Raw genomic sequence first — 57,671 nt, 5'->3', positions numbered from 1 at the left:
ACCAGGCGCGAATCCAACAAGATTTGAAGATGCCGTGATACGTTGGCAACACTCATACCCGTATGTTGGGCTAAAAGCTCAACAGATTTAGGGCCGTTGGAAAGTAAATCCAAAAGCTCGAGCCGCTTGTCACTGGACAAACATTTTCCGATACGGGCATATTGCTGATATAATCTTTCTTTAATGGACGTTTCTGATTGCGAGTGCATCATACAAACCTCCTTTCAAGTCCTATTAAAAATCGGCAACTACTCAGTTAAAGCATTGCCGATTTTAATCTATTTTATTGGTGTTACTTGCTTGCCAGATTTTCAATTTTTTCTTTTAGTATGTGCTTTTGGTTAATTCCCACCATCGTATCAGCTAGTTTACCCTCTTTAAACAAAAGAAGAGTAGGGATACTTCTGATACCAAATTGCGAGGCCAGTTCTGCCTCTTCGTCGACATTGACTTTTGCCAGTGTTGCTTGTCCCTTTAGCTCATCAGCTAATTCCTCTACAATCGGAAGCTGGATTTTACATGGACCACACCAAGGAGCCCAGAAATCGACCAAAGTTACTCCCGACTGAATTTGATTATGAAATGTTTCTTTCGTTAATGTTATTGCTCCCATAAAGAAAGACCTCCCTTAAATTTTTAAAATACTTTAAAATCAATCAAATGTTCAATTGATTGATTGAATTATAGTATAATAAAAATGTCCCGTCAAGTTGTATTTTCCCATCATTCACTAACTTTCATTACTTTAAAGTTTTTTGATGAAATACGGTTTGGGGGCACATTAAAGCTCGGAGGCACTTCTGCGACTTCTTTTTTAATGTGTAGTTACAAACATTTGATTGAGCCCTGAGTATACTCATCTCAAACGAGCTGTAACTCCGCCATCTAATGGCATGACAATTCCTGTAATCCATGAAGCCGAGTCACTGGCAAGAAATAGTATGGCTTCTGCTACATCCAGAGGGGTGCCATTCCGTCCGATCGGATGAAAGGCGTTAAACCCAGGAAGCACTTTAGCCACTTCTTCTTCACTCATAAAGGTGTTATAAATCGGTGTTTCAACAACGGCAGGTGCTACAGCGTTCACTCGGATGTGATCCCCAGCGAATTCAATCGCCAAATTTCGAGTCAGGGCGTGCCGTCCTGCCATGGCGGCCGAGTAAGCAGATGACGGCGTTGCTTCTACTGCTTGGATCGCCCACATCGAGCCCGTATTAACAATCGCTCCTCCCCCTCTTTTTTTCAATTCGGGAATGACAGCTTGAGAGGGATAAAACGTCCCTTTCACAATGGTATCCAGATAAGATTGTAAATCCTCTGGTGTATGCTCCAGAAAAGGAGTCGGGTTAAATTTCCCTGTGTTGTTAACCAGTACATCAATGCCGCCAAAAGATTCGACGGCCAGTTGGACTATTTTTTTCGAAGTTTCAGGCAGACTGATGTCACCCACAGCGGGCAATACCTTTTTTCCTGATGGATCAATCTCTAAAGCGGTTTGTTTCAGAACCTCTTCACGGCGGCCATTAATGACGACATTGGCACCTTCCTCAAAAAATCTTTGCGCTGTCGTTTTTCCGATTCCAGTTCCTCCGCCAGTGACAATAACCGTTTTATTCTCAAATTTCATCTTACGCATCTCCTCGTTTTCATTAATTTTCATAAGTATCTGGCTCAAAATACTGACTAAGGATGTACCTCTATAACAAAGTATTCAAAGAGAAATCAGAAACGGCCTATCTTATAGTTCACCAATTTTCATTTCCTTATTCCCCTCTTTAATCGAAAGATAGACTTTGCGTGACCAGCACCATAGAGAGGTCTTGTTTTACACTTGAACACCATTCCTAATGCGTTTTCGGTGCTAACAAACTAAAGCCTCTTCATCTCGGATGGTACCAAGTCCGTGATTGAAATAATATTGTCGATTTACTTTCAGAGAAAGTAGAACCGATCTTCCAAACCCAAACATTTAGTTTCAAAACAGAGAAGAAGTGAGTAAAATGATAATTCGACCGACTTATCAGGCATTGTAAACAGTCCCGAAAACCGACCTAAACTGCAAACCACAAGAAAGGCGTCCAAAACTATCATGGTCTAGGTGCTACCATCATGAATCAGATTGAACTTGGCTTGTTGTCCTTTAAGCTAACCATGGATAAATTATCTAGTTGCAACGCACTTTGACTTATCACCTCTTCTAGATTGTTGTAGCACCGATCCAACTTCTTGCATAGGCGGTCAACTCATCCCGAAAATTTAAACTATGGTGTCAGCTTGTAGAAGCAGGTTCTAGGCCAGGAATTTCGTCTTCTGCTAGGCTGCTACTAGCCGTAACTTTTGTTGTAATTTTATAATAGTCCCCATAATTCAATATCATTCTAGATAATGAACCTGTGAATTCATTATCTAGTTAGGGTTCGCTCGTGAAACAAGAGCAAAATCACAGAATCGAATCCCAACGTGGGAACTCATCTGTGATTTTGCTTTCCTTGAATATTTCCACTTTGGATTATTTGTTCATGCTGAGCCATTTTCAATTACGATGAAATGGAACCACTCACTGATCTTATAATCTCTCAATTTGTTTTTTTAATATCTTCATGCTGTTTTGAATAATAAGTCTCTGAGCACCACTTAATTTGAGGCTCTCTATTCTTCTCATAAATCTTTATTAGTTGGTTTAAAACGAAAACCTTTTGTACGATATTTTCACAAAAAAAGTTAAGCTGTCGTTCATAAAAATTAATTTCCTTTTGATAAGGATGGCGATACGTTTGATTCCTCTCATATACATCAAGAAGCTGAATATGTAAATTATATATATCTTTATAATTAATCTTAATCTCCTCCCTTCTATTTTAGAATCAGTATACCCATTTAGACAAGGAAATAGACATATGAATTCAATCTAATATTTATTAGAAATTAATCAACAAAATGAAAAAACTGATGAGATGGTTTCGCCCCAACTTAAAAATTTCAATCTATAAACAGGCCTGTTAATTTTCTAAATATCTCAGTAAGTTAAAGCCTAGGTACCAAAGATGCATTCTCCAAATAACAGGATGAAATTAGAATGAGTGCAACATTTTTCTGAAACGGGTAGCCATTTCAATCAGCTATACATAAAGTAAAAAAGCCCCTTTTCAACGGGGCTTTTTAGGTTAGATATTAGATTGTCCTGTTGCTAAAAATGTATATAACATAATTTTATTATAGCGAGCAAAGGTAATTCTCCCTTCAGTTAATGTTTGTCTCACTTCTTGTTATAAAAAAAAGGCTATCCTTTTTCACCATAAAATAAGAATACTTAGATTATTTATTCACTGATAATTTTGTATTCACTTATCCTTTATTCCTGATTTCATTGGGTTTTCGGGGATATTGACTGTCTCATTTAGATGGTATAAACAGTCTCATTTAATAATAAAATTAGTCTCAATTGATGTTATAAACCACATGTATTGCTAAAAATTTAAATCTTGTAAGCCTTCATAGCTTTTCTTAGCTCTTTGAACGAAGGACGTTTACCATACATTAAGACACCCGTACGGTAGATCTTGGCGGCCAGCCAACCGAACAGCAAAATGGAGGCGACCAGAATACCAAGTGACAGCCAGATTTCCAGCAGGCTCGCCCGTTCCAGACCAATCCGCAACAGCATGACGGTTGGCGAGAAAAATGGGATGTACCCGGCAACCTTTACGAAAATCGTATCAGATGCGGCGATATTGAAGATACCGATATAAAAGGCTGCTAGTGACAGCACGGTAATCGGCATGATCGCCTGTCCCAACTCCTCGGTACGGCTAACAATGGAGCCCACCGCGGCGAACAGTACTGCGTAGAGAAAGTAGCCGAGGATGTAGAATACCAGACCATAACCCAACACCGCGATATTCAGTTGCGACAGATCCAGCCCGGCTGAGCTAAGAATGACATTATTATGCGGCAGCATAAGGTTGGCACATACAACGGCTGCAAAGACAGCAATTTGCAGCAGGCCGACCAGGAAAATGCCGATAATTTTTCCGAACATCTGGGTCAACGGTGAGACACTTGTGATGAGAATCTCCATGATACGTGAGCTTTTTTCCGATGTCACCTCTGCAGCAATCATATTCCCCGTCATCATGGAGGAGGTGAAGAATAAAATCATCAGTACATAGACCAAACCATAGTTAATCATAGAGGTCTCTTTTTCCTCTGTCCCCACAGCTCCCCCTGCCTCAGACGAACCGTCTACTTCCCTGCTATCCACCATTACAGGTGTGCTAATCTCACGAATTTGATCACTGGTCAATGCATTGCCGCCCATAATGGCTTTGACCTTAGCTTCCTGAAGTCCCGTCTGCAACAATGTAATTACAGCAGGAGATGGCTCTTTTTCTACAGAGACATATTCCACTTTAGGAAACGTGTCTCCCTTGTCGGTAGGCTCCGTGAACTGTACGTAACCTTGCAGCTCCCCATTTTTCAAGGCTTGCTGCATGGCTGGTGTTTGTACGTTGTCATAACGCTTCCAGATGGCTGCCGGGTTGGATTGCTCCTTGGTGAATTTCTCCAGTTGATTCGCCACTTCTATCCGGCTCCCGGCAATCAGTCCCAAGCGATGATGCTCGGCTGCCGTCGTGCCCGAACCTCCTGTCCCATCTGCTTTAAACAAAGAAATCAAATATGGCAGATTCATACCAAGCGTAATGAGCAAGGCCAGTACCAGCGTTGTAATGATAAAAGATTTGGTTCTCGCCTTCTGACGAAACGTAAAACCGATTACCGTACCCAGTCTATTCATGGGAATCACCCACCTCTCTTATGAAAATCTCGTTCAGCGTAGGTTCCTTGATCTCAAAATGCTCTACATCCGTTTGCTCCAACGCCGTTTGTAATACCAACTTCGCCGCATTCGGCTGCTCAATATGCAGCATCCAGCCGCGATCCATAGGCTCTACACGGCGCACGCCGGGCAGCTGTTCCAGTCCGTTCACTTCACCTGTAGTGATGAGACGAACTTTTTCACGCGGGTAACGGCCCTTAATCTCCTGCACACTTCCCTGCACAACTGTATTTGAGCGATGCAAAATCGTAATATGGCGGCACAGTTCCTCCACATGCTCCATGCGGTGGGTCGAGAATAAAATCGCAGCCCCATCGTCCCGCAGCTCTTTCACCGTGTCCTTAAGCAATTCAACGTTTACCGGATCAAGCCCACTAAAGGCCTCATCCAAAATGAGCAGCGTCGGGCGATGCACAACGGCGGCAATAAAGCCCATTTTCTGCTGATTTCCCTTGGATAGCTCCTCAATCCGCTTGTCGTAATATTCGGGCACCCCAAAGCGCTCCAGCCAGTAGCGTAGACTTTTGTCCGCCTCCTTAGCCGACATTCCGCGCAACCTGCCCAAATAGTTAATTTGCTCGCTCACCTTCACCTTGGGGTACAACCCGCGCTCCTCGGGCAAATAGCCCATCGTCCGCTGTAGCTCCTTGCTGTAGGGCTTGCCCTCATATTGAATGTTACCTCCATCAGGGTAAATCAGACCGAGCACCATGCGCATCGTTGTCGTTTTGCCTGCTCCATTGCCTCCCAGTAGTCCGTAAATCTCCCCACCGTTCACATTCAGCGAAATTCCGTTCACCGCCGTGTGGTTCCCATATTGCTTCACGACCTCTTTCAATTCCAGCATGTTCATGATTACTCCGCTCCTTTTTTCTGCGTGTATGTCTCCGCATCTTCTGATAGTTGTCCCGCAGACCAATATACTAAAATATCATCCAGTTCCAAACGCCGCACACGGATGGGGCGGATGCCCGCTTGTTCCAAGATGGCGCTGGTCTCTCCGGCTGCCAACGTTACAATTCGCTGCAATCCGCCTTCGCTCTCCATCTCTACAACACCCGGAAGTTCCGATGCCTCCTCCGGTGTGCCTTCAAACCACATTTCTTTGCTATTTTCGAGCAAATGGTCTTTTTCCAGCTTGCCGAGCAGCCTGCCATCATGCATCAGGACAATATAATCCGCCAAACGCTTAATCTCGTCTATGATATGAGTGGCAATAATGACCGTCGTTTTGCCGTTCTCCATACAATCCCGCAGTTCCTCCAGCATGATTTTCCAGGCAAAAGGGTCTAAACCCGACGAAGGCTCATCCAGCAGCAACAAACGAGGGTGAGGCGCCAAGGCTGCAGCCAGTTCAAACTTACGGCGCTCTCCCTTGGACATGCGCGATAATTTCGTATGCTGAGGAACCTGAAATCGTTCCATCAGACGCTGAAAACGTGTTTCATCCCAGCCGGGATACCACAAGGCTCGAAACGCCGCTGCTGCTTCTGCTGTGAGTCGATCTTCCTCACGGGTCGGCTGCTCTGACATATACCCAACCCATTGTCGTGTATCTGCCGGCATGCCGTCCGGATACGCTTGACCGAACCAACGTATTTCACCGGAATCCGGGTGGATAAGCTGAGTCAGCAGATGAATCAATGTACTTTTGCCCGATCCGTTATGTCCAGCCAAAGCGACTACATATCCCGGTTCAATGGTTAGATTAATCGGTCCAATTTCCCGGTTACCTCGAGTTTTATAGACTTGGCTCATCTCAATAATGGGTGTTTTTATCTGTATCCCCATAGGAACTTCCACATGATGGTTTACATCGTTTTTCACGGGCGTCACTCCTTCACTTGGACTTCATACCTTCTCTTCACCATTTCTGCGAAAAGCTCCAACAATTCCTGTTCTGTCATCTGTACAGCGATGCCTGTGTCAATCGCCGTTTCCAACGCCTCGGTCACTGCTTTAAGGCGGTAACCTGAGCGCTTATCGTCTTCGACCAGAGCTACGAAGGTGCCCGTTCCCTGCCGGGTACGAAGCAAGCCTTCGTTCTCCAAATCCTGATAGACCCGCCGGACGGTGATGACGCTGCAGCGGAGCGTCCCTGCGAACTCCCGAATGGAGGGAAGCAGCGTTCCCGCTGCAATCTGTCCGGTTACGATGAGTGAGCGAAGTTGCTTTTCAATCTGCGCATACAGCGGTTCCGCGCTATTCTCATCAATTTGCACTGGTATATTCACCTGCTTCTCCCCCCTTTTTATCTATCTTTGTACACATACCGCTAAGTTAAATCCCGTTTCATAAGCTTACGCTGTGTCACCCTGTAGGACATCCACATACCCAGAGCTCCTGCCAGCAGCGCTCCCCACATCACCGGAGACAACAGCTGCCATTCCTTGCTGTAAAATGCCGTTATCGATACCAGATTGGCCCCACATACTCGAACTATAATCGTAACTATCCCACAAATTAGCATGATGACAATGGATAGCCAAAAGTAGGATTTACCTTTTTTAAGAAATTCCAAATGAATATAAATGGCTTGAATCAGCATTCCGTAGCCTATCCAGGTAAGTGCAAACGATACAAAGAAACCTGTACTGGCATATACCCGAAACGTAGCTGACAACGTAAACAAGAGAGTGAAAAATATCACACTATTCACAACAAACGCCAAAAGCGCCTGTTGAATTCGACTCATAATCACCGCATTCATCGGTATAGGCAAGGTGCGGAAAAAGGCTAGCATATGCGTATAGGAATCTTCCTGAAGATATTTAAATGCACGGCGGTTATAAATGTATCCGAGAAACGGAATCAACACCAGCATGATAAAATCGGCTACCGGACTCAAGTTTCCACGTTCATCCCAATGCACACTTACAGCAAAACTCATGGTAAATCCCAAATACGCAATAAACAGCAATGTCCACAGCATAACATATGGATTGTTGCGAAAATCCTGCCGGGTAATCTTCCATGCCTGCTTGATGATTGTCATTTTCTTATCCTGATCCCTTCTGCACTGCCTGTAATGACGACCTCGTTCTCTCTTCATACGAAGTTATTATTAAAGTAATCAATGTTATTACTGTATATATCTTTATACACAGTATATAAACCATGAATTACAACTGTCAACACCTGAATGTAAATTGTGCGTACAATCACAATAGCTCGTCAGGACCTATGCTACTCTGTAAATGATAAACGTTCTCAATCAAGGGGATGAACAAATGGATAAGATACTGCACTGGGATGAGCCGATTTTTAACCTTGTTAACCGTTATCCCGAAGTGAAGGACATTATGGTAGAGCTGGGTTTTCATGATATCGCCAAGCCTGGCATGTTACAAACCGCAGGTCGTTTTATGACATTGTCCAAAGGTATTGCATTGAAAAAAGTAGCTATGGAAACCGTGGAACGCACGTTTTTGCAACATGGTTTTACCATTCAAAAATAAAGGAGCTAACGATCATGAGCGAGCTAATTAACAACCGTGAACATACAGCACAGGAATTAACAGAACGTCAACGAACACTGAAGGAAATTATAAAAGAATTACATGCCGGGAAAAGCGTCGAAGAGGTGAAAGCGCGTTTTGCAGAGGCTGTTGGCGGAGTAAGTGTGGCGGAAATTTCAGCTATGGAGCACGCACTGATGACCGAGGAGGGAATTCCCGTATCGGAAGTTCAGCGGCTCTGTTCCGTGCATACTTCGATCTTCAAGGGCTCCATTGAGGATATTCACCGTCCTTCAGGACCGGAGGAACAACCGGGACATCCTGTCCACACATTCAAGCTGGAAAATCGAGAGATCGAACGACTGGTCAACTTTAAGTTGGCATTGCATGCAGAGCAATTTCAAAAGGAGGACAGTCCCAAGGTTATTTACAAGCTGCTTGAGGATTTAAGTCTGCTAATGGATCTCGACAAGCACTACAGTCGTAAAGAAAACTTGGTCTTTCCTTATCTAGAACGCTATGGAATTTTTGGCCCGACCAAAGTCATGTGGGGTGTGGACGACGGCATTCGTGCCGCGATTAAGGAAGCGAAGAGTCTGCTCGCCGAATATAACGGGGATCGTGAACAGATTGGGAAGGCGCTTGCCCATATCATGAGTGAAGTAAATGAAATGATATTCAAGGAAGAGAATATTTTGCTGCCGATGGCACTCAGTAAGCTGACAGAGGATGAATGGCTGAAAATAGCCCGGGAAAGCGAGGAAATTGGATTCTGCCTGACCGCCCCCGAACGCGAATGGATACCCGAACGGGCAGAGGAGCCTGCAGAAGCCCTTGAGCAAACGGAAGGCACATCAGGAACACCGCAAGGCTTCGTGCGATTCGAGACAGGGATTGTATCCGTACAACAATTGGAACTGCTGTTGAACCATCTACCTGTTGACCTGACCTTTATCGATGAAAATGATGTTGTTCGCTATTTTTCCCATGGTAAGGAACGAATCTTCGCGCGCACGAAAGCCGTCATTGGTCGTACCGTACAGAATTGCCACCCACCCCAAAGCGTGCATGTCGTTGAGAAGCTGCTGGAAGATTTTAAGGCAGGCCGCAAGGATGTTGAAGATTTTTGGATTCCAATCAAGGATAAATTTGTCTACATTCGTTATTTTGCCATCCGTGATGCAGAGGGCCGCTATCTGGGAACGTTGGAATTTACGCAAAATATCGCACCCATTCGTGCCTTGGAAGGACAAAAGCGTATTCTATCCGAATAGTATCCAACCGTAAGCCACCATGTTCAGATTTTTGCCACCCAAACTTATAATATGTTGTTCTACTATAAGTTTGGCTCCCAACCTTTCATAAAAGGTACATGCTGGATTACCTGCTAGCACCCATACGATCACAGAGTGAATATCCATACTATTGAAATGTTGAAGCAGACGTAAAAATAGTCTCTTCCCCAAGCCTAAACTATGGTATTCACTCAAAACGTAAATTGCCGTTATTTCTCCCCCATACGGGGGATATTCACCTGACTTTTCCGGACCCCCACTCACAAATCCGATGATTTCCCCCTTCTCATTTTCAGCAACATATACCCGATGACCGTCTTCACTGGATAGATTCGCATTCCACAGTTTTGTTCTTTGCTCATAGGAAAGCTGTTCCAGAACCTGGGCAGGCATTATTTCTTTGTACGTCGTCCTCCAGCAATCTACGTGCACCTTGGCGATGCCCTCGGCATCTGATATCGTTGCTTCCCTGATGATCATGTGAGTTCCACTCCTAGTTTCCAATATTATACTTTCCATATACCGACGATCCGAATCTTGATCTATAATAAAAATGTTCACTGCTATTCATTCATTCCTGAAGGATTCGACTTGAATAAAATTGTTTCATTTTATGTACGTTCGTGGCTGTAGCTGTATTGATCATAGGCTGGAGTATCGGGTTGACGCCCGTAGGCAATCTGGTCTTTCAATATGTATTTGGTGTGTCCCCGAATTGATCGAACCTACCAAGAACGTATTTCAGGTTCTTACTTTACTATACATATGGGTAGCTGTCCGTAACATATATCAGGGACTTATTATTAACAAGCACCGAACGGCATGGATGACATTCAGCTCGTCCATACGTATTATCGTGATGCTACCAAACCTATCTTTATCGGTAGGCTGTTTTCTGTAGCTTTGCAATTCTCGCGCTTATTCTCTGTATCTGCTTTTTTCCAGGACTGGACGGCAAAGTGGCGGGAATTGTGATGGCTGTTTCCGATGAATGCATCATCCTGAAAAAAACTTACCTAGAGAGCCTTATGCAAAGGACCCGCACATTGACTCCCTATGGCACAACTCGCTTTTACGAGGTCAAAATATAAGGGCCGTTCTTTGTAATCGCAATCGTGTGCTCGTATTGGGCTCCCCAACTGCCGTCTGCTGTGCTGATGGTCCAGCCATCGTCCCCCCAGAGCACGGCCCCCTCGGTTCCTAGGGTAAATACCGGCTCGATGGTAATCACCATCCCTTCGCGCAGGGGTAATCCCGTTTTGGGACGACCGTAGTGCAGAACCTCTGGCGGCTCATGCATTTGGCGGCCAATGCCATGCCCGATCAGAGGCTTGACGTTGCCGAACCGCCGCCAGCCTGCCGCTTTTTCCACAGCATGCCCGATATCCCCCAATGTCCTCCCCGGGCGGGCAACCTCTATACCGCGCATCAGTGCCTTATGGGTCTGCCGCAACAGTCTCGCTACCGGGCGGCTAATGTTACCTACCGCATAGGTCCATCCTCGGTCAGCCAGCCAACCGTCCTTGTTAACCACAATGTCGATGGTCACAATATCCCCATCATGAAGCACCCGCTCCGAGGGAAAACCATGGCACACCACCTCATTGACCGAAGCGCAGGTGGCATAAGGGAAACCTTTATAGCCCTTTTGTTCAGGCGTGGCTCCGCGCTTGTTTAAAAACTGCTCCACCCAAGCGTCGATTTCAAGCGTTGTGATTCCCGGAAGAATACGACTTTCCAGCGTACGATGACAATCTGCTAAAATACGCCCGGCCTCCCTCATGTAGCCGATTTCCTCCGGTGTTCGTATCGCTATCTCTATTGGAATCCGCCTCCTTTGAGCATACAAATACACTAAACCTATCCCATTGTATGCAGGGCAGACACAAAAAAACCGTCTCCTCTGTGGATAGACGGTTTATAAAAGTCGTATTTCTAGTTTTTCGGGTAATCGAACCCTTTAAGATACTGAAGAATTTATGCGACCGAGTTCGTTTTCCACCACCATGGTCAACTCTTCCTCATACCCTCCTGTAATCCGGTATTTTCGCACATATTCCTTTACAAATTTTTTGGGATCCTTAGGCCGGAAAATTCGAGTCATTTCCCGCAGACTTTCCTTTACTTCATTGTGACCTTTCGTTGCCATGTAACTCCCTCCCAAAACGTTGAAAATAAGTGCTCCGTTGAAGAGAATGCCGAAAAGTATTGATGTCCTTATGCAGTGAAGTAGTATGTCTAATTGCAGCTTAGGTCGGGAACGCCTTAGGCAGGCATGTACCTGACACTTGTATTAACCGATTTTCTTTTGGCTGAATCACTACCCCATTATAACATATTCAGATACAGCTTTCAGCTTTCCAGTAAATTTACATTGATTTTACCTATCTTTTACGCATCATGTCATTTGGGGTACTACATCAGCTGTTGCACAGAGGGTATACCTTATTTATCGGTTTTTGGAGTGTATGTGTTTGGGGTAAAATAAATAAACATAACAAGGAGGGAAAAGGATGAGCCGCTATGCTCCGCTGTTCACTGCACCTGTTGCCCGTATGTCTGCCCTGAACATAGGAACTTGTGAAGAGGAGGGCATCAATGCCTCCTTACTTGATCAGGCAGACCGTGAAGTTCAAGCCAAGTTTCCTAAAATGCACAGCTTCCTGCTGCTGCGCCACGGTAAACTGATCTGGGAACGCTATTACAACGGTCATGAAGCAAGCTCTCTGAACGATTTGCGATCCGCGACCAAAAGCTTCACTTCCACGCTCATCGGCATAGCTATGGCTCGCGGTGATATGCCCGGGCCAGAGACGGCTGTACATAAGCTGTTGCCTGAGTATTTACCTAGGCGGAAGGAAACACTGCTAGAGCAGATTACGATTCGCCATCTGTTGACCATGACATCCGGCTTGTATTGGCAGACAGGCAAAAAGCTCGGAGAAGCTTTTATCCACCGTTTTCATCGCAGCAAAAGCTGGCCGTCCTTTGCCCTGCGCTTACCTGTACAGGAGGATCAACTCGGTGTATTCCAATATCGCAGTGTTGACTCGCACTTGCTGTCCGTGCTACTGACCCATTGTTGTGGGATTGACGCCTATACGTACGCTCTCCAGCATCTGTTCGAACCCTTAGGTTTTGGGAGAAGTGGTTGGGCACAAGATCCAGAGGGCTACACCATGGGACATATCGGGCTATATCTGACATCGCGTGACATGGCTAAATTCGGCGACTGCTGCCTTCATCAAGGCAGCTGGAACGGAAAAGAATTGATACCGGCCGATTGGCTGCATCAGGCGACACAGCGACAGGTCGAAGGCTATCCAGAATTCGGGGATTACGGATTCCAATGGTGGACAGGACGACTCCACGGCATCAACTACGCGTGTGCACACGGACATGGAGGACAGCAAATTTATCTTGTGCCAGAAGCGAACGCAGTCGCGGTATTTACAGCAGACAGCAAGGTGAGCCGTTGGAAAAATCCGCGAACACTGCTGGAGCGTTACGTTTTGCCAGCCGTATCCTCCCTCAACTTGGAACGTTCCTGAAATGAGCTTCAATGTGCTTATTGAATATAGGGGGCTAAACAATCATGGAAGTCTTACCACCAAAAATTCTAATATTGTACGCCAGTTACGGGGAAGGCCATGTACAGGCCGCCCGGGCAATTAAGGACAGTTTGCGAAGACTCGGACACTGCGAGGTACGACTACTTGACCTAATGGCTGAATCTCATCCCTGGTTGAACAGTCTGACCAAATTTGTATATATGCAAAGCTTCAAAACCATTCCACAGCTTTACGGATGGGTCTATAACATCACGCGCGGTATGCAGGCTACATCGGCCTTCGGCCATGTGTTGCATTCATTCGGAATGCGTCAACTTACGCTCACACTGAAAAAGGAGTTGCCCGACCTCGTAGTACATACATTCCCGCAGCTCGCGCTTCCGGCGTTACGTCGCAAAATGGGAATGCATTTGCCGATTGTCAACGTGGTTACGGATTTCGATCTGCATGGGCGCTGGCTGCATCCCGATATTGACCGCTACTATGTAGCCACTGAGGATATGCAGCAGGAAGCTGCCCAGCGGGGAATACCGATCGAACGCATTGCCGCGACGGGCATTCCGATCCACGCTTCTTTTTATAACATGTCTGCCGACGAAGCGCCTGTTCAAGAACAGCTAATCCCACCCCTACAGGCTGAGACTACTACGCTACTCATTATGGCTGGCGCCTATGGTGTGCTATCCGGCATAATGGATATCTGTCAGCAATTAAGCCAGCTTCCTCAGTTGCGGCTACTCATCGTCTGCGGTCGTAACCAGCAACTGAAGGCAGAATTGGATGCGCTGTATGCAGACTACCCGGACATTTACACCTATGGATTCGTGGACTTTGTTCCAGCACTTATGCGTGCGAGCAATCTGGTGATTACGAAGCCGGGCGGCATTACACTCTCAGAAAGCATTGCATCCGGTTTGCCTATTCTTGTGTTCAAGCCCGTACCCGGTCAGGAGCTAAATAATGCTCTATATTTGCAGCAAAAAGGAGCTGCTCGGATTGCTCGCACTACGGAGGAGCTGATTCAGCATTGTCTCGACCTGATTTCCATCCCCTCTCTTGCTGGAGAGATGACGCAGGCGATTAAGCTACTTCGCAAACCTCATCCCGCAGACCAAATTGCCGAGGATATTTTGCATCAGCTTGTGGATAAAAGAACCTCCGTCCGGACAAATTAACGGAGAATAAGCCAGACGGAGGGGATACCAATGGAACGCAAAGGAAAGGATTTACTCCCACTAACGGGTGATAAGGTAGAAGTGGACGGTGTTTATATTGATGAGGATGGACATGAGCAGCATTTGCACAGGGGCCAGCATTTTCCCGCTGATGTAGTTTTGGGTACTTCCGAGTGGAAAATGACCGAATATGCCTTTGATAACCATCACGAAGGACGTACCGATGAACGACTTATCCCCAAAGAGGATGACAAGAATAAAATGGGTAAAATCACACACCCACGCCGCCATTTAAAAACTGGTGACCGATAATTACGAAAGTATATCCAGAATTACACCCAATATGTTGATAGTTTGTGGACAAACTGTGTGCAAAGTATAAATTATCGTAATATTATCTACAGATTGTGCACAACTTGTGTATAAATAATGTTATTTCTGTGGATAAACATTAATATGTGGTGGATAAAGTGTATACAACATGTTCATAACCGTTTAAAAGGCTGAACGAATTCTTTTCGTTCAGCCTTTTTCGTATTTTTATACACATTCTCTAATTCATTTTTTTACCGAGATCGGGTATGTTCGAACGAAAAATCGCTCCCGGAACGATGAGTTGCCCAAAAAGGACTCTATCCCATTAACGGAGACTCATCGAAAATTCGCAAATAGCGCATAGAGGAGTGTAAAATGGAAACGAGGACGAACAGAGTCAAAAGAGGAATTACCGAAATGTAATAAGGCGTAGTCATCATAGAAATTCTCGCTTCAGGCGGGCGAACATATGCAGGAACGCGGTATATAGAAGCATCTAGCAAAACTCGTTGACCAAAATTTGGAGTAGGGGTGATCCGAATGGCATCTATTAAAATCCTTTCACTTAATGTCGGCATGCCCAAGCAGATCCAGTTTAATCAGAAGAACGTTTCTACGGGGATATTCAAGTCGGCCACAGATGAATATTTGTATTTATCTTATCTAAACTTCGAAGGGGATGGGCAGGGCGATCTAGTTCATCACGGGGGTAAAGAGAAAGCTGTATGCGTCTATCCCTACGAGCACTATCCGTTCTGGGAAAATGAATTGCGGAGACCGCTCGATTACGGCGCGTTCGGGGAAAATTTAACGATAAAGGGTTTGCTAGAATCCGACGTTTGCATTGGAGACGTCTTTAAGCTTGGCAAAGCTATCGTTCAAGTTAGCCAACCGAGACAGCCTTGCTACAAGTTGTCCATCAAGTACGGCGTACCGGACATGCCCTTGAAGGTACAGCAAACAGGCCACACGGGATTCTACTTCCGCGTTTTGGAAGAGGGAGTTGCCTCTAAAGCCGACGGACTATCCCTCCTTCATCGCCATCCGAAAGCAATTACGGTTTCATTTGCCAATCGAATTATGCATCAAGAGAAGAATCATATCGAGGGTATTAAGCAAATTCTCGAAGTGGAAGAATTGTCCTTAAACTGGAGAAATACGTTTCTAAAACGTTTGGCGGGAACCGAAACGGATTCTCGGGAAAGACTATCAGGCAATTCGTAAGATGGAAGTGGTTCAATGAGTCTGCAAGCTCGTCTGGCTGCAGTCGAACATCGAATCTGCGAAGCTTGTGGGCGATGCGACAGAAGCGCAGTCCAAAGGTTATCGCCAAATTCGAGTATATCCATTCGCTTGACCGCTTATCCTTTGTGTAGAGCCAATTTTTTTACCGAGATCGGGCATATCCTTCAATCCTGTCCTCATAGCTTGTATAGTACGGAGACTTAGCTTGAATCTTTTTATAAAGGAGGATATGCCTGACATGTCAGTCTATAAGTCTTCCACAGGATTGGATGAAAATATAGCAGCTGTCCTGTGCTATTTGTTCGCCTTTATTGGCGCGCTGGCCTTTGTCATGCTGGAAAAGAAAAGCCGATTCGTATTATTTCACGCACTGCAATCCATACTTCTTTTTGTAGCCCTCATGATCGGACATGTGCTGGTAGGATTCATTCCGCTACTCGGTCCTTTCCTCGCCTCCCTGCTAACGCTGGCAAGCCTTGCCTTGTGGATTATCTTGTTAATTCGTGCGGGACAAGGAAAGTGGCTCAAGCTTCCCTGGATAGGCGATCTGGCTCTTCATCAAGCCCGGCAGTTATGAAAACAGCAAAAAACCTTGATCCTAAGCAAGGAATCAAGGTTTTTTATGTTTGGGCAGTTCATTTTTTTACGCTAGCTTCTTCTGTCCTATCAGGATTTTGAAAAATTCGATTCCAGTCGCTCCGGAGTGCAAGATATAGACGAACTAAACCATTTCGATCTATATCTTATTCATTGGAAGTCGCTTATGGGATTTTTGCAAAATCCTCGTCTATATGGATGTGTCCCAGCTTATCTGGATTAACCATTAAATAAAAATTCTGAATATGCTCCCCGTCCGGTGTCAGTATGAGACATAAGGTTTCTCTCACTTTTCCGTCTTCCAGAAATGCCAGCTGGACCTCGCCATTGATGACGGTATGGCACACATCTCTTTCTCGTAAAACGGTTAATACCCGACGAGAAGTCAACAGGGCAAGAACACCTTTGCGTACAACCATCGGCCTCATCACCGTATGCACATTACCTCCGCCATCTGACACAAATACAGGTTGTTCAGCCAGTAGTTCCAGCATAGCAGTCACATCGTAGGCAAGAAAAGCTGTTGTAAAACGTTCTAGTAGTTTTATTCGGGATGAGTTATTCACATTGCGACTGGACTGAGCCTCAAAAGCAGATTCTCCGGAAGATAGAATACGACGGGAGCGACTGAACAACTGACGACAGTTGCTCTCCGTCTTCCCCAGCAATTCCGCAATATCTTTGTAATCATATTGAAAAGCTTCCCTCAGCACAAAAACAGCCCGCTCTATCGGCTTTAGCTGCTCCAGCAAAACCAGAAAAGCGTAAGATATCATATCTTTACGCTCTAACCAATCCGCAGGGAGATCTGCGCTTTCACCCAACGGCTCCGGCAGCCACTGTCCTACATATGTCTCTCTTTGCTTACGTGCAGAGTTCAGTAGATTCAGGCACCGATTCATCGTCATTTTGGCCACATAGGCTTTGGGATTGTGTATATTATCCAGGGGCTTATCCTTCAGCTCGACAAAGCAGTCTTGAACGACATCCTCGGCATCTGTAACCGTTCCAAGCATGCGATAAGCAATGGCAAAAGAATATTTGCGATATTTCTGATACAGCTCTTCCAGACTTACATCCACCGATTCTTGTTCAATTCTATGTTCTTTGCCAGACAAAGCATAGCCCCCTGTTCATTAAAGAATGCCCGGATACATGCCCGTTGCAATTGCAATCCGGTTCCAACTGTTAATCACGTTAACTGCGGTTATCAAATCTACGTATTCTTCCTCGGTAAAATGCTCTCTGACCCGATTATACAAATCTGTAGGTACCCCTTGTTCTGAGATACGAGTAACCGCTTCGGCTAATTCAAGCATAACACGTTCTTTTTCCGTGAACAAAGGAACCTCCCGCCATAAGGCTAGCTGCAAAATGTGGTCAGCATAATCCCCCAGCTTGAGCAGATCCTTCGCATGCATATCCAGACAATAGGAACATCCATTGATTTGGGATACTCTAATTTTCAGTAGTTCGTACAATACTTTGTCTGTAAAACGACCGGAAATATATTTCTCCATCTCCATCATCGCCTTGAACGTACTAGGACTCACTGTTCTGTGATTGAATCTTAAACTCACGATACATCGCCTCCATTATTGGTTTACATATAGAAGACAAATGAACATGTGATTTTGTGACAAAGTGCAATACATCAATTGGGAATTGCCCTCAATTGACATAGCATGTATTATAGATAAATGATTTTATGCAAAGAAGGTGAGCACTCACATGAGCGGAAAAGGTATTATAAAAGAATTTAAGGAATTCGCTGTACGGGGTAACGTGATTGACCTTGCGGTCGGTGTTATCATCGGTGGAGCGTTTGGCAAAATTGTCACTTCTGTGGTAAACGATATTATTATGCCTCCGATTGGTAAGCTTCTGGGAGGTATGAATTTTCCAGATTTGTATGTAGCTTTACAAGCTGCTGATCCTTTAAATGGTGACGGTACACGCAAGACTTTGGCACAGGCCAAAGAAGCAGGGATCGCGGTCCTCGCCTATGGTCAGTTCATTAACGTCCTGCTGGACTTTCTGATCGTGGCCTTCTGTGTGTTCATGCTGGTCAAAGGGATTAACATGCTGAAACGCAAAGAGGAAGAAAAACCTCCTCAGGAAAAAACGATCAAGGAATGTCCACATTGCCTATCCGAAATTCCTGTAGCCGCTACCCGTTGCGCACATTGCACTTCCAAGCTGGAAGGGTACGTGGAAGCACGCTGACTCAACCCACTTATATGACTACAATAAACGGCTTAAGACGCTCTATCGTCTTAAGCCGTTTTGGCATGTATGGAAAATTCAATTAGTTGAAATTGGTGATAATGCCACGGGGTCTAACGGGCAAGCCCTCAGCGTACAGATGGGAAACATCACCGAAGCCGATGCAACGGGGAACTGCCCATTCTTGGGAGCGCTCATCAAACAAGATCGTGGTTACGGAGCTAGGCGGCATCCAAAAACCGGACCAGACCAAGGCCAATGGCAACTCCAACAGATGAGCAAGCCAGGTCAGCCCGAAGCCGCCATGACAAAATACCGCCACCTGATCTTCAGTGTGCTTCAGAATCCGGTACCTGCCCTCCACCCGCTCAAAGCCTTGCCGTTTCAGGAACTCATCGGAATGAAGCTTCAGCCGCTCGAAGGTTTCAGGGCTTTGTGTTCCCTGATAATAGGAAATCTCCTGCCAAGAGTCATGAGTCGGCAGGGGCAACTCGGAACGGATCACTTCACCAGGCAAATCCCAATGGGAAAGACGGCCGTATGGGGTTTCCTCCAGCTTTAGAGCCAGCTCCTGCGTCCAGTGTTCTACTTCATGAGTCATACCCAGAGAGTCGGCGGTGTAGCGCATCGTATCCAAAGCCCTCCCCAAAGGAGAGGCATAAATTCGATCCAGTCCGTGACTGGAAAGCCGCTTGGCTAGTGCCTGGGCTTCCAAATGCCCCTCCGGCGTGATGGTGTTGTTGGGGTAATCGGGGTCTGCGTGTCGGATAATATACAATCTCATCATTGTTCTCCGTTCCTATGAATGGCGACAGGATCGCTTTATCTCATTTCATCGATTAGTTCTCCTGGTCTTTAACGTTTAACGTTTATTCAGCAAAGTTTCCAAAATCGCGCGCAAATCCCTATCTTCCTGGTAGACTTCCTCACCCGTATCCAGCTCAATAACCCGGATATATGTATAATTGGCTCTGACATCGACTGGTTTAAAAATCAATTCCTCCGGATTGTCTGGGCGGACATCATAGCCCATATTTTTGAACATATCCGTGATTTGATCAATCCCCGGCTTGCCCCCGCTTTCCAGCATAATCAACCCGCGAAGTTCCTTGGGTTCCTCCGGATGCATGACTCGAAAATGTACTATACATTCCATGTAAAATCGCTCCTTTCAATCATAATCTATGTGATGTTTCAAATCCTTATGTTCCCAGCATACCCCAAATGCCACTCCACATTCCACACCCGCCTTCATATCGTCAGGACAGAAAACACGTTATACTGTAAAGTAGACCTTTGATTTCTGCTTACTATAGGAGGAACCACGATGAATAGCGAGCTTCTGGATATCTACGACGATGAAGACAACCCCCTTGGCACAGCCTCCCGACAAGACGCACATGCCAAGGGATACTGGCACCATACCTTTCACTGCTGGCTAGCACGAGACACTTCTACAGGCCGTCGCTTGCTATTCCAACAGCGTCAGGATACGAAGGATACCTTCCCCGGATGCTACGATATTACAGCAGCCGGTCATTTGACGGCAGGCGAAGATATGTCTCAGGCGGCTCGCGAGCTGGAGGAAGAACTGGGCATTCATGTTCCCTTTACCTCATTAACACCGCTGATGACCGTTCGGTATGAAAGCAAAGATACCGCCCAGGGCACCTCTTTTTGGGATCGGGAGGTTAGCTCGGTGTTTGGACTGCTATCGAACCAGCCATTGGAAGCTTATCATCTCCAGCAAGAAGAAGTAGCCGGACTGTACGAAGCGGATCTTGACCAAGCACTGGCCCTTTTTGAAGGCTATATTCCCTTTATCGAAGCCCAAGGCATTACGTCAGGGCCGAACCCAGAAAAAACTCGCCGCCTGATCACATCGGATCAATTCGTGCCTCATAAGGCGGGCTATATTACATCTATATGCCGGGCACTGATGGAACTTCCTACCCGGTAATCTTTAGCTATTCCCCAGCTGACATATATTTGCCGATAATGCCTTCATACCGCCAGCCATACCGGGTCGACAGCTCTCTGCCCATATCATGCTCCAGCTCATACAGAATAAGATCCTGAGCAAAATGATTAAGCAGCAGGCCTGTCATTACCGGATGCTCGGTAATAAGCGCCTGTGTCGGGCAATTCTCTCCCCGCATCCCCAGCATGCACCAACGCCGATCAATAACAAAAGAAAACTTACGCCCTGCTGGTTCCTGTCCGTCTGTACCAGACCTAAGCGGTAACCACGGTCCCATCATGCTTTCTCCGTTATCGCAGGACCAGAGCAGACGCACACCTCGACTCTCGGCTTTCTCCAACTCTGTCCGCAGCAGTTCGGCTTCCTCGCGCCACAAGTCCAACACAATCTCATGCTCTGCCCGTTCCAACTCACGGGTCAGACTTTCCAGTACCTTCCGATCGCCTTCCGCATTATAAAAGGTCGGCTTGGTTGGTTCTGTTCGTGGCATTTCTTTCTCCACTGCACGTAGAGACTCCTGCATTTGTCCTTCGATCATCCGGGTTAATTCAGCCGGTGGCAGCATGCTGTAACGTACAGGCTCTCCCGCACTGGTTCTGAGGTATCCCTGCCCGGCCAAACGCTGTAAAGCCGCGTACACGTTGGAGCGTGATGCACCCAGACGCTTAGCCACTTCATAGCCGGAAGCCGCATTTTGCCTCGAAAGCTCGACCATAACCTTGGCTTCCATTTCCGTAAAACCCAGATTCCGCAGATGATGCAGCAAACGCTCCATATATTCTGTTCCCCCTATGCTGCCCGGCGTTATGTCTGTGTCCTGCAGCAGCCTGTTCGGCTGCGTTAAATCTGTTCAGCTCCGCAACGCGGGCACCACTTGGACCCTTTGGGTAGTTCTGCGGTGCAGATTTGGCATTTTACATTTTCACGTACTTGTGCAGACGGCGTTGCCGGTTTCTCAGCCCCGGAGTTGTTGGCCTTCCAATATCGAATCCGCTCGTCCAGCTCCTCCTGACGCTCACGCTCACGTGCCAATTCTTCAAGACGACGGTGTTCTTTTTCCAGATCTTCCTGACGACGGCGCTCCCACTCAGCGTCGAATGCCGCTTTTTCCTCCGGTGTAAAATCAGACACTGTATAATCGCGGTCTAGTCCCGCTGGTTCGTGTGTTTCATACCGCTCATCCTGTTCCTGTTCATGTCGATCGACTACTTCATGTTCTGCATACTCCGTGTAAGCAGGCGCAGCATCCTTCGCTACCTCTGGCTTGCGCAGATCAAAAGAATAGACGTCCGTTGGCACCTCTTCACGCACAGCAGCTACTTGTTTGGAAGCAGCCTGTCCTTCATTGAGCTTGCGTCCGCATTTAGGGCAAAAGTTCGCATCCAGAGGCACAACCGCTCCACAGGTGCATAAATGAGCGTTCTTCAATTCTGCAATTCTACTGCGCAGCTCGTCAATTTCATCCTGAAGCTCATCACAAGCAGTGGATAGCTGTGTCATCTCGGTTTCTGCCACCGACATGTCGGATGCGCGATAACCTTCGTAAAAGATTTGACCCATTCGCAAGAAATGAACATCCATTTCCTGCTGGATCGTTGTAATTTGTGAATTGATCTTACTAATCTCGACAGCATGCTGCGCCTTTTCTGTTGCGCGATTAGCGCCTTCCTTTATACGTTGAATCAGCTTCATCGTTATTTCCTCCCCATATCCAGCCGGATTTCACTGTACCGTCCGTATATCCCAAAGTTTTTTTCTGTTGGCAAACCTCGAACTCCTGTATAATGGAATGCGGTCATATCGCCTGTTTGAAGGCTATAGGCATTGGCGTCAACGTATTGACGTTCTGACGCTTCGGCAAGATCCGCATGAATTTCAGCATTATTTTAGTCCATCGCCTTGTTCTTATCGTCAGCTAAAGCTGACTAGAACTCTATCATACCAAAAACTACCCCCATTTGTGAAAATGGAAGATTTTAAGAACGAAAGGGGTTTCAGGATTATGGACCCAAATCCTTCTTTTTACCCCCGACCCATCGGGGTTCCTTATTCAACGTCGAGCCCTCAGGCACGTCGTGCTTCCATGGATACCAGTATGACGCTGGTACCCGATACCGACCAAGACTCGGCCTATTTTCGTGCTTTAGAGAACGCCGGCATTCACCTGAACCGCCCGCAGATTCAGGCCGTCCGCCACGGCAAAGGTCCCCTACTGACCCTTGCAGGGGCTGGCTGCGGCAAAACCACAGTGCTGGCTGCCCGCGCAGGCTACCTGATGGCGATGCGGGATGTTCCTGCATCGTCCATTCTGCTGGTGACCTTCACCAGCAAGGCAGCTGCCGAGATGAAACTGCGCATCGCGGGATTACCCGGTGTGCGCCCTGCCGCTGCACGTGCAGTTCAGGCACGCACGTTTCACTCATTCGCTTTAGCGATGCTGCGTCATCGCGGCGTGCAAGATGAAGTGTTCGGTGAAACGCAGGCCCAGCATACCGTCATGAAAATGATGCTGCGGCAGCTTGGGCTCAGCGAAGCTTTCCAGCCGGAAAGCCTGCTGTCTGCCCTCTCCGCCTGGAAAGCGGAAGGCCGCAGCGCGGACGAGCTGCCGGAAACCGTGCGCGAGGAATCGGATGCCAAGCGTGCCATGCTCGCTTATGAAGCGTGGAAACAGGAGCGCAATAAAATGGATTTTGACGATATTCTGCTGCGTGCCTCCGCACTACTGCGTGACCCGGATGTGCTTCAGCCGCTTCAGCGACGTTTTTCACATATCATGGTCGATGAATTTCAGGATACGAATGCCCTCCAATATGAGATGGTGCAGCGGTTGGCTGCCCGACATCGCAATCTGATGGTTGTGGGGGATGATGACCAGACGATCTATACCTTTAATGGGGCACGCCAGGAATCCATTCTGGAGTTTGACAAGGTCTATAAGGATGCAAAGGTCATTACTCTGGATATTAATTATCGCAGTGATGCACGCATTTTGGGGCTGGGCTCCAACATCGTCGCCAAAAATGTTCATCGACGCTCCAAACGTCTTGCGGCTGCCGGGCGTGAGGGCTTGCCGCCACAGTTTGCCACCCCATCTGGGCCTGAGGAAGAGGCGGGACATATTGTTACTCATCTGCTCGGGCAGGTAGAAGAAGGTCGTCTTCGCTACCGGGATATCGCTATTTTGCACCGGACAGCCAGCGGAAGCCGATCTATTTTTGAGCAATTAATTATGCGGGATGTCCCATTTATTCAGTACGGAGCAGGGGCTGTATTTTATGACCAGTCCCTGATTCGTCCTTTAATGGATCACCTGCGCTTGTCGCTAAATCCCCGACGTATGGAATCCATTCCGAGCACCCTTGGGCCGCTGTACGTCTCGCGTGAGGCTGGGATGGAATGGATTATGCGCGAGGAGAAACAGCAGGCTAAAAAATACCCGCTGATTCATCTCAGCCGCTGGGATCGACTACGTGATTTTCAGCGTGAACAAGTGAAAGAGCGTATTCGTCTGATTCGCAGTCTCACTACCATGAAACCTGCCTATGCCATTCAAGAAATGCGGCGCGTCTTTTATGACAAATATTTGGAAAGTGGAGATACGGGCGCGTGGACTCATTATAAGGAAACGATGCAAGAAAGTCTGGAGGAGCTCGAAACGGCAGCCAAGCGGTTTGACACTGTGGAGGCGTTCGTCAGCTTTGCGGACGAGCTTTCCGAGCGTCACCGCCAAATGGAATCGCTGCGCAGAGAGGAAGACAGCGATGCTGTTCGGCTCATGACGATCCACCGCGCCAAGGGATTGGAATTCCCTTGCGTATATTGGATCGGAGCCAGCGAAGGCATTCTGCCGCACAGCTCGGCGCTGCACAGCGAGCTGCCGGAGGATCGGCGGGCAGGCGCCGCCCCAACTACGGCTGTGGATAACGATGCAGCGCTTGAAGAAGAGCGCCGCCTCGCTTACGTGGCCGTCACCCGGGCGAAGGAGTTGCTATACATCACCTCCCCCGCCTCTAATCATGGCAAGCCTGCCGCCGTGTCACGCTTCCTGCTGGAAGCCTATGGGGTCACCCCTGAGGCTTCCAAGCCAGAAACACGCCGCAGTAGCTTCGGCCAAGCGAAGGGTGCTTCCGGGTATGGCAGCCGTGCTGGCGCTGGATCGCCAGCGTCTGGCACAGCGACCCGCGTGAGCAACAGGCCGGGACCAGGCAGCGCTACGGCACGGACAACCTCGTCGGTGGCAGGGTCTCCAGCGGAGCCACGCATCAACGTGCCTGTGTGGAAATGTACCGACGGCGCTTGCAAAGCGTGGATGCGTCGCGACACAACAAGCGGACGCCGTACAAGCGCGGCTAGCACAAGCACGCCGCCAGTGTGCCCGCTCTGCGCCTCCCCGATGACAGAGGGGACACGCAGCATCCCAGCCAGATAGGGATACGGCGTATAGCTGGTATGGAGAATTGTGCAGACCAATAATAAATCAAATAAAATTTGGACAGACCAAATAAAAAAGTGGCAGACTAGGACTTAAAAATAAAGCCCTAGCCTGCCACTATCTGTTTTAACTTGCTATTGAACGATCATGTCCTGTTAGATTATCCAAGCGTTCTATCACCCAATAGGTGTTCCATCAGGTAGTTTGATATCTGGTTTCAATAGAATCACATCCCCCTTTTCGGGTATTCCTCCAAGAACCAATACCTCTGAGTTAAAGCCTGCTATCCGTCGAGGTGGAAAGTTGACTACACCTATAATTTGTTCCCCTATAATATCTTCAGCCACATATCTTTCTGTAATTTGCGCACTCGAAGTTTTTACACCGATATCTTGTCCAAAATCAATTTCAAATTTAATATTTTGCAACTGTAGTATACTTTAAAGATTTTGCCCAAAAATACATTCCCATACCGAATAAAGTCATGATTCCACCTATGAATTGAAATGCAGAAATGATTTCTCCCAAGAATAAGTAGGCGAGAATTATGGCAAGAACAGGCTCTCCAATAATACCAACTGAGACCGATAGTTGCACCCATTGATTTCAACAACAGATTAAAAATATATTGTCCAAAAATAGTTGGGATTACTGCAAGTAACAAGAAATACATCCATTCCAACGAGTCATATTCAATCAAGGAATAATGATTCAACAAATTGTAGACCAGCAAGACGCTGCCACCAATAAAAAAAACAATAACACTATATAAATTTGCATTTATTTTGTGACTTACTTTCTGTCCTGCCAACATATATGCTGAAACCAAAATTGTTCCCAATAAAGATAATCCATCTCCGATCAATGCCTCTCTCGAAATCCCTATGTCTCCCCAAGCAATAATGATTGAACCGACAAGAGCGGCGATCAAACAAAGTATGGTTAATATGTTGGTTCGGTCTCTGAACATAAAGTATGAACCCATCATTACAAATAAAGGCTGTAAGGATAAGATGACCATGGAGCTCGCAACTGAGGTATATACTAAAGATTCCATCCAGAATAAGAAATGTAACCCGAGAAAAAGACCGGCTATGAAAACGGTAATCCAATCTTTTTTGTTCATTTCTAAGGTACGGAACATTTTCCAAGGTACAAAAGGAAGCATTATGAGTACTGACATATACAATCTGTACATCCCAGCCACAGAGGTTGGAGTATCTGAAGATTTGATCATGATGGATGAGATAGAGACAGACAGTATGCTGATTAAAAGCAAAATATACGGATGAAACGGTAACGACGATTGATTTATTTTCACATGTACGCCTCCAAGAGGTCTTATCCAATCGCCTGTGCACAGGATTGTAATGATAAGCCGAAGATCTGGTATAATAATATCACCACTTTTATTTATTTTGTGTAACTATATCTTTAATTTATATAGAAATATCGTCATCAGAAAGGACCTCGCTAAAATGGAAAAACAATTGCATGAGACCATTCTATATCCCGATGTTTCATTTCCATACATCATGTACACCCATACTATTCATGCAAGTAGTCCTGAAGGTAGAGGATTCAACGATCTACATTGGCATGAGGAACTACAAATCACTTTGGTTACCAAAGGGAAGCTAGTAATCCAAGTTAACGGGATTGATCATGAATTAGAAACAGGTCAGGCCATTTTAATTAATAAAGGTGTTCTTCACGTTACTACGCACCTTACACATAACGGCCAATATGTCAGTTTTAATTTTCCGGAGAAGCTGCTGGCCTTTTATGCAGATAGTGCGATGGAAAAAAACTATGTACTGCCTTATACAAACTCTCTCTTATTGTCATTAGTAATCAAAGGAGATGTTGAATGGCAAATTCAAATACTGCAAATGCTTTGGGATATGAAAGAGAAATTTGATATGAAAAAAAACTGGGGATGGGAATATGAGGTTTCTATTAAAACAGTACAATTATGGTTCATCATAATTTCTAACATTTCGCTTTCTTCGGAGGAAGCACCTAAACACATGAAACTGCAACAGGAAAGACTTCAATTGATGCTCAGCTTTATCCATCAAAACTATTCAGACAATATAACACTGCAAGAAATTGCTGAAGTAGCACATTTAAGTATTTCGGAATGCACTCGTAGTTTTAAGAGAACCATTCATATGACACCTTACGACTATTTAATTAAGTACCGTATCAAGAAAAGCAGCGAGTTATTAATTTCAACAGATTCTACAATAACTGAAATAGCCCACAGAGTGGGGTTCAATCATGTAAATCACTTCATTCAGTCTTTTAAAAAACATCATGAAAGAACACCTAAAGATTTCCGGAAATTTAGAAATGAAATCAAGGATTAAGGGCTATTTCTTTTCTGGTTGCGTGATACCGCTCTAATACCAACAGTCACCTATATTCCGTTGTACTTCTCAATCGGCGCGCGACAGCGGCCTAGTTCGTCAATCAATAGATAGCTTAAAATCAACAATAGTTTGCTCAGCCTTGATCTCATAGCCTAAGCCCTCGTAAAGATATACAGCGGCTTGGTTCTCCTTCAATACTCCCAGGTAGATATCTGATGAAAGTGATCTGCCCAGTTTTGTAAGTTGGCTCGTCAAGTGCTTTGCTAGGCCTTTCCCTCTGTGGGTAGGGCTTGTGTATATGTTTCCGAGCTCAACGAGTTTAGAATCATAAAAGTGGAAGCCGCCCACGGCAATAAAATGACCGCATTCCTTTATCCCAAGGAAAGGATATTGTTCGAGTTCGCTCCTCGTAAAAAATTTCATGCCGCCATTTCGTAATAAATCCACTATATCTGAAAGGTCATTTTCCTTAACTAGCTCAGCCCAGTTTGAATCGAGCAGTTTCGATTGATCCATATGCTTCATTGTTAAAAAACGTTGTGGGTTACCCATTATAAGACCATGAGATTGAAAAAGTTGAAGGTCACGATTACAGAGAATTGTACCACAAACAGTATTTTTCTTAAGTTGAATGATTTCCTCAGTAAAAGTAATAAGAGCTGGAAAGTTAAGTTTCTGGCGATTTATGCAATGGAAAGAAAAAGCAGGGAAGGATAGCCCCCAAAAGTATGCTAAGACCGCCGTCAGCTTGTCGTCTATATATTGACCAACAAATTTAGCCTGCTCCTTACGTTGACTTAAATAGCTATAGAATAACAAGTGTTGGTCTCTATTAATCTGGTCAGTTAATTGGCTAATTGTTTCGTAGGTAAGCAATCGATGAGAAATCATTTATTAGTCCCTTTCATTAGTCATACTTTTCCTATGCGTGGAATACCTACTGGCATGATACCACAAATTGAAACTATTCTTCCCGCTTATTCCATATAGCCTTAAAAAATATTGGGTTATACATTTCTATAAAGATAAATTGTTTGCCGCCCGAGTATAAAAATCCATAATTTAAGGATGATTTTTCCCGAAATTCATTGTATGGTTCCTGCCTCGCGTCTAATTTATGATGAAATTAAAGAGAGGTGAGGCACTGAAAAAATTAATGACAAATATTGAAAACGCATACAAATGAAGAAGGAATGTTTAAAAGTGCAAGCTGGTCCTTAATCACCTGTCATCGATTACTTCAAAGTGTACTTAATATGTACACACTTATGAAAGCGTTTTCTGTACGATGCGTTGCAGATTAACTAAGGCGTTAACATCTAATTCAAGGAGTGAGTCATATGCCAGACCCATGGAAAAAAAGGTTTCTCAGTATTCTCAGTTTTGTTCTCTTATCCTTTTTGTTGGTATCTCTCAGTTTAATTCCAAGCCTAGCAAAAGCAGAATCAGCTCACTTGGTCACTGACGGTAGCCCCTTTCCTATAGTCGTCAGCTCCAAAAATGCAATTCTTCAAGGTTACGGGGTAGAAAAACGGGATATACCCTATACCGGCGATACGCTTTATAAAGGCGATGGCTATGTATCCTTCTTTTATGACTATGACCCAAACTCAGGAAAGTCTGACGGGACGGCTACGTTTAAAGTGAACGTGCCTACAGCAGGTCTTTATAGGCTGAGCCTCGGCTACTACATTCCGGCGGACACCGGCTCCAAGGATACCAGCATCAAGGTCAATGGCACAATGGCTGAAAACGTAACGCTGGCTGCTCCTCCGAAAGGTGCGGCGGTGAACGAGAAAATGGTAACTAAGATCATGCTGAATGCTGGCACAAACGAGCTGACTTTTTCAAGAGGCTGGGGATATTACGGGATCGAGTATGTGAAGGTTGAATTCGCCAATCTGCCTGCTGCAATAAGCAAAATGGAAGCCGAAGACGGAGCCATTACTGGTGAGGTCAGCATCGAAGCTGCTGATACGGGATATTCCGGTACCGGTTACGCAGCCTTTAAAGGCACAGGGTCGTTAACCTTTGCCTATAACGCAGCCTCAAGCGGGCTTTACAATCTTGCAATCGGTTACAGTAACCCCAATGGAGACAAAAAGACTCAATTGGTGGTCAATGGCCAGACCAGCGAAACATCACTCCCGACAACAGCAAGCTACACAGAGGTATCTGGCGGTAAACTGATGCTGAGTGCGGGAAACAATACCATACAGTTCAATGTCGATTCGGACCAATATCATATCGACTACGTCAAGCTGTCAGCAGTGTCCCCCCCGAAATTGCATCAGATTGAGAAAAAGCCAGTAAACCCGAATGCGACTGCGGAAACCAAGGCACTTATGGGTTATCTCGTCGATAGTTACGGCAGCAATATTCTTTCCGGTCAGCACACTCTTGAGGATGCCCAGTGGATTAAAGACCAAACTGGAAAGTATCCTGCGATGTTATCAACGGACATGATGGATTATTCCCCCTCTCGCATCGAACATGGCGCCACCTCAACTGAAGTGGAAAAGGCGATTCAATGGGCCAAAGAAGGTGGAATTGTCACATTCGCATGGCACTGGAATGCTCCTAAGGGACTGCATGATATTCCCGGCAAAGAATGGTGGCGCGGGTTTTACAAGGACGCTACTACATTCGACGTTCAATATGCGCTCACTCATCCCGAGTCGGAAGAGTATCAGCTTATCCTAAGGGATATCGATGCTATTGCTGCTCAGTTGAAACGTCTCCAAGACGCTCACGTTCCGGTGCTGTGGAGACCGCTGCACGAGGCGGAGGGCAAATGGTTCTGGTGGGGCGCCCAAGGGCCAGACTCCGCCAAGCAACTGTACCATATCATGTACGACCGCCTAACAAACTACCATCACCTGAACAACCTGATCTGGGTATGGAACTCTGAGAGCCCCGAGTGGTATCCGGGAGACGATGTCGTCGATATTGTAAGTGTGGATATCTACAACCAGGCGGCTAATTATAGCCCAAGTATCGGCAAGTATGACAGCTTGGTGAATCTCGTGCAAGGCAAGAAGCTGGTTGGTCTGTCCGAAAACGGTCCGATTGGCGATCCTGAATTATTTCAAACATATTCAGCGCATTGGCTCTTTTTCACCACATGGACAGGCGACTTCATCCGCAACGGACAATATAACTCCCTGGATCATCTCATAAAAGTGTTCAACAGCGATTACGTGATCACGAGGGATGAGCTTCCCCAAGACCTATTTACTTCGTCCAAGAATGAAGCGGAGTAAATTACTTTAAACGTATCCGTAACTATACCGTCCCATCCAGCGTCGTAAAGTAACGAAGTAGTCTTCCTCTAACAAACAGCGGCCGCCTCTGAAAATAACCAGGGTAGCCGCTGTTTATTTGTACCTCAAATGCTCCATATTTCTATTCTCCCGTTTCGTTAATGTAGCTACTTTTCTAACCAAGAGACCATTATGAAAAAGGACCGTCTCCTCTCCGGCAGGAAAGTGGAAACGGCCCCGTTCTTTTATGCGAAACGAGTTAGTTCGTGGACCACAGCTTAATTCGGTCTTGGATATGCTTGGTAAAGGATTGTTCCATTTCTTGCACTCCAGCTTTCTCTAGTTCTGCCATATAGGCATCCCAAACCTTGTCGAAGTTTTCCGGTTTAGTCATGACAGCTTCCGGAATTCGTTTCCATGTAATATCCTTCATCTTGGCTCCAAGAATAACAGCCGGATCGTCATTGGGAAGAGACATTGTATATGCTGCTCCGTATGCTCTAGGCGGAAATTCCTCTTCCTTCGGGAATAGATCTTTCCAGTGCTCGATCTTATAAGCTTTAAGAACTTCCTTCTCCGACTTATTGTAAGTCGCTGTCAGCAGTTCTGGATAACTACGAGTGAAATAGTTGCCGGTTGAGTCCTCGATGCCATCACCATAATGGACCGACAAGTTCCAATATAGGCCGATTCCAGACTCTTTTTGGAAAGCCGCATTGTCATTGTTTATCCGTTCAAGTACAGCCGGAGTAATCGTCCGTTTGTTGTCTTTCATCGTGTAATGCTTTCCTTCAATTCCCCAGTTATTCAGGACTTGCCCCTCTTCCGATGCTAGAAAGTCGAGAAACTGGATAGCGCGTACCGGATCCTTGCATTTGCTAGAGATTGAGATTCCGTACCCCCCATCAAAACCAGGCAGCCAGAAGTTGGTATCCTTGTACTCCTTGCTCATGGTAACTGGATAATGACCGTAAGTCTGATCGAATTTGCCCTCCGCCTTCAGCGCATTTTGTCCGTCGCCATAGTCCCATTCCGGATCGGCCAGGCCCAGTACGCGACCTGAAGCCACTTTCGCTTTAAACTGGTCAGTCTTTTGCACAAAGCTTTCCGGATCAAGTAATCCAATGGCATTCATGTGATTCAACCAGCGAAAATATTCTTTTTCTTCCGGTCGACGGAAATGATAAGTCGCTTGGTGTGTTTTTTGATCGATGTAGTATTCACCATCGTCTGGTCCCCCAGTTGTTTGGAATCCTGAGTTCGTTACCTGGTACATATGCCAATCGTCCGCATTTAGGGACAGTCCGATATTTTTGTTGCCATTTTCATCCGTCGGATGCTTGGTTAGATAGTCCTTAATGACTTTTTCAAAATCCTGTACCGTACGAATGTCTGGGTATCCCGCTTCCTTGACGACACGGTGTTGGAGTTTAAATCCTACGTCGGGTTTGATTTTTTTCTCTTCGACAGCAGACCAAGTTGGAATCACATAGATTGATGGGTCGTCCAAACTGTACTTTGTTCGAACAAGCTTGTCACCCAGCATTTTTTTGATGTTTGGTGCATGCTTGTCGATCAAATCCGTCAGATCAATGATTGCGCCAGCATCGACAAGTTTGCCAACATCCGCCTTAGCAGCGATTAAATCAGGATAGTTTCCTGTGGCAGCAATCAATGAAATCTTTTGGACCGGGTCACCGACAGCGAATTCAGCATCAAGGGTTACTCCAGTTTTTTCAGCGATGACCTTACCGACTTCATCCTTCATGCCATTCCAATTTGTGCTGGAGTCTTCCGAAAAATAAGTAAGCGTGATGTCACCCGTTGTTACGGCCTTGGTAGCCTCGGACGGATTATTACCGCTGCACCCTGCAAGGGTCGCCACTAAAGTCAGTGACATTACGAAAGATACGATCATTCTGTTTTTTCTTGACTTCATGGAGCGAAACCTCCCTGTATAATGAATGTTTGCTGCTTCGTTTTAGCTTTTTACCGCTCCAAGCGTCATACCTTTAACAAAATACTTTTGTAGAAAAGGATAGACGATAAGAATCGGGACTGTAACAATGATGGTGATTGCCATTTTGACCGATTCCGGAGACACTTGTGCCATACGCTCAGCCATATTGGCAGCATCCTGAGAATTGGTTGCGCTCGTTGTAGTACTCTGCAAAATTTTCATCAATTCATATTGCAGGGTCGTCAACGATTCGTTAGACCCATTAAACAGATAAGTATCGAACCAAGAGTTCCATTGCCCTACTGCCAAGAAGAGCGCTACGGTCGCTAATGCTGGTTTGCAAAGAGGAAGAATAACGCGCCAATATATCGTGAAATCGTTGGCACCATCTAGCTTAGCTGATTCTTGCAACGCATAAGGCAGACCATCAATGAAGGAACGAATAATGAAGACATTAAACGCACTTACAAGGCCGGGTAAAATATAGACGGCAAATGTATCAATCAAATGCAATTCCTTCATCAAGATAAAACCTGGGATTAATCCCCCGGAAACATACATGGTGACGGCAAGAAAGATTGAGATGAACCTTCGAGCTTGAAAGTCACTTCGTGCAAGCGTATACGCAAGCATCGAACCGCTGGCCAAGCCCGCTACGGTGCCAATGACGGTCCGCAGAAAGGATATCTTGAATCCAGTGATTAACCCCTCATAGGTGAAAATCAAATCGTAATTCTTCAACGTAAATTGTCTTGGCCAGATGGTGATTCCCCCTCTAATGGTATCTACCGAATCATTAAAAGAGATAGCCAGTACATTTAAGAACGGATAGATTGTTAGAACGGTTACCACAATCATGAAAAGATAAACAACGACTTCTAAGATTCGATCTTGTGGTGATTTCGCCTTAAGCCAGTTGTTTAATCGGCCGACTGGCGTACTGCTTTTGACAGCCTCCATGTCCTTTATCCTCCCTACATAATACTCTCGTTGGTATAGCGCTTAAAGATTCCGTTAGCCGCAAACAATAGGATCAGGCTTATCACCGAATTAAAGATATTAATTGCCGTTCCGAAAGAGTAACGTCCCATCGCCAGACCATAATTAAGCGCATACAAATCAAGTACTTCAGAGTAATCAATGACCAGGTGATTGCCCAGCAAAAATTGTTTCTCGAATCCCGTACCGAGCAAATGACCAATAGACATAATCAGGAGGATGATAATGGTCGGCCGGATCCCTGGCAGCGTGATATGCCACATTTGCCGGAATCGGCTAGCGCCGTCGACCCGCGCAGCCTCGTATAATTCAGGACCAATACCGGCGATGGCAGCCAGATAAATAATGGCGTTCCAACCTGTTTCCTTCCAGATGTCTCCGAAGGTTACAACCCACCAAAATAATTTACCTTGGGCCATAAACTGGATCGGCTGTTCGATGATGCCTAGACCCATGAACATATCATTCACGACACCGCCATCCGCTGAAAGCATTTTGGTGACAATGCCTGCAGCAACCACCCATGAAACAAAGTGCGGCAGATAAGATACCGTCTGAACAAATCGTTTTATAACCTGGATACGAACCTCGTTGAGCAGTAAAGCAAAGACAACCGGCACGATAAAACCGGCGATCAGTCCCATAAGACTCATAGCCAGCGTGTTCCGCAGCACTTGGTAGAAATGATCATCTCGGAACAAAGTACGAAAATGCTCCAAGCCCACCCACTTTTGCTCAAAAAAACTCAAACCGGGTTTATATTTTTGAAAGGCCATTGTCCAGCCCCATAGCGGCAAATACTGGAAGACAAAAACCCAAATAACAAACGGAATGGACATGTAGTAAAGATACCTCTGGCTTTTAAATACCTTCCAAGCATTCCTCTCCGTCTTTTTGTATGCCTTTTCCGAAACCACTGTTACCGCTTTCATTTTTTTCATCCCCTCTCTTAAAATCCATCATAAAACAGAGAGGAGTCCGGGCCCATACAACGGATTTCGGGAAAAATCATACACAAATTATGGATTTCTATATTCCGACGGTGAACAGCCTTCGTACCTTTTGAATTTGCTGTAAAAGTAGTTGACGCTTGTATAGCCCACACTTTCAGCGACTTTGTATACTTTCATTCCCTGGTCCAGCAGCTCCTTGGCCTTTTGGATGCGGACTCGGTCCAGATAGGTGTTGAAGTACTCCCCAGTCTTGTTCTTGAAAAGCTGGCCTAAATAGGCGGTACTGTAGTTTAGTAGTCCAGCTAGCGTTTCCAGCCTCAGATTGTCCGCATAATGCCTGTGAATGAAATCGATCATTTTTTTGAATTCCTGCTCCTTTCCACGGTGTTCGGAGTCTTTTCCCAATGCTAGTAGGAAACGGTGGGTCTCTTCCAAAAGATCATCTAGGTTATCATGCTGGTATATCCCATTCAAAAAGCGGGAAACTGCTTCCGTCTCTTTCAACTCAATGCAGAAACCCGCGGTCAGCTTGTGAATGACTGCATTGGACAGAAAGAAGAAGGATTCTTTAACAGATTTCTCATCTTGCCCCTGTTTGAGAAAAAATGCTGCCGCCTCTTTCAACAACGATAGTACTATAGCCTGGTTTCCTACCTCCAGACTGTAATACAGGCGGAAGATGAAATCCTCCATCATTTCTTCGGCTTTATTGACGGACAATCGGGGAGAATCCAGCGAGGACGAAAAGAGAGGATACGGATCTATCAGTCGGTTCTTCTCGCTGAAAAAAGCTTGTTTTACTGCTTTCTGGGCCTTAAAAAAAGATTTGCAAATATCTTGGGGAACAGACACTCCCCCTCCGGTTGCAGCAACGAACCGTCCATTACCCACGGCGTTACGAATCTCGTTATACAGACTTTCACGTCGTTTTCTCCCGCGCAGCAGCTCGTTGAGCAGAAGAACCGTATACGGGGGAATCACAGTTACAAGCCCCATCATCTGCCCTTCTATCTTTGGTTTTAACTCAATCGAAAGCCGATTTACCACATCGGCACGATCCACTTCAGAAACACGCGGGTAGACGACTACGACTTCATAGCTGGTCCACAACAAATCCGCTTCTTTTGCCTTACTTCTCAATTTGGCAGGATCCTCAGTTTTCTCTTGCGGGATGAGCAGGCTATGCAGGCAAAAATCACGACTCATAATCTCCCTCTCACGCCACTCTCCTTGAAGTCGCTCCTCTTCAATCCGCTCGCGTATCCGCTTTAAGTTGGCCGACATTTCAGCGACGTCCACCGGTTTAAGGAGATAGCCGACAACCCCGTATTTGATCGCTTGTTTGGCATACTCGAAGTCGGCATATCCACTGAGAATCATAAAATGCAAATGATGACCGTCAGATGTCAAGTGCTCAATCAACTGTAAACCATCCATAACCGGCATGCGGATATCGACAATTACGACATCGGGAGTCTTTTCCTCAATGACTTTCAATGCTTCTTTTCCATTAGCTGCCGCAGCAATAACGGTAAATCCGAGACTTTCCCATGGAATCAGCGTTTGAAGGCCTTGACGAAGCTTCGGTTCATCATCAACGATCACTACCTTAATCATTTGGATTCCCTCCAGGAATGAAAAACTGAATACAAGTGCCTTTCCCAGGCTCGCTCTCGATTTTTAAGGCACTAGAAGCCCCATACAGTAAGACGAGACGATCGTTTACGTTTCGCAATCCAATCCGCTGGACCTCCTGTTCATGTAGGGATGCAGCAAGCTCTTCCCGTACAAGAGCGAGACGATCGGCCGTGAAACCGGCCCCGTTATCACGTACCATAACTCGGACCCCCTCCAGGATTTCCTTTACTTTCACTTCAATGACAGCTCCTTCTGCTCGGTTATCCAGGCCATGCACAATAGAATTCTCCACCAAAGGTTGAATAATCAACGGCGGGACCAACATCTCCTCCAAATTCGGATCAACCGTTAAACGATAATTCAAACGGTCTTCATATCGAAACTTTTGAAGATCAAGATAACAGCTAACCCGCTCAAGTTCTTTGCGTAGCGGAATCTTATCATTACCAGCCTCCAGACTGCTGCGAAGCAACGTGCTCAGCTGCCATACTGCCTCAGCAATATCGTCCTGTTTGCGAATGTGGGCCTCCATTCTGATGGACTCCAACGAATTGAAGAGAAAGTGCGGGTTAATCTGGCTGGCCAGCATTTTAAATTTGATCTCGTTTTGTCTTTGCTCTACGAGATTTTTCTGACGATTCGTTTCTTGGACCTCCTGCACCAAATTGTTCACGCTGCTGACGAGCGCGTTAAATTGCCTTGATAGTATACCGACTTCATCTTTTCCGTCGATATGGAGAAATGTTTCCCATGAGCCCGCGCCAACTTTGGTCATATGTTTGCTCAAGCGGAGAAGCCTTCTGGATAATAGCGAAGCAGAAGCATAGATAAGTAAGACTGCAAACATCAGGCTGGCCGTGATCACGATTCCGCCAAGCCATATCACTTGATTGGCATCGCGGGTGATCTCTGAAACGGAAAAGATAGAAATGACCCGAAGCCCATTCCAGCTGTTCTGTGGAATTAAATTTGCGATAACCACTTTTGATGCTTTTCCGTTGATAAACGTGTTGTAACTTCCTTCCTGATTGAAAAGTATATTTTCGTCGGCATGAATTTCAGAAAGATTCTTCCCGAACAACTCTGCTTCATTGGACGCAACGATCTGATTTCGGTTATCCACGATCAAGGTAGGGAACGATTCCTGCTCTAGGATTGAATTTAATTGGCGCTTGTTTACATTCATGACCAGAACCCCTTTCCGCCCTAGTGAATCCACTGAAAATGAACGAATTAGACTGAGATAATTGGAACCGTCCCTCTCATCCTCGATTAAATTCCATCCGGCCAAGCCTTTCTGCTCTATGGCCTCCTTGTACCAATCTGCGGTTGTGATGCTATCGTCCGGCTGGATAAATTCCCAGTTGTTAAGTGCTCTTGGATTAGAGACATAGACACGGATGCCGGATATCTCTTTGTACAACTGGAGGTAATCACGAATATCCGTATACTCCCGGTATGCATGGATGACTTCGATATCGCTTTCGTACTTTTGACTGGCCACCCTCTTCATCCGATTGTCATTGGTTAGCCGGTACGAGATGTCCAGTGGCACATTAATCAGTTCTTCTGTACGATTTTGCACCCTTTCAACATTGTTGGATACTTGCATAAAGGCGTCCTTAATGACAATATCTCGAAGCTTCCCAGTCAAAAACAGGCCGCATAACAGCAAGGGAAGAACGGCTACCGAAATGAATGTAAGTGTCATCTTCTTCCTCAGTTTCATGTCATTCATCATTCGTATAAAAAACAAGGCTTCCCCCCTCTCAGATCAGTGCGGCTGCTACGCGCAAAATGCCCCTTTTCATATAAAAAGGGGCATAACCTAATCGATTGTTTTTTCTCTTTTGGCAGTTTACTGTTGTACTGATCCTTTAGACCTTGCCGGACCTTATTGCCCGGAGCCTGAACCATCCACTTTCATAGTCTTTCTGTCTGTAGACAAGAGGAAGCCCCAACTTCATAAGCCTATCCCCCCCATGGATAGACTTTTGCCCGCTATTTCCTGACTGAACTTCATATTCGAGTTCTGGATTAAGTCCGTCAAGGCGTAGGGCTCGCCAAGGCGCGTTCGGGACAGCCATCACTTGGAAATAGTAGACGATGGCATCCTCTTGGTCTTCAGAAACAAACATCCAAGCCGACTCGTTATTTTCAAACGGACTCTTTAGGCGATACAAGTCACCCTTCTGTACTAAACCACGAATCTGCTTGTAGACTGCGATTTGGCGTTTGACCGTCTCTTTTTCCTCATCGGTGAATTTCGTGAGATCAAGCTCATATCCAAAATTCCCGGACATGGCTACATCACCTCGAAAATCAAGGGGCGTTATGCGTCCAACTTGATGGTTCGGAACTGCCGAGACATGCGCCCCGGTTGCGCTTACAGGATAGACAAGGCTAGTTCCATATTGAATCTTCAGGCGTTCCGCCGCATCGGTATTATCACTAGTCCAGACTTGAGGCATGTAGTAAAGCATGCCTGGATCAAAGCGTCCTCCGCCACTTGAACAGCTCTCGAAAAGAATATGCGGAAATTCAGTGGTGACGCGCTCCAATAACTCATACAATCCAAGAACATAGCGATGGGCAGTCTCGGATTGGCGTTCCGGCGGCAGAGCAGCGGAACCGATTTCCGTCAGGCAGCGGTTCATATCCCATTTCACGTAAGAAACCGGCACGCTGGAGAAAATGGCAGCCAGCGAATCGTAGATGAAATCGCGCACTTCCTTGCGAGTATAGTCCAGCACTAGTTGCCATCTGGCTTCGCTGCGCCTCCGTCCCGGAACGTGAAGGCACCAGTCTGGATGCTCCCGGTACAACTCACTGTCTGGAGAGATCATCTCTGGCTCAAACCAGAGCCCGAACTCAAGACCCAGCTGATTGATACGTTTCGCGACATCCGCAAGTCCGTCTGGCAGCTTCCGACGATCCTCGTACCAATCGCCAAGAGACGAATTGTCGGAATCTCGTTTTCCGAACCAACCGTCATCTAAGACAAATAGTTCGATGCCTAGCTCAACCCCCTCTTTCGCGATCGATACCAACTTATCTGCATTGAAGTCAAAATAGGTAGCTTCCCAGTTGTTGACCAGAATAGGTCTTTCTTCGTCCCGATATTTCCCTCGGCAAAGTCGAGTCCGATACAAGCGATGATACGTCCGCGACATATCTCCCAGGCCTTGACCGGAGTAAACCATAACGGCTTCTGGCGTTTGGAAACTCTCCCCTGGGCTCAGTAACCACGAAAAGTCAAAGGAGTTCACGCCGATGTTAAACCGTGTGGAGCCAAATGAATCCATTTCCGCTCCCGCCTCAAAGCCCCCGCTGTACACAAGGCTAAACCCGAATGCCTCGCCATGGCTTTCCGTTGTCTCCCGAGTGACCAATGCAGTAAAAGGGTTGAGTTGATGGCTGCTCATGCCCCTTTTACTATCAATTCGGGTTTCACCTTGAAGAATCGGTTTGCGGGTAATATTCCCTTCCCGAGCCCATGCTCCCGAAAGATACATGAATTCCAAATCGCTTTTACCCGAAAAATCGACACTGGCACTTAGTGCACGAAGGAGCCTAAGATTCTTTTCCCCCGCATTACTCAAACGAGCCGAACGAGCGATTACGTTTCGATCCGCGAAAACGGTGTAAAGAAGAACCACTTTAAGACCTGAAAAGGCATCTTTTAATTCCAGTTCCAACGTATCCGCTTCGTCTGCGTTCTCGGTATATACGGCCGGAAGCCCGCTTAATGATGGCTTTCCCTTCACGATCCGGTAACCATCGTACTTCAACTCCGTAATACGAGTTCCATCCTCAAGTTCTACCTGATACGCCGGGGTACGGAAGTCTCCACTCCCATACTGCGGATACTCTTGCGGTAGCCGATCCAATCCAGCCGTCGCAGAAGTGTGAGGCAATAGATCGGCAGTAGATTCGCGATGCTTCAGCCTATCTCCCCAGTATACGTGCACAGGAAATCCATCCACAACCTGAATAATATAACTCATGCCCGATGACTGTAGATGAAACAGCCCCGTTTGCTCTTGAACAATGATACCCATTGGGAAAATAACCCCTCTCTTAGATAATAATCATCGGAGATCCACACCAAAAAGGCACTTAGAAGAATCTTTATGTAGCAGGCATCAACTAAGCTCATATGGTGTAAAGCTTGATAAGATCCAACAATATAGCAGTAGGTTCTACAGAAATCATATATTAATTTTAGATATGAAGTACATGGCATGGTGCTCACTATTTATGTTATAATGCTTGATAATTTACATAAGGAGATTTTACCGTGATAGAGTATTTGCCACGTAGTAAACAGCACTCTGAATTGTATCTAACTCAGTTTGGCATAGAGAAATGCATACCCAGTCACTTTTTTGGACCTGCGATAAGAGATCACTATTTGCTCCATTATGTTTTGGACGGAGAGGGTACCTTCGAGGTTGGCGGGTTCAGTTATCGCTTGCGGAAAGGACAGTGGTTTCTAATCTGCCCGCAAGTCATCACTTATTATCAAGCCGATACCGTAAATCCCTGGTCTTATTGCTGGTTTGGTTTTAACGGGGTACTGGCAGAAACACTCCTCAAGCAAGCAGGCCTAACGATGACGCGTCCAATCCTCAACTTTGAAGGAGACCATTTGATTTATCAGTATTTGCAGCTCATGAACGAATCAAGTGGATGCCATAAAGCTCGGGAAACCAGACTGACCGGTCTGCTATGCCTAATGTTATCGGAGCTTATAGAGTTCGGTCCGGTAACACCTCCTGAACAAAAGGAAAGCCGGGCGGAAATTTACGTGGAAAAAGTGAAGGATTTTATCGAAATGAATTATGCTCAGAAAATCACCATTGAGCACATTGCAAATTTTATCGGACTCAATCGAAGCTATTTATGTTCGTTATTCAAACAACAAGTGAACACAAGCATTCAGGATTATTTGGTTCGCTATAGGATCAACAAAGCATGTGAAATGATGGGAAACGCTGAACTTTCGATCGGTGATATTTCCCGTTCAGTCGGCTATAACGATCCTTTACTCTTCTCGAAAATTTTTAAAAAGATAAAGGGATTCTCCCCCAAACACTATCGAATCGAAACCCATGCTCAAACTCAAGCCGACTACTAACAAAAGAGGTCAACCCGAAAAACTGGCTGACCTCATAAGTTTATTTTGTTGTAGTTTGTCCTTCCAAATAAGAAACCGGCTCTTTAACTTCTACTTTGGTACCGCCAAATTCATCTTTAATGTATTTTTGAGTATCCTCGTTATGATAGAGATCCGCTAACTTTTGCAGCCCTTTGTCATTCGCCTTATCAGATGAAGTCACCAGAACGTTAATATTATTTTTGGTTGCCTGACTGATTTCCTCATGGAACAAGGAATCTTTCAGTACATTCAGGCCCCCTTCTAAAGCAATCGTATTCCCAATCAGCACCAAGCCTACATCTTGAATCACTCGTGGTCCTGTTTTATCATCAATGAGTTCAAATTTCAGATTTTTAGGATTGCTGGTAATATCATTGACTGTACCCAAGGCATCATTAAAGTCAGCCTTAAGCTTAATTAAACCGGAGGCTTCCAATAACTTTAAACCTCTTGCTGTATTGGCCGGGTTATCTGCCAAAGCTACCAGAGCCCCGTCGGTCACTTCATCAATACTTTTGAATTTTTGTGAATAAATCCCCATCGGCTCCAGATAGGTTGTGGCTATCGCCTTCAAATCGGCTTTGCTCTCTTTGTTATAGCTAACCAGGTACGCCCATGATTGGAATGCATTCACGTCTACTTCGCCTTCTTTGGTTGCATTGTTCGTTTCGATTCCACCGTTAATTTCTTTCACTTCAATGTCCAGCTTGGCATCCTTGGCGGCCTGGGACTGGGCAATATGCTTCCATATCTGGGCGTCAGAGCCCATGGATCCGATGACTACTTTTTGCGTTTCCGAACCGGAAGCGGCGCCGGAGCCATTGCTGTCCGAACTTTTAGTACCACATCCTGCGGCAATTAATAATAAACTAATCCCTAATAGTAAAACGAACGATTTTCTCATGTTGTTTTCCCCCAGATCATGCTAGTATGCTAGTGCATCGTCATTCCACCTGTAACATTAATCGCTTGTCCTGTCATGTATGCAGAGAGCGGACTTGCCAGAAACAGCACTACATTGGCAACATCCTCCACCTCGGCCGTTCTCCCCAAAGGGACCTGTGAACAATCTTCTTCGTATATTTCTTGAGCGGTCATTCCGCGAATGACGCCTCCTTCAATCCGTTCACGATGCTTCATCGGCGTTTCTACAATGCCAGGGCAGACCGCATTTACCAAAATATTTTGCCGGGCAAGCTCAATGGCCATCACCTTGGTCAAGCCGAGAACCGCATGTTTGGAAGCACAATATCCGCCCATCGCCCGATATCCATTTTTTCCAGCCTGCGAAGCCATTTGAATAATTCGTCCTGCTTTACGAGCAGCCACCATTTCTTTGGCAAAACGTTTGGACGTTACATATAATCCGGTTGAATTGATCGAAAATACTTTCTCCCAATCAGCCAACTCACTATCAATGACATAATCCATCGTAGAAGTACCCGCGCAGTTCACCAATATATCAGGAACTCCCGCTTCGCTGATTAGTAAATCGCACCATCTTTCGATATCATCCGGTTTGGATATGTCCAATTGAGTTTCAACCAACTGTGGATTGACCACTCTATACGGCTCTTCATAAGAGATATCAGCAGAAATCACTTTAGCTCCGCTTTGAATGAAAAGCTCTACAATTCCCTTGCCTATGCCTGACTTACCGCCTGTCACTACCGCTGTCTGATGAGATAGGTCAATCGAAATCATAGATTTTACAATACTCTTTCGAAAGGATCGCGGCTAATGCCTGCTTCCAATACAATTTTCACATATTCCTGCGCAGAGAAAAGGGAGTGGTCCTTGTAGTTCCCACATTCCAAAGCAGTAACAGCCGGGACCTCTGTCGTTTCCAGAATTCTTTTCAAGGTTTTTTCCAAAGCGAGTGCAATTTCCTCAGGCTCATGTTCATTCCATAAAATCAAGTAGAACCCCGTTCTGCATCCCATAGGAGAGATATCAATAATTCCTTTGATTTCATCTCTCAGATACGTGGCTAATAAGTGCTCCAGCGTATGTACAGCTGCTGTCGGAAGTGCATCTTCATTGGGTTGCAAAAATCTCAAGTCATACTTTTGTACTGTGCTTCCTTTTTCGTCATGCTCTACTCCCGCTGCTCTTACATAAGGAGCCTTTACAATCGTGTGATCTAATTGAAAACTTTCTACTTTTGCCATTTTTCTTTTCCTCTTTTCTGTAATTTATATTTTTAATCTAATGATGGATACTCTACATTTGTGATTTTTTTCAAAGAATTAAATGCTCCAAATCAGCATTTTTGTAATTATACATCGGATTACTCGGTTTTACCACTATAATTCTTGTCGTATTTCTTTTTTTCTTTGTCCGTCTCTCCTTTGCCTGTAGGTTTTGACATAGTGTACAATGTATACGATAATGCATTTTTACGAAAAAGATCGAGGACATCATAAGCCTCATTTAGGAGAATGCTCTGTGAATGAACCGGATTGGAAGCACCTGAATGCTGTCCCATTACCCTTGCAGGAATTTCAGCTACAGCTGGATCAAAACAGTGTTGACGCCAAGCAACTAGAGGAGTGGAGAAAGATTCCCGTCCTTTATCAGCTGGCTCTGGAAGAATTAAAGAATAAAATTAAGCTGATCCAGACGGAATGGAAGCTGTTAGACGGTTTTAGCCCGATTGAACATATTAAAACCCGAATCAAAGAGCCCCACAGCATCGTGGAAAAGGTTCGGCGCAAAGGGCATGAAGTGACCTTGGACAATATATTGCGTGAAATTCATGATATCGCGGGGATGCGTGTGGTATGCGCCTTTGTGAAAGATATTTATCGTCTGATGGATCATCTACACACTCGGGAAGACATTCGTATTCTGGAGGTCAAGGACTATATAGCCCATCCTAAGCCCAACGGCTATCAGAGCCTGCATGTCATTGTGGAAATTCCACTGATCCTGTTTGAGGGCACACGTTGGATCAAGGTTGAAATTCAATTGCGTACATTGGCTATGGATTTCTGGGCCAGTATGGAGCATATTTTGTATTATAAGTTCGATAAGAAAGTGCCTGAACATGTCGTTAATGGATTGACCGAAGCCGCACGTGCAACCTACGAGCTGGATCAGAAAATGCTGAAGTTGCGCGGCGAAATTTTATCGCTTAGCGAGGAACAGGATGCGGAAGAAACCCCGGAGAAACCATCCGAAGAGTCGTCCATGAAGACACTCTCCCTCCCCGCAGATCACGCCACTTCACGGCCACAAACCTGCTAAGTTTTTGTGTGTAAGATAACTTAAGAATTCCGTCGAGGCTGCAAAAACGTTGGTTCAGTCTTACGCTGAATTCTGTAATGTACAAAAAAAGAGCCATCAAAACCACGTTCATCATGGTTTTGATGGCTCTTTTACACATTTTTTCGATCAAATATTACTGTTTCTCACGGATTTCTGTGCTGATTTTCTCAACGATGTCCGCAATGCTGAGTGATCCCAGATCGCCTTCGCCGCGTTTACGAACCGCTACAGTACCGGTTGTTTTTTCATTTTCCCCGATAACGAACATATATGGAACCTTCTCTAGTTGCGCCTCGCGGATTTTATAACCAAGCTTCTCATTGCGAGTATCCACTTCGACGCGCAGACCCGCTTTCAGCAACGCATCCTGTATCTCATTAGCAGTCTCGATATAGTTCTCGGATACTGGCAACAGCTTCGCATGAACAGGAGCCAACCATAATGGGAATGCACCTGTAAAATGCTCAGTCAGGATGCCCATGAAGCGGTCAATTGAACCGTAGATGGCACGGTGAATAACGACTGGGCGGTGCTTTTGGTTGTCCTCGCCCACATAAGTGAGGTCGAATTTTTCAGGCATTTGGAAGTCCAATTGGATCGTTCCGCACTGCCAGCTGCGTTTGAGCGCATCGAGAATGTGGAAGTCAATTTTTGGACCGTAAAATGCTCCATCTCCCGCATTAATACGGTAGTTGATGCCCAGGTGATCCAGCACGTTTTGCAGAGCTTGTTCCGCTTGATCCCACAGTGCTGGCTCGCCCATAAAGTCATCTGGACGTGTGGACAATTCCACTGTGAAGTCAAAGCCAAACACACTATACATTTCGTTAATCAGCTTAATTACGTCTGAAATCTCTTGTTCAATCTGACCTGGTGTGACAAAAATATGCGCATCATCCTGACAGAATGTACGAACACGCATCATACCGTTCAACGCACCGGACAGCTCATGGCGATGCACTTGTCCAAATTCGGCTATACGAATTGGCAGATCGCGATAAGAATGAAGCTCATTTTTAAACACAAGCATATGCCCTGGGCAGTTCATCGGTTTCAGAGCAAATGTAGTTTCATCCACTTCGGAGAAGTACATGTTTTCCTTGTAATGCTCATAGTGTCCCGATTGTTCCCACAGCCGGTTGTTCATCATCAGCGGTGTACGTACTTCCTCATAGCCATGCAGACGTTGAATGTCACGGGAGTAATCTTCCAATGCAGTGCGGACAACCATACCTTTAGGCAGGTAGAACGGCATACCCGGTGCTTCTTCGGAGAACATGAACAGTTCCAACTCTTTACCCAACTTGCGATGGTCACGTTTTTTTGCTTCCTCCAGCAAATGCAGGTGCTCATCCAGTTGTGCTTTTTTCGGGAATGCTGTTCCGTAGATACGTTGCAGCATCTTGTTGTTGGAATCGCCTCTCCAGTATGCACCCGCTACACTCAACAGTTTAAAAGCTTTGATGCGGCCAGTAGATGGCAAATGCGGGCCACGACACAGGTCAAAAAATTCGCCTTGGTCATAGATCGTAATTTCCGCTTCTTCCGGCAAATCACGAATCAGTTCCAGCTTCAGTGGGTCTTCCAACTCTCCAAAAATACGAGTGGCTTCCTCACGGCTGACCACACGACGTGTAATCGGCAGATTTTCCTGTGCGATCTTCGTCATTTCCTTCTCAATCTTGGCCAAGTCGTCAACGGACAAGGGGTTTTCGATATCAATGTCATAGTAGAAGCCGCTGTCGATGACCGGACCGATACCCAGCTTCACATTTTTCTCACCGTAAATGCGTTTGAGCGCCTGTGCCAGCAAATGCGCTGTACTGTGGCGATAAATTTCCAGACCGTCTGCACCGTCCAGCGTAATGATTTCAAGGTCAACGTTCTGGTCCAAAACGGTGTTCAGGTCTACAGCCTTCCCATTCACTTTACCTGCTACGGCGTTCTTTTTCAGCCCGGAGCTGATCGAACCCGCCACATCGGCGATCGTTACGCCCTGCTCGTACTCGCGTACGGCTCCATCCGGCAATTTCACTTGAATACTCACGATTAAAGCCTCCATTCAAATTGTGTGCTATATCAAAAATTGAACGCAAAAAAACGCCTCTCTCCCTCAAGGGACGAGTGCGTTCAGCTCGTGGTTCCACCCTAGTTCGGCCCGCTCCTGTGCGTACATTCATGTTCATTGGAACATGCTCATGCACACATGCGTGACCCTCCATTGGTATCCGTTAACGGGGATAAAGCGGTAGGCGCTTACTAATGTCACTGCCAGATTGCACAGCTACATGTTCAACGTCACGGCTACAAAGGGGTAACTTCACATGCGGTTGCCGGAAAAGCTCTCAGCCTCGTCTTTTCTCTCTGAACGGCCCTTCAAGGAAATCATGTCTTTGGTCAATGCCTTGAATATCACTATATGCTACAGCATTATAGATCAAATTCGCAGGTATTTCAAGTGGGCGTTTATGTATCCATATTTACACAGCTCTGAAAACACTATAATATACACTTATCTAGACGATACCGTACAGAAAGGGAGAAGGAGAGATGCCTAGAATTATTGTCACAGAAGAACAATGGATTCAGAAAGGAATCGAACGTTTTGAACAGGGTGGAATTGATCAACTCGTAGTTGAAAAAATGGCCGTTTCTTTGGGGTGCAGTAAGAGCAGTTTTTATTGGTATTTTAACAATCGCAGCAGCTACATTAGACAGATTGTGGAGACATGGAAGGAACAAACGACACAACAGGTGATTGCAGCGTCCATCATCCATGCTGCTGCAGATGAGCGGATCAAAGAGTTGTTAACCCAGATGTTCGGGAAGACGAAACGAGGAGATTTTCTGTTTTATCTGCGAAAACTGTCATTGAAGGATGATAGTTACCGTTCCTTGCTCGATGAAGTTGAACAGATGAGAATGGAGTTTATGAAAGAGCTTTTAATACAGAAGGGAATGCAACCAGAGAAAGCCTTTCAGAGATCATGGATGTTGTACCATTACTACTTAGGCTGGTATGAGCGTCACAAGCAAGAGACATTAAGTGACGAAGCCATTCAACAGCATATTCACATGATTTGGACAGAGTGGATTTCGAATGAACCCAATTAAGGAGGATGTGGGATGTTGGAATTACTTACATGGGGAGTTGGCGGAATTCTATGGGTACTGAGCGGCATGCATTTATATTGGGTATTCGGCGGACAAAAAGGCGCTAAGGCAGCGATCCCAAGCACGGGAACGGATTTACTCTTTAACCCCTCCAAGATAGGGACATCAATTGTTGCCATCTTACTAGCTTTAGCCGCTTGGTTCGTCCTAGAACTAGGTGGAGTAACACAATTCCTGTTTTTCAGGCCCTTTCATTCCTACGGTGCAGGCTTGTTGTCGTGCGTATTTATTTTACGTTCTATAGGAGATTTCAAATGGGTAGGGTTCTGCAAGAGAAAGAAAGGAACCGTTTTTGCAAAATGGGACACTATGCTCTACTCGCCCCTTTGTTTTCTCTTGGGAACAGCCATTTTAATCATTATGTTTTTGCGTACGGCATAGCTTAAAGCTGACCTCTATCAGGTGGTTTGTTTCTTTCGCACGTCTCCACTCGTTTCTTTCTCAGTGAAAAAGTACAGCAAAGCCAGCACAGGCAGGACGACTCCAATCAGAGCACTGAAATTCCAACCTCCTAACGCATACGACCAACCACCTAATGATGATCCAATCGCTCCGCCTATGAAAAAAATAGACATGAATAATCCATTCAAACGCCCTCTCGCTTCACTTCCCAAGGAGTAAATCACACGCTGTCCAAGTACAAGATTTCCCGATACAGCCATATCCAGTGTAATCGCGGAAATAAAGAGAAGTACGAGTGCAACCGTCGAATGACTTTGAAAAAGATAGATGAGCAAAAAAGACAAGGCTGCAATGATCATAGCTAACCCGGTTAATACTTTACTCCAACCTTTATCCGCCAATCTCCCGGCAATCGGAGCAGCTACTGCACCACCTACGCCTACTAAAGCAAACAATGCAATCCCTTGTTGGGACATTCCGAAATCATCCGCCAAACGTAGAGGAACAACAGTCCAAAATAGGCTGAATGCACCAAATAGGCAGGCTTGATAGAGGGCACGGCGACGCAATGCAGGCGTTTGTTTTAGAAGAGTACCTAACGAGAAAATCAATTTACTGTAAGATACCGTAGGCACAGGCTTGCGTTCTGGAAGAGCTCGCGAGAGCAGAATCGTCAACAGCGTCAAGACAATGGCTGACAAAATAAATACGGCTTGCCACCCCCAGATGCTGGTGATAAAGCTTGCTACTGGCCGTGCGAACATAATGCCTAGCAAGAGTCCGCTCATGACATTCCCAACAACGCGGCCGCGTTGCTCTTCGGATGCTAAATAGGTGGCGTACGGCACCAGTATTTGGGCTACCACAGATCCAATTCCAATGAACAAGGATGCGGTCAGGAACAACGGGGCATTGGTAGCAAAAGCGGCAACAACCAATGCACAGACTGTAATGATTAGCGATACGACCATGAGCCGTCGATTTTCGATAATGTCGCTGAGCGGTACGATAAATAGCAATCCCACCACATAGCCGATTTGAGTCAAGGTGACAATGAAGCCCGCGGCTGTAGAAGAAAGGCCCATAGCAATATGAATAGGTCCTACAAGGGTTTGAGCATAGTACAGGTTGGCAACAATAAGGCCGCATGCGGCTGCTAACAAAAACATCATCCAATTTGAGATACGGTTACTTTCTAAGGCTTGTTGTTCTCTTTGCATGATAATCCTCCTCATTAATTTAAATACTAAACGTATAGTTCATTAATTCGATAGTTAAATAATATACTGAACGTTTCGTTTTGTAAATAGACAAAATCAACTTTTTATTTTTACATGGCATTTGATATACTGAACGTATAGTTTATTTTTTGTGGTTACTTATATCTATTAAGAAGGTGAGCATTCCAGTGCAGAGCAAAAGAGGACGTCCACGTAATGTCGAGACGCAAAAATCTATCCTTAACGCTTCCTATGATTTACTGTTGGAGCAAGGCTTTGGGGCGGTTACGGTAGAAAAAATTGCTGAACGAGCGAAAGTTAGCAAAGCCACCATTTATAAATGGTGGCCTAACAAAGCTGCCGTAGTGATGGATGGTTTCCTGTCAGCCACCATAGCAAGATTGCCCGTGCCCGACACGGGCTCTGTATTAGATGATATTCTCATTCATGCCACGAATTTAGTGCGGTTCTTAATAAGTCGAGAGGGTAAAATCATTACGGAGTTAATAGGCGAAGGGCAACTTGATTCAGGATTGTCAGAGGCATACCGGACCCGATATTTCCACCCTCGGCGACTTGAGGCCAGGCTTCTTATTGAGCGCGGAATGGAGCGCGGAGAATTGAAGGAAGATCTCGATATTGAATTATGTATCGATCTCATTTATGGGCCCGTTTTTTATCGATTGTTGGTAACCGGTTATCCATTAGACGACTCCTATGTACGACAATTAGTCATGAATGCGTTCAAAGGAATTGGCTTGGACTGAATGACGTGGCATCAAGCAGCCCTCACAGAGTATCCTCTGTGAGGGCTGCTTTTTCTTTTACCTGCCACGATCCTCTGGCTAGTTCCTGATTTGTTTATTCGTCAGGGTCTATACTAATTTTTTGCAGCAGGTCGATCAGAAGGTCCTCTTCCTCTTCGGATAGATTGTGGACAAGGCTGACATTGGACTCGTCCAATATTCCTTGTAGGACAGGGGAAAACTCTAGCGCCTTGGCTGTAGGAGACAAAAGATGGGAACGGCGGTCATTTGGGTCTGTTTTCCGTTCAATATAGCCTGATTCCTCCAATTGTTTCACAGAGCGCGCCGTGGTTGCCTTGTCAAATTTAAGTTCATTCGTCAACTGCTCTTGTGTAATGCCCGGCCGCTGCAAAATGAGCTTTAAAAAGCTGTGTTGTCCTCCACTGCCGATTCCGTAAGGAGTCAGTTTTTTGGACAATATTTTTTGATTACGACGGTACAGGTGGGAAATTAGCTTTCCAATCGGTTGTTTTTTTCTCATCAAATACACCTCATTGGCTTAAAAATGACACATCCCCAGTTGGGACCAAAGCAAAGTTTACAATAATATTGTTGCACACGCAACTAATTTGCTGTACACTAGAACCGTTCATTTAGTTGCGCGTGCAACTAAATGAAAATTGTCAACGATAACGAGGTGTAATGATGAGTTCAACTGCTACAACGGCTACAACCTATCAAGAGAATATCGAAGTCCAGAAGAAACGTTGGCTGATTTTAATTGTTTTGAATCTGTTTACATTTATGTCCACATTGGATGGAAGCATCGTCAATATCGCTCTTCCTGTGTTGTCTCGCACATTACATTTACCCGTAGCACAGATTGAATGGGTGACAACCGCCTATTTAATGGCGATATGTATCGCTATTTTATTTTTTGGCAAGCTTGGAGATATCGTCGGTAAAATCAAAATATTTAAAATCGGCACAATCGTATTCATTCTTGGCTCCCTATTGTGCGGTCTTAGCTCTTCGCTCTCTATGCTGCTGATTTCCCGCATTATTCAGGCGATGGGGGCGTCCATGACCATGGCAAACAGCCAGGGGATTGTGACAGATGTCTTCCCCTCCAAGGAACGGGGCAAAGCACTTGGCCTCATTGGAACCTTCGTTTCTCTAGGTAGTATCGCCGGGCCAAGCTTGGGCGGTATTATTGTCTCCTCGCTCGGCTGGCAGTACATTTTCTGGGTCAATGTACCGATAGGATTGGTCGCTGTCTTTCTTGGCTGGAAGCTTCTGCCGAAGGATTTGATCAAGGTGAAAGATAAAATTGACGTTCCCGGTAGCTTGGTATTTGCTATTTTTATTCTCACTTTGTTCGTCGGATTGTTGCTGGGACAACAGGTCGGGTATGGCGACAAACGTATCGTTGCTTCGCTGGTGATGGCTGTAGTTGCTTTTGCCATGTTTATTCGATTGGAACTTCGTCGTCCACAGCCACTGCTACAGCTCGCGCTATTCAAAAATCCGTTATTTTCGCTCAGTATTTTGTGTGCTTTTCTGGTGTTCGTCGCTAACTTTTGCTTTAACATCATTTCACCTTTTTATGCGCAGAATATGCTGAACTTGTCGCCTTTTCATGCCGGGTTCCTGCTGATGTTGTTCCCCATCTCTATGGTTATTGTGGCCCCACTCAGCGGTGCGCTTTCCGATAAAATCGGGTCTGAACTGCTCACATTCGCCGGGCTGGTCGTTATGGTCATTGCCCAGATTGGATTGGCCCAACTGCATGCAGGCAGCTCCATCCCGCTCGTGGGTCTGTGGATTGCCATGCTGGGCATTGGCAGTGGTTTATTCCAATCGCCGAACAACTCGCTGATTATGTCCACGGTACCCCGCACACAGCTCGGCTCAGCCGGTAGCGTCAATTCGCTGGTTCGCAACGTCGGTATGGTTGTGGGGATCACCTTGGCCACATCAATCCTCTTTTATATTATGAGTAAAGAGGCTGGTTATCGGGTCACCGGCTTGGTCCCGGGTCATCCAGAAATTTTTCTGGCAGGCATGCATGTAGTCTTTATGACGTCTGCGTCCATCTGTCTTGTGGCGGCATTGTTAACAGGCTGGCGGCTGATCGGGGCTAGACGGGTAAGAACGCAGCAAGAAAAGGGATAAAGAGTAACATTTACAATTTTAAAAATGGGATACAAGGGTGGAGCTCACATGAAACATTACTATGCATGCGGAACAAAATTGATGGTAAAGGAGTGTGAAGGCGAAGGCCCTATAAGCGTTGCGATGCGAAAATGATGAAAAAGATGTCTTTACAGGTAATTGAATTGCTAAACCGCAAGATGGCTGCTCTTTCCAAGGAACCCTCTTGCGGGTCCCTACACTTCTACTAAACGTCCATTCTCTTTCCATGATTGCAGTATTTTCTCAAGTACCCACTGGTTTTTGTAGCCGTCCTCGAATAAGGGGGCACGATCCACAGACTCTCCCCTTGCCAGCTCAACAAAATCTTCATAGGCCGTATGATTATAGATTGCAGGGACAGTCCAAGTCTCGTATTCGGCATCCGGGTGTTCTAGGTCACGCAGCACAATGCGGATACTTTCCGGATTACTGAGGCTGGCGTGCAGCGTACCCAGTTCTCCATAGATATCGACTTCGATATCGTGCCGTATGCCGATGGCATTTTTATGTGTGATAAAGGTTCCCACGGTATTGTCGCCTATGATGCCATGAAAGGCAGCGAGATCTTCCACATCCACTTTTACAGGCAGGCCCGTGATCGGATCGAGCCGCTCGGGTGTAATGGTATGTAGCAGCGCTGCGACACTTTTAAATTCACCCACCAAAAAACGGGCCAGATCAATGATATGTGAGGCTGTATCCCCCACTACTCCAGAACCAGCCTTGGCTAAATTGTGACGCCAAGTATACGGATGCTGACGATACGGCGCAAATGCATCCATTAGATAACGAAATTGAATGTTATAGATTTTACCCAGCTTTTGCTCATCCAGCAGTTGCTTGGTATATTGGAAGGCCGCGCCGTAGCGATGCTTATAGTGAACCAGCAAAGGCACCGGATTCGCTGTATATAGCTTTTTCAACCGATCCGCTTCCTCCCATGTGAGAGTCAATGGTTTTTCTGCCAGTACAGCTTTGTGTTTTTCCAGCGCAATACGAATAATGTCAAAATGCACATCATTGGGTGTCAGCGACAGAATCGCATCTACCTCTGGGTCACGGATTAATGCTTCATAATGGGCGTACCGCTTGGAAGTAGGCAGTTGCAATTGTTCTCCGATGGCTTGAAGGCGATGGGGATTCACATCACTAACGGCCACAATAGATACCCCCGAGATGGTGTGCAGTGATCTCATGTGATATTCAGCGATAAGACCCAGGCCAATGATACCCATCCGAATTTGTTTGGTTGGGAAGGTGGTGGTACTCATATGTTCAGAACTCCCTTCTCTTCAATTTGGTTTGAACTCTGTAGCAAATTCCTTTTGCTATGCAGTATCACCCGTTGCTTTGTAGAATAGTCCCCACAGGAAGTGATCGTTGCAACCCTTAATTCAACAGTCTGATGCCGGTAGTGAATACAATGTCTCATAAAAAAAGGATCTGCAGCTCCGTTGTCCGGTGTTGCAGATCCTTGGTATTCCTTCTCTATATCGACTACATCAAAAATGTACCTACCACAAAAGAAACCCCGACGATGATTGAACGCAGCAGCTGTGCCAGAGCCACATTGCCCTTGGCAATTTCCTCGCACACCTTGGTACGCGGCGTCACCAGATCAAAAATCACATAGACGAGACACAGCACTACAATACCCACAGCCGACCAGGCCAGCATATCGAGCCATGAATGACTGCTGTACGACACCATCCCCACGATGATACACAGACCTAGCAGCTTTGCCCCCATATAGATGCCTGCCGCCTCATTGCCGTGTGCGATTTCTTGATTATCGTTATAACGTGTCAGTAAGCTGAACACAAAATAACCTACGATTAAGATGGCAAACAGGATAAGCAGGCCGATACCTACATTGCCCAGTGCGTTGCCCAAACTGATATGAGAGTCCAATTTTTTTCCTCCTTATGATACTTCAGGATTTTGCAAAATCCTCACTTGTGAAAATGAAACAGATATGTTCGAATATTGTATATTTTTCAATTTAGCTTATACAACCGGCGGATTAGGATGTACGGTGGCAACGGCGGCGGCGCAATAGTAGGCCATATCACCTGTTACCTTTTCACCGATTCGCGGCAGGACACCCGCAAAACGCCCCCCAATTACAAATATGCCTGTTAACACATAGCCGTGAAATAGCCCTTCCTCGGTCTGTACCTCTGCGGTCTGCATCGGCCACAGCCGCTGATAAATCTTAGGCTGTCCTTCATAATAAGCGGCAACATGTGCGGCTTCCTCCTGCTCAGGCGTTCGTGGGGCATCAGCTTGGTGAAGCAGATCAGGATGGTCGGTCTTCGCATTTTGAACCTTTCCCAAGACGCCTTCTAGTCTCTCCTCGTCTTCGGTATGTTCAATCAAGTGCGTCCCTTTACCCTCCCGACCCCATATACCTTTGGCCACATAGGGCTCTTTATTTTGCATAAACACCGAGGGTTCAAAATACGTAGGCAGCAGGTAGGTTCGTATCACCTCCAGCTCGCGATCGTCAAACAAACGAAAACCACAGAACTCTGGTGTCTGCTCATTGCGCTCATACAGTGACCATACGGTTGCGGTGAACCCTTTGCTCTGGGTAATGATATGCTGCGGTGGGTTGATTAATCCTATTTTCCCGTCTGCCACCATATCCATTAGCGCCTGCCCCACCTCAAGCCCCGTATTCTCCTCCCGGTCATCAATTAGATACTCCAGCGGATACAGGCGATAGAGAATGCGGATTTGCTCTCCCCGGTGATACAATCCTTCATTCGGGATAATCTCCAGTTCTTCCAAAGGAGCATAAACGACTTCGAATCCGGCTTGTTCACATAAACGCATAATATATTTGGTGTTCGTCTGATCCTCGATGTGCCAGTCATAGCAAGTGAAATACACCTTTGTCCCTAATCCCTTGCGGCTATAAAAATGAATGAGCTCCGTCAAGGCAGACTGAATCGCCTCGTCCATTCCAGTTGAGGGTCCATGTAGTGCATTGTCATCCTCCGACATTCCTCCCTTACTCAGCACCTCTAGCAGCTTTCCTTCGAGATAAGCCACCTCGGGAATTCCGGTTGGGGTATCGGTGTTATTCTCAATGCACTTGATACCCGCTTCCCCCACAATCCAGTCCTGGCGGGTTATCCCATCCGGCTCGGCCTCCATACGTGCAGCACGCAGCAAGCCCGGATGAATCCCCAACCGTTCCACCAGGTATTCATCCGGCATATAGCGCTGAACGAATTGCTGAACCTTGCGATAAATACGATGTACCGCCTCAGAAGCAACCTGAAGCTCTGCCAGCTCGCTTTCCCGATATACCGTTAAGGCCGGCACGCAATAGGACTTGCCATACATGCGGTGATACGGGATGATACGGCTGATTTCACCCTTAAAAAGCTCATCATGTTCATAAGGCAATTGCCGAATCGTGCGCATGCTCATCTTAACCCCCAGAGAAAAAGCCGCTGCGTGAGCCGCTGCTGCCAAAACCGCTGTGTGAGCTGGAAGATGAGGATGAGCTTTTGCGGTATGAGCTGGAAGAAGAACGACTGCTATGGTATGAGGAGCCTCCACTATAATAAGTCGATCCGCCATAGTAATACCCACTGCTGCCTGAATCCCGACACGCCGTTTGTTCCGATATAGGAAGCTCATCGCAGTCATAATACTCGTCGTCACCGCAACCCGTCAGAGCGGCCGGGACAGCCAACATCAGGGCAAAGGCCGCCATCCGTGTACGAGAGCCGGGCTTGGATTTCATTTTTTCCCAAGAATGCTCCATCACAGATCGACCTCCTTCACAAACAGATGTACCTTTTTCAGCTGAGGGTCCAGTACCGAATATATAAATTCATATGTTTTGCCACCCAGTACTGTATAGTGATCTAATAGCCGTTGGGCCAACTCCAAAGTAAATACCGAACCTTCCCGCTGATCCATACTACGGAATGCAGGTTCATGCCATATCCAGTACATTGCACTGTATGTGGAAGTGTAACCTCCCTCACTGGCAAGCACGAGGTCTGTGATAGACGCACCGTAAGGCTTTGCACGTTCCCCTGTAAATTCAGTCACATAGACGGAATGATCCGTATGTTCCTCACTTTCATTCGAGATATGCGACCATAGTTTGTCATGGAGACGCGTAGCGTCTACAAGCTTGCGTAGAAACAGCTCATCTCCCGATACGGATTCCCGTGTCAGGCTGCGCAGTTCCTTTTGAGTGTCTTCCGACCATTCGCGATACGTTAATGAATAATAAATGATGATTCCCTTCCCTTCCTGTACGCTTCTGTCATGAGGTTTGCAACAAATCAAAGCGCTTCTGTCGTTGATCACTATACGAGATTCTACCTTGAAAAGGTTCAATTTGGAAGAAAAACACGACAAAAAGCCGCAATCCCTAGGATTACGGCTTGATTTTAGCTGCTACAGCTTGATATTGTTCTCGTCGAAATATTCCTCCAGCGTCATCCCCTGCTTGGCTACATCCTCCGCAATGTCTATTCCCACATAACGGATATGCCAAGGCTCGTACACGTAGCCGGTCACATCTTCCTTACCCTTCATATAACGAATAATAAATCCGTATTCCGGTGCATGTTGTTCCAACCATTCGCCTTCCTTGGAAGCTCCGAAGGATTGCTCCAGCGCATTACCTACGCTTGGGCTGGATACATCAATGGACAATCCCGTCTGATGCTCACTCGTACCCGGTACAGCGCTGACTTTAGAGGCATATTCCTGTCCCTTTGTCTTTACATTGTTGTCGAAAATAGACACCTGACGCTTATAGGAACGGTATCCCGATACCGCACGCAGCTCGATGCCGTCCTTTTTCGCACCGTCGAACAGCTTCTCCAGTGCCTCTGCCGCTTCCTTACGCAAATGCCGCTTTTCGTGCGGTCCCTCGAAGGAAAATTGCACCTGCGGCTCCACCAGGTCGTCTGGGACATAGCCCACAGGCAAGCTGCGCTTTTTGTTCACAACGACTGTATCCGAAGTCGCATTGGTGACAATCGCGGTTCCATCCTCTTCCTTAACCGTGGCTTGCAGCGCACTCTGGCTCCGCAACGCCATCACAGGGTCGGCTTGCCCACTTTCTGTACCCGCAGAGGCTTGTCCAGCACTAGTGCTACCATTGCCCGCATCCGGCTGGGTGGAAGGCTGCACATTCTCCTG

The 57,671-nt window shown here is 46.0% G+C and carries 54 protein-coding genes and 2 pseudogenes (2 of these 56 running past the window's edge); 18 read left to right on the top strand and 38 right to left on the bottom strand.

Annotated elements, in window-relative coordinates; genetic code table 11:
- The 8 genes from NSS94_RS03235 to NSS94_RS03200 form a co-directional block, all read right to left on the bottom strand.
- Positions 1–212, bottom strand: the start of a protein-coding gene (locus NSS94_RS03235; RefSeq protein WP_340954055.1) for an ArsR/SmtB family transcription factor. It extends 442 nt beyond the left edge of the window; only the first 212 of its 654 coding nucleotides appear in the window; the start codon lies at positions 210–212; its stop codon lies off the left edge, out of view.
- 80 nt (positions 213–292) lie between these two features.
- On the bottom strand, positions 293–613 hold the full coding sequence (gene trxA / locus NSS94_RS03230) for a thioredoxin (protein ID WP_340954053.1): 321 nt from the start codon (positions 611–613) through the stop codon (positions 293–295).
- A 243-nt stretch (positions 614–856) separates the two neighbouring features.
- The gene (locus NSS94_RS03225) at positions 857–1,627 is read right to left on the bottom strand and encodes an SDR family NAD(P)-dependent oxidoreductase (RefSeq protein WP_340954051.1); all 771 of its coding nucleotides are present in this window, start codon (positions 1,625–1,627) and stop codon (positions 857–859) included.
- A gap of 1,848 nt (positions 1,628–3,475) precedes the next feature.
- The gene (locus tag NSS94_RS03220) at positions 3,476–4,795 is read right to left on the bottom strand and encodes an ABC transporter permease (protein WP_341038637.1); all 1,320 of its coding nucleotides are present in this window, start codon (positions 4,793–4,795) and stop codon (positions 3,476–3,478) included.
- A complete protein-coding gene (locus NSS94_RS03215) occupies positions 4,788–5,690 on the bottom strand; it encodes an ABC transporter ATP-binding protein (protein WP_029515932.1) in 903 nt (300 codons plus the stop codon). Before NSS94_RS03215 ends, NSS94_RS03220 begins: the two co-directional genes overlap by 8 nt.
- A gap of 2 nt (positions 5,691–5,692) precedes the next feature.
- Complete coding sequence (locus tag NSS94_RS03210) at positions 5,693–6,628, bottom strand: ATP-binding cassette domain-containing protein (protein WP_069010966.1); 936 nt, start codon at positions 6,626–6,628, stop codon at positions 5,693–5,695.
- Positions 6,629–6,669: 41 nt separating this feature from the next.
- Entirely contained in the window at positions 6,670–7,071 is a 402-nt protein-coding gene (locus NSS94_RS03205; RefSeq protein WP_039270421.1) for a GntR family transcriptional regulator, read from the bottom strand.
- A gap of 41 nt (positions 7,072–7,112) precedes the next feature.
- Positions 7,113–7,832 (bottom strand): hypothetical protein, encoded by a 720-nt coding sequence (locus tag NSS94_RS03200; protein ID WP_029515935.1) that lies wholly within the window; start codon positions 7,830–7,832, stop codon positions 7,113–7,115.
- Positions 7,833–8,067: 235 nt separating this feature from the next.
- Here NSS94_RS03200 and NSS94_RS03195 point away from each other — a divergent pair, with 235 nt between their 5' ends.
- Both NSS94_RS03195 and NSS94_RS03190 read left to right on the top strand, forming a co-directional pair.
- Positions 8,068–8,295 carry a DUF1858 domain-containing protein gene (locus NSS94_RS03195; RefSeq protein ID WP_029515936.1) on the top strand — a complete coding sequence of 76 codons (228 nt, stop codon included), beginning with the start codon at positions 8,068–8,070 and terminating at the stop codon, positions 8,293–8,295.
- A 14-nt stretch (positions 8,296–8,309) separates the two neighbouring features.
- Positions 8,310–9,569, top strand: a complete 1,260-nt coding sequence (locus NSS94_RS03190; protein WP_029515937.1) for a DUF438 domain-containing protein — start codon at positions 8,310–8,312, stop codon at positions 9,567–9,569.
- On the opposite strand, the gene NSS94_RS03185 is transcribed toward NSS94_RS03190, so the two are convergent.
- The 3 genes from NSS94_RS03185 to NSS94_RS03175 form a co-directional block, all read right to left on the bottom strand.
- Complete coding sequence (locus NSS94_RS03185; RefSeq protein WP_029515938.1) at positions 9,558–10,070, bottom strand: GNAT family N-acetyltransferase; 513 nt, start codon at positions 10,068–10,070, stop codon at positions 9,558–9,560. The two genes, NSS94_RS03190 and NSS94_RS03185, sit on opposite strands and share 12 nt — an antisense overlap.
- A 592-nt stretch (positions 10,071–10,662) precedes the next feature.
- Complete coding sequence (gene map / locus NSS94_RS03180; protein ID WP_080658580.1) at positions 10,663–11,445, bottom strand: type I methionyl aminopeptidase; 783 nt, start codon at positions 11,443–11,445, stop codon at positions 10,663–10,665.
- A gap of 105 nt (positions 11,446–11,550) precedes the next feature.
- Positions 11,551–11,739 (bottom strand): hypothetical protein, encoded by a 189-nt coding sequence (locus NSS94_RS03175; protein WP_007428354.1) that lies wholly within the window; start codon positions 11,737–11,739, stop codon positions 11,551–11,553.
- Between the two features lie 364 nt (positions 11,740–12,103).
- Here NSS94_RS03175 and NSS94_RS03170 point away from each other — a divergent pair, with 364 nt between their 5' ends.
- From NSS94_RS03170 to NSS94_RS03150, 5 genes are all read left to right on the top strand, one after another.
- On the top strand, positions 12,104–13,141 hold the full coding sequence (locus NSS94_RS03170; protein ID WP_029515940.1) for a serine hydrolase domain-containing protein: 1,038 nt from the start codon (positions 12,104–12,106) through the stop codon (positions 13,139–13,141).
- 44 nt (positions 13,142–13,185) lie between these two features.
- A complete protein-coding gene (locus NSS94_RS03165) occupies positions 13,186–14,337 on the top strand; it encodes an MGDG synthase family glycosyltransferase (protein ID WP_029515941.1) in 1,152 nt (383 codons plus the stop codon).
- Between the two features lie 30 nt (positions 14,338–14,367).
- Positions 14,368–14,649 carry a hypothetical protein gene (locus NSS94_RS03160; RefSeq protein WP_029515942.1) on the top strand — a complete coding sequence of 94 codons (282 nt, stop codon included), beginning with the start codon at positions 14,368–14,370 and terminating at the stop codon, positions 14,647–14,649.
- A gap of 543 nt (positions 14,650–15,192) precedes the next feature.
- Entirely contained in the window at positions 15,193–15,876 is a 684-nt protein-coding gene (locus tag NSS94_RS03155) for an MOSC domain-containing protein (RefSeq protein WP_029515943.1), read from the top strand.
- Positions 15,877–16,135: 259 nt separating this feature from the next.
- Positions 16,136–16,474: a DUF4870 domain-containing protein gene (locus NSS94_RS03150; RefSeq protein WP_040102217.1), complete on the top strand. Its 339-nt coding sequence runs from the start codon at positions 16,136–16,138 to the stop codon at positions 16,472–16,474.
- A gap of 184 nt (positions 16,475–16,658) precedes the next feature.
- On the opposite strand, the gene NSS94_RS03145 is transcribed toward NSS94_RS03150, so the two are convergent.
- Together NSS94_RS03145 and NSS94_RS03140 are read right to left on the bottom strand one after the other, a co-directional pair.
- The gene (locus NSS94_RS03145; RefSeq protein WP_318627617.1) at positions 16,659–17,612 is read right to left on the bottom strand and encodes a sigma-70 family RNA polymerase sigma factor; all 954 of its coding nucleotides are present in this window, start codon (positions 17,610–17,612) and stop codon (positions 16,659–16,661) included.
- A gap of 18 nt (positions 17,613–17,630) precedes the next feature.
- Positions 17,631–18,074, bottom strand: a complete 444-nt coding sequence (locus NSS94_RS03140) for a carboxymuconolactone decarboxylase family protein (RefSeq protein WP_039270408.1) — start codon at positions 18,072–18,074, stop codon at positions 17,631–17,633.
- Positions 18,075–18,225: 151 nt separating this feature from the next.
- Here NSS94_RS03140 and mscL point away from each other — a divergent pair, with 151 nt between their 5' ends.
- Positions 18,226–18,720: a large conductance mechanosensitive channel protein MscL gene (gene mscL / locus NSS94_RS03135; RefSeq protein ID WP_029515947.1), complete on the top strand. Its 495-nt coding sequence runs from the start codon at positions 18,226–18,228 to the stop codon at positions 18,718–18,720.
- Between the two features lie 82 nt (positions 18,721–18,802).
- On the opposite strand, the gene NSS94_RS03130 is transcribed toward mscL, so the two are convergent.
- Both NSS94_RS03130 and NSS94_RS03125 read right to left on the bottom strand, forming a co-directional pair.
- Positions 18,803–19,504 carry a histidine phosphatase family protein gene (locus tag NSS94_RS03130; protein ID WP_029515948.1) on the bottom strand — a complete coding sequence of 234 codons (702 nt, stop codon included), beginning with the start codon at positions 19,502–19,504 and terminating at the stop codon, positions 18,803–18,805.
- A 78-nt stretch (positions 19,505–19,582) separates the two neighbouring features.
- A complete protein-coding gene (locus tag NSS94_RS03125; RefSeq protein WP_029515949.1) occupies positions 19,583–19,876 on the bottom strand; it encodes a hypothetical protein in 294 nt (97 codons plus the stop codon).
- Positions 19,877–20,047: 171 nt separating this feature from the next.
- Between NSS94_RS03125 and NSS94_RS03120 the strand changes: the two genes are divergently transcribed.
- Entirely contained in the window at positions 20,048–20,680 is a 633-nt protein-coding gene (locus tag NSS94_RS03120; RefSeq protein ID WP_341038632.1) for an NUDIX hydrolase, read from the top strand.
- Between the two features lie 7 nt (positions 20,681–20,687).
- On the opposite strand, the gene NSS94_RS03115 is transcribed toward NSS94_RS03120, so the two are convergent.
- The gene (locus tag NSS94_RS03115; RefSeq protein ID WP_029515951.1) at positions 20,688–21,476 is read right to left on the bottom strand and encodes a TrmB family transcriptional regulator; all 789 of its coding nucleotides are present in this window, start codon (positions 21,474–21,476) and stop codon (positions 20,688–20,690) included.
- A gap of 65 nt (positions 21,477–21,541) precedes the next feature.
- Positions 21,542–22,393: a zinc ribbon domain-containing protein gene (locus NSS94_RS03110; protein ID WP_029515952.1), complete on the bottom strand. Its 852-nt coding sequence runs from the start codon at positions 22,391–22,393 to the stop codon at positions 21,542–21,544.
- A 310-nt stretch (positions 22,394–22,703) separates the two neighbouring features.
- Here NSS94_RS03110 and NSS94_RS03105 point away from each other — a divergent pair, with 310 nt between their 5' ends.
- Positions 22,704–25,130 (top strand): UvrD-helicase domain-containing protein, encoded by a 2,427-nt coding sequence (locus tag NSS94_RS03105; protein WP_318627619.1) that lies wholly within the window; start codon positions 22,704–22,706, stop codon positions 25,128–25,130.
- Positions 25,131–25,309: 179 nt separating this feature from the next.
- Here NSS94_RS03105 and NSS94_RS03100 read toward each other — a convergent pair.
- Positions 25,310–25,552, bottom strand: a pseudogene (locus tag NSS94_RS03100) (tRNA-binding protein); the annotation flags it as partial.
- Positions 25,548–26,454, bottom strand: a pseudogene (locus NSS94_RS03095) (DMT family transporter). The pseudogenes NSS94_RS03100 and NSS94_RS03095, both read right to left, overlap by 5 nt.
- A gap of 157 nt (positions 26,455–26,611) precedes the next feature.
- On the opposite strand from NSS94_RS03095, the gene NSS94_RS03090 reads away from it, so the two are divergent.
- On the top strand, positions 26,612–27,505 hold the full coding sequence (locus NSS94_RS03090) for an AraC family transcriptional regulator (RefSeq protein ID WP_318627621.1): 894 nt from the start codon (positions 26,612–26,614) through the stop codon (positions 27,503–27,505).
- A 99-nt stretch (positions 27,506–27,604) separates the two neighbouring features.
- On the opposite strand, the gene NSS94_RS03085 is transcribed toward NSS94_RS03090, so the two are convergent.
- The gene (locus tag NSS94_RS03085) at positions 27,605–28,399 is read right to left on the bottom strand and encodes a GNAT family N-acetyltransferase (protein ID WP_318627622.1); all 795 of its coding nucleotides are present in this window, start codon (positions 28,397–28,399) and stop codon (positions 27,605–27,607) included.
- A gap of 449 nt (positions 28,400–28,848) precedes the next feature.
- Between NSS94_RS03085 and NSS94_RS03080 the strand changes: the two genes are divergently transcribed.
- On the top strand, positions 28,849–30,771 hold the full coding sequence (locus NSS94_RS03080) for a glycosyl hydrolase (protein ID WP_318627623.1): 1,923 nt from the start codon (positions 28,849–28,851) through the stop codon (positions 30,769–30,771).
- Between the two features lie 259 nt (positions 30,772–31,030).
- Here the strand turns inward: NSS94_RS03080 and NSS94_RS03075 are convergent, their stop codons facing one another.
- The 6 genes from NSS94_RS03075 to NSS94_RS03050 all read right to left on the bottom strand — a co-directional run bounded on the left by NSS94_RS03075 (position 31,031) and on the right by NSS94_RS03050 (position 40,382).
- On the bottom strand, positions 31,031–32,710 hold the full coding sequence (locus tag NSS94_RS03075; protein WP_318627624.1) for an ABC transporter substrate-binding protein: 1,680 nt from the start codon (positions 32,708–32,710) through the stop codon (positions 31,031–31,033).
- A gap of 42 nt (positions 32,711–32,752) precedes the next feature.
- Entirely contained in the window at positions 32,753–33,691 is a 939-nt protein-coding gene (locus NSS94_RS03070; protein ID WP_029515959.1) for a carbohydrate ABC transporter permease, read from the bottom strand.
- Between the two features lie 14 nt (positions 33,692–33,705).
- On the bottom strand, positions 33,706–34,662 hold the full coding sequence (locus tag NSS94_RS03065) for an ABC transporter permease (protein WP_029515960.1): 957 nt from the start codon (positions 34,660–34,662) through the stop codon (positions 33,706–33,708).
- 87 nt (positions 34,663–34,749) lie between these two features.
- A complete protein-coding gene (locus tag NSS94_RS03060; protein ID WP_341038629.1) occupies positions 34,750–36,300 on the bottom strand; it encodes a response regulator transcription factor in 1,551 nt (516 codons plus the stop codon).
- Positions 36,293–38,077, bottom strand: a complete 1,785-nt coding sequence (locus tag NSS94_RS03055; protein WP_341038627.1) for a sensor histidine kinase — start codon at positions 38,075–38,077, stop codon at positions 36,293–36,295. Before NSS94_RS03055 ends, NSS94_RS03060 begins: the two co-directional genes overlap by 8 nt.
- Positions 38,078–38,198: 121 nt before the next feature.
- Positions 38,199–40,382, bottom strand: a complete 2,184-nt coding sequence (locus NSS94_RS03050; protein ID WP_341038626.1) for an alpha-galactosidase — start codon at positions 40,380–40,382, stop codon at positions 38,199–38,201.
- A 239-nt stretch (positions 40,383–40,621) separates the two neighbouring features.
- Here NSS94_RS03050 and NSS94_RS03045 point away from each other — a divergent pair, with 239 nt between their 5' ends.
- A complete protein-coding gene (locus tag NSS94_RS03045; RefSeq protein ID WP_039270387.1) occupies positions 40,622–41,461 on the top strand; it encodes an AraC family transcriptional regulator in 840 nt (279 codons plus the stop codon).
- A gap of 40 nt (positions 41,462–41,501) precedes the next feature.
- On the opposite strand, the gene NSS94_RS03040 is transcribed toward NSS94_RS03045, so the two are convergent.
- Genes NSS94_RS03040 through NSS94_RS03030 form a run of 3 tightly spaced genes read right to left on the bottom strand, consistent with a single transcriptional unit; the run spans position 41,502 to position 43,653 of the window.
- Positions 41,502–42,386, bottom strand: a complete 885-nt coding sequence (locus tag NSS94_RS03040; protein WP_341038624.1) for a MetQ/NlpA family ABC transporter substrate-binding protein — start codon at positions 42,384–42,386, stop codon at positions 41,502–41,504.
- Positions 42,387–42,415: 29 nt separating this feature from the next.
- Positions 42,416–43,186, bottom strand: a complete 771-nt coding sequence (locus NSS94_RS03035) for an SDR family NAD(P)-dependent oxidoreductase (protein ID WP_029515966.1) — start codon at positions 43,184–43,186, stop codon at positions 42,416–42,418.
- Between the two features lie 5 nt (positions 43,187–43,191).
- Complete coding sequence (locus NSS94_RS03030) at positions 43,192–43,653, bottom strand: S-ribosylhomocysteine lyase (RefSeq protein ID WP_029515967.1); 462 nt, start codon at positions 43,651–43,653, stop codon at positions 43,192–43,194.
- Between the two features lie 277 nt (positions 43,654–43,930).
- On the opposite strand from NSS94_RS03030, the gene NSS94_RS03025 reads away from it, so the two are divergent.
- Positions 43,931–44,731 (top strand): GTP pyrophosphokinase, encoded by an 801-nt coding sequence (locus NSS94_RS03025; RefSeq protein WP_029515968.1) that lies wholly within the window; start codon positions 43,931–43,933, stop codon positions 44,729–44,731.
- A gap of 154 nt (positions 44,732–44,885) precedes the next feature.
- Here the strand turns inward: NSS94_RS03025 and thrS are convergent, their stop codons facing one another.
- Entirely contained in the window at positions 44,886–46,799 is a 1,914-nt protein-coding gene (gene thrS, locus NSS94_RS03020; protein ID WP_029515969.1) for a threonine--tRNA ligase, read from the bottom strand.
- A 503-nt stretch (positions 46,800–47,302) separates the two neighbouring features.
- Here thrS and NSS94_RS03015 point away from each other — a divergent pair.
- Positions 47,303–47,866: a TetR/AcrR family transcriptional regulator gene (locus tag NSS94_RS03015; protein ID WP_341038623.1), complete on the top strand. Its 564-nt coding sequence runs from the start codon at positions 47,303–47,305 to the stop codon at positions 47,864–47,866.
- Positions 47,867–47,878: 12 nt separating this feature from the next.
- On the top strand, positions 47,879–48,307 hold the full coding sequence (locus tag NSS94_RS03010) for a DUF3995 domain-containing protein (RefSeq protein WP_341038621.1): 429 nt from the start codon (positions 47,879–47,881) through the stop codon (positions 48,305–48,307).
- A gap of 17 nt (positions 48,308–48,324) precedes the next feature.
- Here NSS94_RS03010 and NSS94_RS03005 read toward each other — a convergent pair whose 3' ends face one another.
- On the bottom strand, positions 48,325–49,548 hold the full coding sequence (locus NSS94_RS03005) for an MFS transporter (RefSeq protein WP_029515973.1): 1,224 nt from the start codon (positions 49,546–49,548) through the stop codon (positions 48,325–48,327).
- A 188-nt stretch (positions 49,549–49,736) separates the two neighbouring features.
- Here NSS94_RS03005 and NSS94_RS03000 point away from each other — a divergent pair, with 188 nt between their 5' ends.
- Positions 49,737–50,315, top strand: a complete 579-nt coding sequence (locus tag NSS94_RS03000) for a TetR/AcrR family transcriptional regulator (RefSeq protein WP_039270372.1) — start codon at positions 49,737–49,739, stop codon at positions 50,313–50,315.
- Positions 50,316–50,409: 94 nt separating this feature from the next.
- Here the strand turns inward: NSS94_RS03000 and NSS94_RS02995 are convergent, their stop codons facing one another.
- Positions 50,410–50,835, bottom strand: coding sequence for a MarR family winged helix-turn-helix transcriptional regulator (locus tag NSS94_RS02995; RefSeq protein ID WP_029515975.1), 426 nt, complete (start codon positions 50,833–50,835; stop codon positions 50,410–50,412).
- A 164-nt stretch (positions 50,836–50,999) separates the two neighbouring features.
- Between NSS94_RS02995 and NSS94_RS02990 the strand changes: the two genes are divergently transcribed.
- Positions 51,000–52,469 carry an MFS transporter gene (locus tag NSS94_RS02990; protein WP_340954027.1) on the top strand — a complete coding sequence of 490 codons (1,470 nt, stop codon included), beginning with the start codon at positions 51,000–51,002 and terminating at the stop codon, positions 52,467–52,469.
- Positions 52,470–52,684: 215 nt separating this feature from the next.
- On the opposite strand, the gene NSS94_RS02985 is transcribed toward NSS94_RS02990, so the two are convergent.
- The 6 genes from NSS94_RS02985 to NSS94_RS02960 form a co-directional block, all read right to left on the bottom strand.
- The gene (locus NSS94_RS02985) at positions 52,685–53,761 is read right to left on the bottom strand and encodes a Gfo/Idh/MocA family protein (protein WP_241113467.1); all 1,077 of its coding nucleotides are present in this window, start codon (positions 53,759–53,761) and stop codon (positions 52,685–52,687) included.
- Positions 53,762–53,987: 226 nt separating this feature from the next.
- Positions 53,988–54,401, bottom strand: a complete 414-nt coding sequence (locus NSS94_RS02980) for a DUF350 domain-containing protein (protein ID WP_029515979.1) — start codon at positions 54,399–54,401, stop codon at positions 53,988–53,990.
- 96 nt (positions 54,402–54,497) lie between these two features.
- The gene (locus NSS94_RS02975) at positions 54,498–55,931 is read right to left on the bottom strand and encodes a glutathionylspermidine synthase family protein (protein WP_049816912.1); all 1,434 of its coding nucleotides are present in this window, start codon (positions 55,929–55,931) and stop codon (positions 54,498–54,500) included.
- Position 55,932: 1 nt separating this feature from the next.
- Positions 55,933–56,271 carry a hypothetical protein gene (locus tag NSS94_RS02970; RefSeq protein ID WP_069010810.1) on the bottom strand — a complete coding sequence of 113 codons (339 nt, stop codon included), beginning with the start codon at positions 56,269–56,271 and terminating at the stop codon, positions 55,933–55,935.
- The gene (locus NSS94_RS02965; RefSeq protein ID WP_238794842.1) at positions 56,271–56,828 is read right to left on the bottom strand and encodes a hypothetical protein; all 558 of its coding nucleotides are present in this window, start codon (positions 56,826–56,828) and stop codon (positions 56,271–56,273) included. The genes NSS94_RS02970 and NSS94_RS02965 overlap by 1 nt, the downstream gene beginning before the upstream one ends.
- Positions 56,829–56,918: 90 nt before the next feature.
- Positions 56,919–57,671, bottom strand: partial view of a M15 family metallopeptidase gene (locus NSS94_RS02960; protein WP_029515983.1) — the 3' portion only. Its footprint extends 153 nt past the window's final position; the window shows 753 of its 906 coding nt (coding positions 154–906); its start codon lies off the right edge, out of view; it ends in the stop codon at positions 56,919–56,921.

Source organism: Paenibacillus sp. FSL L8-0644 (assembly GCF_038008165.1).
Taxonomy (GTDB): Bacteria; Bacillota; Bacilli; order Paenibacillales; family Paenibacillaceae; genus Paenibacillus; species Paenibacillus polymyxa_D.
The sequence above is the reverse complement of the archived record's forward strand: the minus strand, read 5'-3'. Positions and strand labels throughout refer to the sequence as shown.

Coding starts and splice junctions, on each gene's coding strand:
- NSS94_RS03050 (WP_341038626.1), bottom strand. CDS start 40,382: ATGGGTATCATTGTTCAAGAGCAAACGGGGCTGTTTCATCTACAGTCA.
- NSS94_RS03080 (WP_318627623.1), top strand. CDS start 28,849: ATGCCAGACCCATGGAAAAAAAGGTTTCTCAGTATTCTCAGTTTTGTT.
- NSS94_RS03090 (WP_318627621.1), top strand. CDS start 26,612: ATGGAAAAACAATTGCATGAGACCATTCTATATCCCGATGTTTCATTT.
- NSS94_RS03220 (WP_341038637.1), bottom strand. CDS start 4,795: ATGAATAGACTGGGTACGGTAATCGGTTTTACGTTTCGTCAGAAGGCG.
- NSS94_RS03015 (WP_341038623.1), top strand. CDS start 47,303: ATGCCTAGAATTATTGTCACAGAAGAACAATGGATTCAGAAAGGAATC.
- NSS94_RS03120 (WP_341038632.1), top strand. CDS start 20,048: ATGAATAGCGAGCTTCTGGATATCTACGACGATGAAGACAACCCCCTT.
- NSS94_RS02985 (WP_241113467.1), bottom strand. CDS start 53,761: ATGAGTACCACCACCTTCCCAACCAAACAAATTCGGATGGGTATCATT.
- NSS94_RS03060 (WP_341038629.1), bottom strand. CDS start 36,300: ATGATTAAGGTAGTGATCGTTGATGATGAACCGAAGCTTCGTCAAGGC.
- NSS94_RS03110 (WP_029515952.1), bottom strand. CDS start 22,393: ATGAAGCTGATTCAACGTATAAAGGAAGGCGCTAATCGCGCAACAGAA.
- NSS94_RS03160 (WP_029515942.1), top strand. CDS start 14,368: ATGGAACGCAAAGGAAAGGATTTACTCCCACTAACGGGTGATAAGGTA.
- NSS94_RS02990 (WP_340954027.1), top strand. CDS start 51,000: ATGAGTTCAACTGCTACAACGGCTACAACCTATCAAGAGAATATCGAA.
- NSS94_RS03155 (WP_029515943.1), top strand. CDS start 15,193: ATGGCATCTATTAAAATCCTTTCACTTAATGTCGGCATGCCCAAGCAG.
- NSS94_RS03070 (WP_029515959.1), bottom strand. CDS start 33,691: ATGGAGGCTGTCAAAAGCAGTACGCCAGTCGGCCGATTAAACAACTGG.
- NSS94_RS03030 (WP_029515967.1), bottom strand. CDS start 43,653: ATGGCAAAAGTAGAAAGTTTTCAATTAGATCACACGATTGTAAAGGCT.
- NSS94_RS03010 (WP_341038621.1), top strand. CDS start 47,879: ATGTTGGAATTACTTACATGGGGAGTTGGCGGAATTCTATGGGTACTG.
- NSS94_RS03190 (WP_029515937.1), top strand. CDS start 8,310: ATGAGCGAGCTAATTAACAACCGTGAACATACAGCACAGGAATTAACA.
- NSS94_RS03215 (WP_029515932.1), bottom strand. CDS start 5,690: ATGAACATGCTGGAATTGAAAGAGGTCGTGAAGCAATATGGGAACCAC.
- NSS94_RS02995 (WP_029515975.1), bottom strand. CDS start 50,835: ATGAGAAAAAAACAACCGATTGGAAAGCTAATTTCCCACCTGTACCGT.
- NSS94_RS03085 (WP_318627622.1), bottom strand. CDS start 28,399: ATGATTTCTCATCGATTGCTTACCTACGAAACAATTAGCCAATTAACT.
- NSS94_RS03105 (WP_318627619.1), top strand. CDS start 22,704: ATGGACCCAAATCCTTCTTTTTACCCCCGACCCATCGGGGTTCCTTAT.
- NSS94_RS03125 (WP_029515949.1), bottom strand. CDS start 19,876: ATGGAATGTATAGTACATTTTCGAGTCATGCATCCGGAGGAACCCAAG.
- NSS94_RS03150 (WP_040102217.1), top strand. CDS start 16,136: ATGTCAGTCTATAAGTCTTCCACAGGATTGGATGAAAATATAGCAGCT.
- NSS94_RS03225 (WP_340954051.1), bottom strand. CDS start 1,627: ATGAAATTTGAGAATAAAACGGTTATTGTCACTGGCGGAGGAACTGGA.
- NSS94_RS02970 (WP_069010810.1), bottom strand. CDS start 56,271: ATGGAGCATTCTTGGGAAAAAATGAAATCCAAGCCCGGCTCTCGTACA.
- NSS94_RS02975 (WP_049816912.1), bottom strand. CDS start 55,931: ATGAGCATGCGCACGATTCGGCAATTGCCTTATGAACATGATGAGCTT.
- NSS94_RS03075 (WP_318627624.1), bottom strand. CDS start 32,710: ATGAAGTCAAGAAAAAACAGAATGATCGTATCTTTCGTAATGTCACTG.
- NSS94_RS03195 (WP_029515936.1), top strand. CDS start 8,068: ATGGATAAGATACTGCACTGGGATGAGCCGATTTTTAACCTTGTTAAC.
- trxA (WP_340954053.1), bottom strand. CDS start 613: ATGGGAGCAATAACATTAACGAAAGAAACATTTCATAATCAAATTCAG.
- NSS94_RS03185 (WP_029515938.1), bottom strand. CDS start 10,070: ATGATCATCAGGGAAGCAACGATATCAGATGCCGAGGGCATCGCCAAG.
- NSS94_RS03115 (WP_029515951.1), bottom strand. CDS start 21,476: ATGGAGCGTTTGCTGCATCATCTGCGGAATCTGGGTTTTACGGAAATG.
- NSS94_RS03200 (WP_029515935.1), bottom strand. CDS start 7,832: ATGACAATCATCAAGCAGGCATGGAAGATTACCCGGCAGGATTTTCGC.
- NSS94_RS03210 (WP_069010966.1), bottom strand. CDS start 6,628: ATGGGGATACAGATAAAAACACCCATTATTGAGATGAGCCAAGTCTAT.
- NSS94_RS03005 (WP_029515973.1), bottom strand. CDS start 49,548: ATGCAAAGAGAACAACAAGCCTTAGAAAGTAACCGTATCTCAAATTGG.
- mscL (WP_029515947.1), top strand. CDS start 18,226: ATGAGCGGAAAAGGTATTATAAAAGAATTTAAGGAATTCGCTGTACGG.
- NSS94_RS03165 (WP_029515941.1), top strand. CDS start 13,186: ATGGAAGTCTTACCACCAAAAATTCTAATATTGTACGCCAGTTACGGG.
- NSS94_RS03035 (WP_029515966.1), bottom strand. CDS start 43,186: ATGATTTCGATTGACCTATCTCATCAGACAGCGGTAGTGACAGGCGGT.
- NSS94_RS03175 (WP_007428354.1), bottom strand. CDS start 11,739: ATGGCAACGAAAGGTCACAATGAAGTAAAGGAAAGTCTGCGGGAAATG.
- NSS94_RS03170 (WP_029515940.1), top strand. CDS start 12,104: ATGAGCCGCTATGCTCCGCTGTTCACTGCACCTGTTGCCCGTATGTCT.
- NSS94_RS03040 (WP_341038624.1), bottom strand. CDS start 42,386: ATGAGAAAATCGTTCGTTTTACTATTAGGGATTAGTTTATTATTAATT.
- NSS94_RS03130 (WP_029515948.1), bottom strand. CDS start 19,504: ATGAGATTGTATATTATCCGACACGCAGACCCCGATTACCCCAACAAC.
- NSS94_RS03065 (WP_029515960.1), bottom strand. CDS start 34,662: ATGAAAGCGGTAACAGTGGTTTCGGAAAAGGCATACAAAAAGACGGAG.